General features: G+C 46.3%; 45 protein-coding genes (1 of these 45 running past the window's edge). 36 read left to right on the top strand and 9 right to left on the bottom strand.

Annotated elements, in window-relative coordinates:
- From AC3WRW_RS18970 to AC3WRW_RS18910, 13 genes are all read left to right on the top strand, one after another.
- Positions 1-222, top strand: the 3' portion of a protein-coding gene (locus tag AC3WRW_RS18970; RefSeq protein ID WP_492547868.1) for an alpha/beta fold hydrolase. It extends 639 nt beyond the left edge of the window; the window shows 222 of its 861 coding nt (coding positions 640-861); its start codon lies beyond the left edge, outside the window; it ends in the stop codon at positions 220-222.
- A 93-nt stretch (positions 223-315) separates the two neighbouring features.
- Positions 316-876, top strand: a complete 561-nt coding sequence (locus AC3WRW_RS18965; protein WP_492547867.1) for a dihydrofolate reductase family protein — start codon at positions 316-318, stop codon at positions 874-876.
- Positions 877-888: 12 nt separating this feature from the next.
- Positions 889-1,428 (top strand): GNAT family N-acetyltransferase, encoded by a 540-nt coding sequence (locus AC3WRW_RS18960; RefSeq protein ID WP_492547866.1) that lies wholly within the window; start codon positions 889-891, stop codon positions 1,426-1,428.
- A 181-nt stretch (positions 1,429-1,609) separates the two neighbouring features.
- Positions 1,610-2,170, top strand: coding sequence for a YdcF family protein (locus tag AC3WRW_RS18955; protein ID WP_492547865.1), 561 nt, complete (start codon positions 1,610-1,612; stop codon positions 2,168-2,170).
- A gap of 285 nt (positions 2,171-2,455) precedes the next feature.
- Positions 2,456-4,189 carry an extracellular solute-binding protein gene (locus AC3WRW_RS18950; RefSeq protein ID WP_492547864.1) on the top strand — a complete coding sequence of 578 codons (1,734 nt, stop codon included), beginning with the start codon at positions 2,456-2,458 and terminating at the stop codon, positions 4,187-4,189.
- A 66-nt stretch (positions 4,190-4,255) separates the two neighbouring features.
- Positions 4,256-5,158 carry an ABC transporter permease gene (locus AC3WRW_RS18945; protein ID WP_492547863.1) on the top strand — a complete coding sequence of 301 codons (903 nt, stop codon included), beginning with the start codon at positions 4,256-4,258 and terminating at the stop codon, positions 5,156-5,158.
- Between the two features lie 13 nt (positions 5,159-5,171).
- Positions 5,172-6,098 carry a carbohydrate ABC transporter permease gene (locus AC3WRW_RS18940; protein WP_492547862.1) on the top strand — a complete coding sequence of 309 codons (927 nt, stop codon included), beginning with the start codon at positions 5,172-5,174 and terminating at the stop codon, positions 6,096-6,098.
- A gap of 90 nt (positions 6,099-6,188) precedes the next feature.
- Positions 6,189-7,943 carry a sensor histidine kinase gene (locus AC3WRW_RS18935; protein ID WP_492547861.1) on the top strand — a complete coding sequence of 585 codons (1,755 nt, stop codon included), beginning with the start codon at positions 6,189-6,191 and terminating at the stop codon, positions 7,941-7,943.
- Entirely contained in the window at positions 7,936-9,555 is a 1,620-nt protein-coding gene (locus AC3WRW_RS18930) for a response regulator transcription factor (RefSeq protein WP_492547860.1), read from the top strand. The genes AC3WRW_RS18935 and AC3WRW_RS18930 overlap by 8 nt, the downstream gene beginning before the upstream one ends.
- A 23-nt stretch (positions 9,556-9,578) precedes the next feature.
- Positions 9,579-11,093 carry a glycoside hydrolase family 43 protein gene (locus AC3WRW_RS18925; RefSeq protein WP_492547859.1) on the top strand — a complete coding sequence of 505 codons (1,515 nt, stop codon included), beginning with the start codon at positions 9,579-9,581 and terminating at the stop codon, positions 11,091-11,093.
- 74 nt (positions 11,094-11,167) lie between these two features.
- Positions 11,168-12,820 (top strand): response regulator, encoded by a 1,653-nt coding sequence (locus AC3WRW_RS18920; protein ID WP_492547858.1) that lies wholly within the window; start codon positions 11,168-11,170, stop codon positions 12,818-12,820.
- 433 nt (positions 12,821-13,253) lie between these two features.
- Positions 13,254-16,946: a carbohydrate-binding protein gene (locus tag AC3WRW_RS18915; RefSeq protein WP_492547895.1), complete on the top strand. Its 3,693-nt coding sequence runs from the start codon at positions 13,254-13,256 to the stop codon at positions 16,944-16,946.
- 114 nt (positions 16,947-17,060) lie between these two features.
- Positions 17,061-23,162: a family 43 glycosylhydrolase gene (locus AC3WRW_RS18910; RefSeq protein WP_492547857.1), complete on the top strand. Its 6,102-nt coding sequence runs from the start codon at positions 17,061-17,063 to the stop codon at positions 23,160-23,162.
- 319 nt (positions 23,163-23,481) lie between these two features.
- Here the strand turns inward: AC3WRW_RS18910 and AC3WRW_RS18905 are convergent, their stop codons facing one another.
- From AC3WRW_RS18905 to AC3WRW_RS18885, 5 genes are all read right to left on the bottom strand, one after another.
- A complete protein-coding gene (locus AC3WRW_RS18905; protein WP_492547894.1) occupies positions 23,482-23,898 on the bottom strand; it encodes a disulfide oxidoreductase in 417 nt (138 codons plus the stop codon).
- A complete protein-coding gene (locus AC3WRW_RS18900; RefSeq protein ID WP_492547856.1) occupies positions 23,898-24,647 on the bottom strand; it encodes a DsbA family protein in 750 nt (249 codons plus the stop codon). The genes AC3WRW_RS18905 and AC3WRW_RS18900 overlap by 1 nt, the downstream gene beginning before the upstream one ends.
- Before the next feature lie 170 nt (positions 24,648-24,817).
- On the bottom strand, positions 24,818-26,407 hold the full coding sequence (locus AC3WRW_RS18895; protein ID WP_492547855.1) for a copper resistance CopC/CopD family protein: 1,590 nt from the start codon (positions 26,405-26,407) through the stop codon (positions 24,818-24,820).
- Between the two features lie 43 nt (positions 26,408-26,450).
- A complete protein-coding gene (locus tag AC3WRW_RS18890) occupies positions 26,451-27,074 on the bottom strand; it encodes an SCO family protein (RefSeq protein WP_492547854.1) in 624 nt (207 codons plus the stop codon).
- Between the two features lie 13 nt (positions 27,075-27,087).
- Positions 27,088-27,507, bottom strand: a complete 420-nt coding sequence (locus AC3WRW_RS18885) for a FixH family protein (protein ID WP_492547853.1) — start codon at positions 27,505-27,507, stop codon at positions 27,088-27,090.
- 201 nt (positions 27,508-27,708) lie between these two features.
- On the opposite strand from AC3WRW_RS18885, the gene AC3WRW_RS18880 reads away from it, so the two are divergent.
- Positions 27,709-28,545, top strand: a complete 837-nt coding sequence (locus AC3WRW_RS18880; protein ID WP_492547852.1) for a sensor histidine kinase — start codon at positions 27,709-27,711, stop codon at positions 28,543-28,545.
- A gap of 105 nt (positions 28,546-28,650) precedes the next feature.
- Here the strand turns inward: AC3WRW_RS18880 and AC3WRW_RS18875 are convergent, their stop codons facing one another.
- Positions 28,651-29,016, bottom strand: coding sequence for a c-type cytochrome (locus tag AC3WRW_RS18875; RefSeq protein WP_492547851.1), 366 nt, complete (start codon positions 29,014-29,016; stop codon positions 28,651-28,653).
- Positions 29,017-29,257: 241 nt separating this feature from the next.
- Between AC3WRW_RS18875 and AC3WRW_RS18870 the strand changes: the two genes are divergently transcribed.
- A complete protein-coding gene (locus AC3WRW_RS18870) occupies positions 29,258-29,911 on the top strand; it encodes a response regulator (protein WP_492547850.1) in 654 nt (217 codons plus the stop codon).
- Positions 29,912-29,945: 34 nt separating this feature from the next.
- Here the strand turns inward: AC3WRW_RS18870 and AC3WRW_RS18865 are convergent, their stop codons facing one another.
- Positions 29,946-30,662: a response regulator transcription factor gene (locus AC3WRW_RS18865; protein ID WP_492547849.1), complete on the bottom strand. Its 717-nt coding sequence runs from the start codon at positions 30,660-30,662 to the stop codon at positions 29,946-29,948.
- 359 nt (positions 30,663-31,021) lie between these two features.
- Between AC3WRW_RS18865 and AC3WRW_RS18860 the strand changes: the two genes are divergently transcribed.
- The 10 genes from AC3WRW_RS18860 (at position 31,022) to AC3WRW_RS18815 (ending at position 44,568) form a co-directional block, all read left to right on the top strand.
- Positions 31,022-32,392, top strand: a complete 1,371-nt coding sequence (locus AC3WRW_RS18860) for a PepSY-associated TM helix domain-containing protein (protein WP_492547848.1) — start codon at positions 31,022-31,024, stop codon at positions 32,390-32,392.
- Positions 32,393-32,488: 96 nt separating this feature from the next.
- Positions 32,489-34,735, top strand: coding sequence for a heavy metal translocating P-type ATPase (locus AC3WRW_RS18855; RefSeq protein ID WP_492547847.1), 2,247 nt, complete (start codon positions 32,489-32,491; stop codon positions 34,733-34,735).
- A 143-nt stretch (positions 34,736-34,878) separates the two neighbouring features.
- Positions 34,879-35,091 (top strand): cation transporter, encoded by a 213-nt coding sequence (locus AC3WRW_RS18850; protein WP_492547846.1) that lies wholly within the window; start codon positions 34,879-34,881, stop codon positions 35,089-35,091.
- Positions 35,088-35,663 carry a hypothetical protein gene (locus tag AC3WRW_RS18845; RefSeq protein ID WP_492547845.1) on the top strand — a complete coding sequence of 192 codons (576 nt, stop codon included), beginning with the start codon at positions 35,088-35,090 and terminating at the stop codon, positions 35,661-35,663. Before AC3WRW_RS18850 ends, AC3WRW_RS18845 begins: the two co-directional genes overlap by 4 nt.
- A gap of 648 nt (positions 35,664-36,311) precedes the next feature.
- Positions 36,312-40,136: a polysaccharide lyase family protein gene (locus tag AC3WRW_RS18840; protein ID WP_492547844.1), complete on the top strand. Its 3,825-nt coding sequence runs from the start codon at positions 36,312-36,314 to the stop codon at positions 40,134-40,136.
- Positions 40,137-40,586: 450 nt separating this feature from the next.
- Positions 40,587-42,500 (top strand): threonine--tRNA ligase, encoded by a 1,914-nt coding sequence (gene thrS / locus AC3WRW_RS18835; RefSeq protein WP_492547843.1) that lies wholly within the window; start codon positions 40,587-40,589, stop codon positions 42,498-42,500.
- 106 nt (positions 42,501-42,606) lie between these two features.
- Positions 42,607-42,783 carry a hypothetical protein gene (locus AC3WRW_RS18830; RefSeq protein WP_492547842.1) on the top strand — a complete coding sequence of 59 codons (177 nt, stop codon included), beginning with the start codon at positions 42,607-42,609 and terminating at the stop codon, positions 42,781-42,783.
- Between the two features lie 56 nt (positions 42,784-42,839).
- A complete protein-coding gene (locus AC3WRW_RS18825) occupies positions 42,840-43,466 on the top strand; it encodes a hypothetical protein (protein WP_492547841.1) in 627 nt (208 codons plus the stop codon).
- A gap of 45 nt (positions 43,467-43,511) precedes the next feature.
- Positions 43,512-44,081, top strand: a complete 570-nt coding sequence (locus AC3WRW_RS18820) for an SF0329 family protein (RefSeq protein WP_492547840.1) — start codon at positions 43,512-43,514, stop codon at positions 44,079-44,081.
- Positions 44,082-44,271: 190 nt separating this feature from the next.
- Positions 44,272-44,568 (top strand): hypothetical protein, encoded by a 297-nt coding sequence (locus AC3WRW_RS18815; protein WP_492547839.1) that lies wholly within the window; start codon positions 44,272-44,274, stop codon positions 44,566-44,568.
- 239 nt (positions 44,569-44,807) lie between these two features.
- On the opposite strand, the gene AC3WRW_RS18810 is transcribed toward AC3WRW_RS18815, so the two are convergent.
- Both AC3WRW_RS18810 and AC3WRW_RS18805 read right to left on the bottom strand, forming a co-directional pair.
- Positions 44,808-45,500, bottom strand: coding sequence for a deacylase (locus AC3WRW_RS18810; protein ID WP_492547838.1), 693 nt, complete (start codon positions 45,498-45,500; stop codon positions 44,808-44,810).
- An 84-nt stretch (positions 45,501-45,584) separates the two neighbouring features.
- Positions 45,585-46,325, bottom strand: a complete 741-nt coding sequence (locus tag AC3WRW_RS18805) for a YheC/YheD family protein (protein WP_492547837.1) — start codon at positions 46,323-46,325, stop codon at positions 45,585-45,587.
- Positions 46,326-46,652: 327 nt separating this feature from the next.
- On the opposite strand from AC3WRW_RS18805, the gene AC3WRW_RS18800 reads away from it, so the two are divergent.
- The 11 genes from AC3WRW_RS18800 (at position 46,653) to AC3WRW_RS18750 (ending at position 57,544) form a co-directional block, all read left to right on the top strand.
- A complete protein-coding gene (locus tag AC3WRW_RS18800; protein ID WP_492547893.1) occupies positions 46,653-46,961 on the top strand; it encodes a PadR family transcriptional regulator in 309 nt (102 codons plus the stop codon).
- The gene (locus AC3WRW_RS18795; RefSeq protein WP_492547836.1) at positions 46,958-47,305 is read left to right on the top strand and encodes a DUF1048 domain-containing protein; all 348 of its coding nucleotides are present in this window, start codon (positions 46,958-46,960) and stop codon (positions 47,303-47,305) included. The genes AC3WRW_RS18800 and AC3WRW_RS18795 overlap by 4 nt, the downstream gene beginning before the upstream one ends.
- A gap of 12 nt (positions 47,306-47,317) precedes the next feature.
- Entirely contained in the window at positions 47,318-47,668 is a 351-nt protein-coding gene (locus AC3WRW_RS18790; RefSeq protein ID WP_492547835.1) for a DUF1048 domain-containing protein, read from the top strand.
- Positions 47,669-47,683: 15 nt separating this feature from the next.
- Positions 47,684-48,442, top strand: coding sequence for an ABC transporter ATP-binding protein (locus AC3WRW_RS18785; RefSeq protein WP_492547834.1), 759 nt, complete (start codon positions 47,684-47,686; stop codon positions 48,440-48,442).
- Positions 48,443-49,213 carry an ABC transporter permease gene (locus AC3WRW_RS18780; protein ID WP_492547833.1) on the top strand — a complete coding sequence of 257 codons (771 nt, stop codon included), beginning with the start codon at positions 48,443-48,445 and terminating at the stop codon, positions 49,211-49,213. It abuts the gene before it with no gap.
- 186 nt (positions 49,214-49,399) lie between these two features.
- Positions 49,400-49,903: a GNAT family N-acetyltransferase gene (locus tag AC3WRW_RS18775; RefSeq protein ID WP_492547832.1), complete on the top strand. Its 504-nt coding sequence runs from the start codon at positions 49,400-49,402 to the stop codon at positions 49,901-49,903.
- 12 nt (positions 49,904-49,915) lie between these two features.
- Positions 49,916-50,371 (top strand): DinB family protein, encoded by a 456-nt coding sequence (locus AC3WRW_RS18770; protein ID WP_492547831.1) that lies wholly within the window; start codon positions 49,916-49,918, stop codon positions 50,369-50,371.
- A gap of 176 nt (positions 50,372-50,547) precedes the next feature.
- Positions 50,548-53,235, top strand: a complete 2,688-nt coding sequence (locus AC3WRW_RS18765; RefSeq protein WP_492547830.1) for a hypothetical protein — start codon at positions 50,548-50,550, stop codon at positions 53,233-53,235.
- Between the two features lie 246 nt (positions 53,236-53,481).
- Positions 53,482-54,009, top strand: a complete 528-nt coding sequence (locus AC3WRW_RS18760; protein ID WP_492547829.1) for a sigma-70 family RNA polymerase sigma factor — start codon at positions 53,482-53,484, stop codon at positions 54,007-54,009.
- A complete protein-coding gene (locus AC3WRW_RS18755) occupies positions 53,993-55,408 on the top strand; it encodes a DUF4179 domain-containing protein (protein ID WP_492547828.1) in 1,416 nt (471 codons plus the stop codon). The genes AC3WRW_RS18760 and AC3WRW_RS18755 overlap by 17 nt, the downstream gene beginning before the upstream one ends.
- Positions 55,409-55,840: 432 nt before the next feature.
- On the top strand, positions 55,841-57,544 hold the full coding sequence (locus AC3WRW_RS18750; RefSeq protein WP_492547827.1) for a P-loop domain-containing protein: 1,704 nt from the start codon (positions 55,841-55,843) through the stop codon (positions 57,542-57,544).
- Positions 57,545-57,671 lie beyond the last annotated feature (127 nt).

The raw sequence follows: 57,671 nt of genomic DNA, 5'->3' as shown, positions 1-57,671 counted from the left end.
TATTCAGCGGAACTGGCGGCCATTCAAGCTCCTACGTTGATCATGCACAGTCAAAACGATAGCTCGGTTTCCCTAATCCATCCAGAAAACGCGAAAGCACTGATCCCTAATTCGGAAACATGTATGCTTGATTCGTGGGGCCACCTCATATGGATCGGGAAGCACGCTGCTGAGTATGATAATGCTCTTGTTTCTTTTTTATCACTACGGAATAACGGATAGTTAACAAGGTATTCTCTCTTTTATTAATATGACAAAAGTTGTCGTAGTTAATGTCTATAATCGGAGGTAGATAAACGAAAGGAGAGATGAATGATGAAACGAAGAGTGATTTTAGATTTAGCGGTTACTTTAGATGGGTTTATTGAAGGGAAAAATGGTGAAGTTGATTGGTGCATGATGGACTCGGAGCTGGGGTTTACTGATTTTCTAAACCAAATTGATACCATTTTCTATGGAAGAAAAAGCTATGATTTATGGGGACAGTTTACGCCGGAAACCGAATCTACGGATTTTGAAAAAGAATTATGGGAACTGGTTCATAGTAAAGAGAAATATGTGTTTTCCAGGACTCAAAAGGGTACTGATATTAAAGCAATATTCATAAATGATCATATTCTCGAAGAAGTAGATAAAATAAAGAATAAGCCTGGTAAAGACATTTGGCTATACGGTGGAGCAAGTCTGATTACAACTTTTATCAATTTAGGGCTTGTTGATGAATTTAGATTATCTGTTCACCCCGTTGTTTTGGGAGAAGGGAAGCCGCTGTTTGAGGATATAAAACAAAGGTTGAATTTAAAATTGGTCAATACCAGAACGTTCTCCTCTGGCGTTGTACAACTGATTTATCATGTTGATGAGAACCTTTCATAGAACAATAAGGAAGTGGAAACGTTGGAGATCACATACGAGATTATTCCTCGTGAGAAAGCAGAATATTGTAAAGACTTATGCAACGAACTCATGGCTTTTCAAAAGTCACAGGCATACATCAAACCAGAGCTGTTTGACAGCATGAATTTTGAAACACGTATGATTCCATCCCTAAATAAAGCGGTACACAATCATATTGTGGTTGCTAAAGATGATGATAAGATCGTAGGCTATGCCTACTCGAACATTTCTCCCAAGGAAGCATATTCAAGTGATTTCGCTACCTTTTTTGAACTTTCGTCTGTAAAAAGAGACAATGTAGGATGTTTATCGCAGTTTTATATAAAAGAGGGCTATCGACAGTATGGGATTGGCTCGAAACTGTTCCAGATGTCCATGGAATGGTTGAATCAGTTTGATGACGTTGATGATTTTTTTATCTTTGTCTCGAATGGTAATGAGAATGCCTTGGAATATTATAAAAGGAAGGGCTTTCCCGTAAGCCATGACATTTTGGACGGATTTATTACGGTTCTGAGGAGCCATAGGTAGGTTGCCATAAAGCTTCATGAAAAGTCGCATGTGATGCGGCTTTTTATTTTATGTTTTTTTGACATTCCTGGCGGCCGTTCTAAAAAACGGATAGCGGTGTAATCTTGGTTACATGAGCAACTCACGTTTATTAAAATATTTCATATAGTGAAATAGAGTGGTATAGAAGGGAGGTTTCTATATGTCTTTTCCATTTGACTGTATTAGTGATTTTATGTTTTTCGAAACCGAGCTGGGTCATTCGGATGTAATTTTAGTTCCAGGTTCAAGACATCCGCAATTAATGGAAAGAGCCGCAATGTTATATCAACAAGGTATCGCTCCATGGATCCTGCCTTCTGGTGGTGTCACCCAACATTTTGAAACGACGGAATGGGAGTTTTTGCGAAATGTAGGAGTGTCGTTAGGCGTTCCACCACAAGCAATACTTCAGGAAGATAAAGCAACGAATACTTTTGAAAATGCGCGATTCTCTTTAAAAGTGTTACAAGATAAAGGGTTAAATCCTAAAAAAGTAGTGTTGGTCTGTAAAAACTATCACGCTCGTAGAGCCCTTTTAACCTATCAAATTATTTTTCCGAGAGAGACCATTTTTTATGTGAGTCCAGTAATTGACAAGACAGGTACTTCCAAGGATAACTGGTTTCTAGATGAAAATAGAATAAGATACGTAATGAATGAGCTTGAGAAGGTAGGGAAATATTTCAGGCCCAATATTCTCCAAATTGGATCAAATGGCTGATTACGATATCCCCATATCCATCCATCCCCCTGGTTAAAAGCATGGGTTTACACACAAATAGACCGTCAGGATTTCCCTGATGGTTTTTCTTATTGTTTTGAGGCGAAGGGGGAGTTGTGTCAGAGGCGACAAACTCATCTTATGATTGCGCTTACACAATGACAACGGTTGGTAAGGAAAGTAAAGAGTTGCACATTGTTCGGTTCTTGTGTGAATTCTATAATGAAAATATAGCACAGCATCGCTGTGATGATATTTTTAAAGACTAGGAATTGGGGGATGTATATGAAACAAAAGAAGCGCAAAGTGAAAGCGTTATCCTTTTCCATCTTAGCAATGACTACGCTATTGTCGGCGTGCAATGGCCAAGACGAATCGAGGGGTACTGGGCAGAAAGAGGCTGTAAAAGAAGCGGTGAGCACTGCCGGAACCAATGATGTGAAAGGTGCAAATGCAGACCCGCTTGGCAAGTATGATCCGCCGATCGACGTGACGTTTGTTCGAAATCTCAGTGATGTCGTGGAAAATAATGTGCTCGGTGTGCTAAAGGGCGAAACGTTCGAAAATAACCGCTGGAGCCGTCTATACAAGGAACAGTTGGGCATCAATATTAAAAACAGTTGGGTCGTTAAGGGCAGCGATACTTCAGATCAATACTTGCAGAAACTCAATGTGACTCTAGCTTCCGGCGATTTGCCTGATGTGATTCCTGTCAATGCAACGCAATTGAAGCAATTGGCCGATTCCGGCCAAATTGAAGATATGACTGCCTTATACCAGAAGTATTCTTCCCCGTTAACCAAAGAAATCTTATCGCAAGAGGGGAGTAGCCCTTTCGATGCTGCTACAATCGAAGGCAAACTGATGGCGATCCCGCAGGTCGATTCTTCGATCGAACGCGCCATGTTTATCTGGATCCGTACGGATTGGCTTCAAAAGTTAGGGCTGCAGCCTCCCAAGACGATGGCTGATGTGCAGGCGATTTCGAAAGCTTTTGCGGAAAACGATCCTGATGGTAACGGAAAAAAAGATACTTTTGGCCTTGGATTAAACAAAGGCTTGTGGGGCGGAGCCATGGGATTGGAAGGGTTCATGGCCGGGTACAAGGCTTATCCGAATATGTGGCTCTCCGACCCATCCGGTAAACTGGTCTTCGGTAGCATTCAACCGGAAGTGAAGAAAGCGCTTCAAACTTTGCAGGGCATGTTCAAGAACGGAGAACTCGATCAGGAGTTCGGTATTAAAGACGGAGGCAAGGTATCCGAGCAGATCGCCGCTGGAAAAATCGGCATGGAATACGGCGAACAGTGGAATTCCATTTGGCCGCTTCAGTTGAACAAGAACAACGATCCTAATGCACAATGGCGGGCATTTCCGATCGTTTCTGAATCAGGCGATATGCCCAAAGTGCCTCTGAAGTTCAGCACGACCAAGTTTTTTGCGGTTAAAAAGGGATTCAAGCATCCTGAAGCTGTTATTAAGCTGTTTAATATGCATCTCGAGAAAAACTTTGGTGCAACGGCCGAGTTTGACAAATACTACGCACCGCCGGAAGCCGAGAGCGTGTGGCAGCTGTCCCCGGTAACGCCATCTCCGGTGAAAAAGAACGTAGAGGCATTTAGAGCGATCGATGCAGCCCGAAAAGCCGGCAACTTCTCGACATTGAAAGGGGAAGCCAAGACTATTCAGGAGAAGATAGAAGCTTTCAATTCGGGATCTAAAGAAGGGTTTGCGCTGTGGGGATGGGAGCGCATTTATGGTCCGGAAGGCTCTGAAGGGATAGTCGATCAATACGATAAAAATAATCAATTCTTGATGGATAAGTTTGTGGGTGCGCCTACGCCTACGATGGTCGAACGTAAATCGACTTTGGAAAAGTTAATGAATGAGACTTATACCAAAATTATTATGGGCGCGTCCATCGATGAATTTGATAAATTTGCAAAAGATTGGGCGAAATTGGGCGGAGAGCAAATGACGAAAGAAGTAAATGATTGGTACATGACAACGAAGAAGTAGCAACGGGCAGAGGAGGATTGCTCTTCCTTCCTCTGCTTATTTTGCTTCATATAAGGGAGGTTGAGTATGAGAACGAGCAAACTATGGAGAGAACTTCCGCTGCATCTGATGATATTGCCGGGACTGGTACTAATTGTTCTATTCTCGTATGTCCCCATGGCAGGAATTATTATCGCGTTTCAGAAGTTCATTCCAGCAAAAGGCCTCTTCGGTCCTCAGCGATGGATCGGTTTGGATAATTTCAATTATGTTATGAACCTGCCCAGCTTTGCTCAAGTGCTCTGGAATACCCTGTTTATTTCAAGCCTTAAGCTTATTCTGGGGTTAATCGTGCCGATCGTATTTGCCATTCTTCTCAACGAGTTGAAAAATCAGGTAATTAAAAGAAGTGTGCAAACGACCATTTATTTACCTTATTTCCTCTCTTGGGTCGTCCTGGGCGGCATACTCATCGATATTTTATCGCCTTCAGGCGGTATTGTTAACGAATTGTTGGGTGCGCTTGGTTTTAAGAAAATATTTTTTCTTGGGGACAATCATTGGTTTCCGTTCACTCTCGTATCTTCGGATATATGGAAAAACTTTGGTTATGGGACTATCGTTTATTTAGCGGCAATAACCGGCATAGATCCCGGTTTGTATGAATCTGCTACGATTGACGGCGCAAACCGTTGGCATAAGATTTGGCATATCACCATTCCCGGTATGCGTATGGTCATCGTTTTGCTGTCTGTATTAAGCCTTGGACAGCTGCTGAATGCGGGGTTCGATCAAGTGTTTAATTTGTATAGTCCACAAGTGTATCAAAGCGGCGATATTCTGGATACTTTTGTATACCGAATCGGTTTGTTGGATGCCCAGTACGGTGTCGCAACAGCGGTTGGATTATTCAAATCACTAGTTTCACTCATTCTGATATCTAGCTCTTACTTTGTTGCATATCGGTTCGCGAAATATCGCATTTTTTAGGAGGAGGAAAACTATGGTACAGCCATCATCAAGATCAGCGTCGGACGCATATATTCGGGTACCCAAAAGTCGAAGGCGGCTAGAGTGGTTTTCCGTTCTGAATAGTTTCTTTCTCATATTGGTGTCGCTGATTTGTATCCTTCCGTTAGTCCATATCGTCGCCGTCTCATTTAGTTCTAGCACTGCAGCAGCAGCAGGTCATGTGAAACTGTGGCCGGTCGATTTCACGTTGGCGTCCTATGCTTTTACGGCTAGCCGGGAAGCGTTCTGGCAATCCATGCTGGTGTCCTTGGAGCGTATTGCGATCGGTACGCCATTAAATTTGGTGTTAACGATACTCGTTGCATTTCCCTTGTCCAAAGAATCGACAACGTTCCGCATGCGAATGGTTTATGCTTGGATCTTCTTTATGACGATGCTCTTTCACGGCGGCTTAATTCCTTGGTACGCCACTCTTAAACAGTACAATCTGTTAGATACGATTTGGGCGCTCGTCCTGCCAGGCGCTGTTCCCATTTTCAGTGTTGTCCTACTGCTGAATTTTTTTCGAGAGGTGCCGAAAGAACTGGAAGAGGCGGCTGTCGTGGACGGCGCGAGCTACTGGACGACTCTGTGGAAAATTTATGTGCCAATCTCAAAACCGGCTCTTGCAACGCTTGCTTTATTCTCCATGGTAGAGCATTGGAACAGTTGGTTTGACGGCCTTCTGCTTATGGGGGACCCTCGTCATTACCCGCTTCAAAGCTATATTCAAACGATTGTCATTCAACAAAATTTAACGAATATGTCACGTGACGAAGCGCTGAATATGGCTCTTATTTCCGACCGAACACTGAAAGCATCTCAGATATTCCTGGGCTCGCTTCCTATTATTATGGCGTACCCGTTCCTGCAGAAGTATTTTGTGAAAGGGATTGTGCTTGGAAGTGTTAAGGGGTAAAAGGAGCAGGCTGCATACATGACAAAAATGCTTTAGGAAGCTTTCATACTTTCAAGCTATAATGAAAGAAAAAAGTTGGAGGCTTGGCCCTTGATTAACCGTCAACCGTTTTCTCTGCGAAACACGATTTTCCTTCGGCTGCTCAGCACTTTTTTGATGATCATACTGCCCATTATTTTATTTGGCATCTACCTGTATCACTGGATCGTTCAGACGGCAAGCGAAGACATTTCCAAGACAGCAATATCTCAGATCACCTTCTATCTTACCGATCTTGAGAACGAGGTGGAAAGGATGAAGCTGCTGCAATATGGCATTCTTGAGGATGAGGACCTCAATGAGATGTCGCTGACTTGGAATACGATGGATGTGTTTAAGCGCACTGAGAAAATTAATTCGCTGCGTAAACGGCTCTACGTGATTGAAAACAGCTCTACGTATATCAAAAATGTGAGTGTACATATCTATCCGCTATCCAAAACCATTTCGTCTGCCACGGGACCTCGTGAGCTCGATACCCATCGCTATTATGGTCTTCCTTCAGAATTAAACAGTCGAAACAATGGGATTATTGAGTGGAACGGAGGACTATACTTAAGCGTGGCGAAGCAAAGTGCAACCTATGGAAATCCACCGCTGTTCATTATTGAAATCGAGCTTGATCAACAAAAGCTTCAGGAGGCGTTAAGCCAGTTTAACACATACACCGGAAGCGGAACATTGATGATAGCGGATAAAACCGGTCTCATTCTCAAGAGTGGTTCCATAGAGCACTTGCAGCTGGATATGACTGCTGTACAACAAACAAAAGAATCTCAGATTTATAACACAGGAACATTTACGATCTCGGGAAGCCACTATAATACGGCTGTAGCAAGCTCCGAGTATTTGAAAATGTCAATTTACCGCTTCATTCCGGAACAATTGTTTAAAAAGCAGCTGGACAAGTTTTATATGTGGGCCTGGTTGTTTATTTTTGCAGCCATTGTGATTATAGGGGGCTATGCATTTTATACCTACAAATTTATTCATAAACCGCTGTTGACACTTGTTAAAAGCTTTCGACGTATGGAAAATGGCTATCTTGACGTTAACATCCAACATGAATCTAAGGATGAATTCGGTTACTTATACAGCCGTTTCAACCAAATGGTAGTCAATCTTCGTTCTTTGATCGATCAAGTCTATAAACAGAAAATTATGGCGCAGCGGGCGGAACTGAAGCAGCTTCAATCGCAAATTAACCCGCATTTTCTATATAACAGCTTCTTTATTCTGAAAACGATGGCGAAAATTGGAGATGTTGAACGAATTGAGCATTTTACAACACAGCTCGGCGAATATTTTCAATTTGTAACACGCAATGCATCCGACGAGGTTCTGCTCAAACAAGAAATTCACCATGCCAGAATGTATACAGAGATTCAGGAGCTGCGCTTCTCGCGGCGCATTCGAGTGCAATTCGACTCCCTTCCGGAGGAAATCGAGCAGGTGTCATTGCCTCGTTTAATTGTCCAACCCATTATTGAAAACGCATTCGAACACAGTTTGGAACAAATGAAACATAACGGATGTATTGTTATCCGATTCGAGATCGAAGAGGCAGATATCCGCATCGTAGTGGAGGATAACGGAGAGACTTTAACGGACAATGGATTGCAACTTATTGCCGATTCCTTGAATAACGGTGATGATTATATGGAAACGACAGGTTTGGTGAATATTCACCGCCGTTTGAAGATTACGTTCGGTGAATCATACGGTCTGGGTGTTCATCGAAGCGAGCTTGGGGGATTGAAAGTAATGATTTGTTTTCCCTTGAAAGGGGGTGTCGCTCATGATTAGAATGCTGATCGTTGATGATGAGGAGATCATTACAGATGGGCTATTTGATGTATTTAGCCAACTGAATCTGGATCTTGATTTATATAAAGCTTACTCCGGCGAAGAAGCGCTGGATTGGATGAATAAAACGAGAGTTGACATTGTGTTATCCGATATCCGGATGCCTGGAATGGACGGGCTTGAGCTCATGAAAAGCATTCGAAGCACTTGGCTGCATTGCAGAATCATTTTTTTGACAGGGTACAATGACTTCGATTATATCTATGAAGCGACTCAATCGCCGGGGGTGAGTTATCTCCTAAAGAGCGAAGGTTACGACAGAATTATTAAGGTGGTAACCGATGCCATTCGTGAACTGGAAAACAGTTTAAAATTTCATCATCTCATTCAGCAGTCGAGAGAGAAGCTTACTACGCTTGAGACACTCGCTCAAGGTAACTATTTCAGGTATTTGCTGCAGGGCGCGCGATCACCGGAGGAGCTAGAGGTAGATTTTCGTAAACTGGGCATTGCGCTTGATCCTTCTTTGCCTGTCCTTGTGGCGGTAGGTGACCTGCAGTGTACAGACATGCATCATTCGTTTGCCGAAAGTCAGGAGACAGCTCTTGCCGTAAAATTTTTGGCGGAGACGTTCCTTGCGGAACGAACGAATAGTCTTGGCATTATTGACCGTTATGGCGGCCTCGTCTGGCTCATTCAGCAGACGAATGGCAATGGAGCGGGATCTGGCGAAAGCTGCGCTCATACCGTAATGTTTCTAGAAGGGCAATTTGAGCTTATGCAGCAAGCTTGTATGGAATCTTTGGGACTTACGTTTGCCGTTACGCTTTGCGCTGACCCATGCTATTGGATGCAGCTTAACGAGGTGTATGACCGAGTGAGAAGTCAACAGTATTGGCGAGCGGGCGACGGTGTTCAGATGGTCCAAACGGTTAGCTTTGAACCGGTCGAGACGGCAGCTCATTCACGAACACTAAGAGAGAAGGCGGAGTCTTTGGCGCATTATCTTGAAGGTGGAGGTAGAGAGGGATTTCTCCATCTGTTTAACGAGCTGAAGGAAACGGCTTTTGATGAACCCGGAAACGGGGGACCTTTTCTCATAGAACTTTATTATACAATTGCGCTGCTCCTTTTATCGTATATAAACCGTTGGGAGCTGCATGACAAGGTTGGAACAACGGGTCTTATGCAAAGAGATTTGCATACTTCTTGGCACGATAGTTTCAAGTTTTTGCATAATATTGCCGAGTCCTTATTTGATCTCCGAGTGAGTGTTGAACGCAATAGGGCAAGTGCAGTGATTGAGAAAGTCCGTTCGTATATCGACGAGCATATTGGCGAGGACTTGTCTCTCGTACGTTTAGCCAGTGTGATACATTTCAACCCTTCCTATTTATCACGGCTTTTTAAACAGGAAAGCGGCGTTAATTTATCAGAGTATATCGATGAAGTCAGAGTGGATAAAGCTAAAGATTTGCTTAAGCAAGACGTGCTGAAGATCGCTGAAGTGGGTGCTCGGGTGGGGTACGAAGCCCCGCATTCTTTTACTCGTTTTTTCAAGAAATCCACTGGCGTTACGCCGTTGGAATATCGGGAAATTTTAAGGAAATAAGATCCGTGGTGGGAGAGCTGTCAATGAGAAAAACGATCATAACGAATCCGGTTATCTGGGCGGATGTACCAGACCCGAGCGTCATCCGGGTAGACAACGTTTATTACATGGTCAGCACTAGCATGCATTCGATGCCAGGCTGCCCGATCATGAAATCGGAAAACCTAATGGATTGGGAGCTTGTAAATTACGTCCTCGAGACGTTCGAAGACAACGACGCCCACAATTTGCTGGACGGCAAAGGCATCTACGGCAAAGGCTCCTGGGCTGCAAGTTTGCGTCATCATAACGGACTGTACTATGTCAGCTTCTCAAGCAACGATATGAACACTTACTATGTGTATCGAACCAATAACATCGAGGACGGACCGTGGGAACGATTCACCATTCAGGGGCTTCACCATGATCCGAGTTTGCTGTTCGACGACAACCGCGTATTTGTTTTTCATGGAAACGGCGATATTCGTATTACCGAGTTGACGACCGATGCAACAGCCCTCAAGCCCGGCGGTGTCAATCAGCTGTTGTTCGAGACAGAACGCAGTGGAATTGGACTCCGGTGCGAGGGCTGTCATGCGTATAAGCTGAACGGGTTTTATTACTTATTTTTCATCGAATGGCCGAACACGGGAAACCGGCGCCGCAGACAGTTGGTTTATCGTTCGCGTGAGCTTCTTGGGCCCTATGAGCGCAGGGTGCTTCTCGATGACGACATGGGTTACCATAACAAAGGCGTCGCACAGGGGGGCATCGTCAATACACCTGCCGGAGACTGGTATGCCGTGCTGTTCCAGGACCACGATGCGGTAGGTCGAGTTCCATGCGTGCTGCCCGTTACCTGGGAGAACGATTGGCCGGCCATCGGTGTGGAGGGAAAAGCTGCGGTGTCCTTTGAAACGGCTCTTCCGGGTTCAATGCCTAAATCGCTCGTGGTCAGCGACGATTTCATGTATACCGACAATAGGCTCGTCCTCAATTGGCAATGGAATCATAATCCGGACAACGTCCGGTGGTCCGTAACAGAGCGGCCGGGTTGGCTGCGTTTGAAGACGGGTCAACTTGCCAGCAGCGTTGAATATGCCCGCAATACGTTGACGCAGCGGACAGAAGGTCCAGGATGCACCACTTCGACGATGATCGATTCGGAGGGGATGAAGCCGGGAGACCGCGCCGGACTGGTGGCACTGGCATCCGATTTCGGTACCGTCGGCATTCAGGCGAATGAGAGAGGAGAGCGCCGTGTCGCCATGTGCGTCAAAGGGGAGGATGGCTGCGAGGAAACGGTCGAGTGCCTGGCGTATGATGGCGGCCGGATCTATTTGAAAATCCATTTTGATTTCGTTGAAAGCGCGGATACGGCTTATTTTTACTATTCAAATGACGGGGAAGACTGGAAGTCCATCGGCCAGCCCCTGCAGATGAAATATACGCTTCATCATTTCATGGGTTATCGGATCGGACTGTTCAGCTATGCCACGAAGGAAAGCGGAGGTTATGCCGACTTTGATTACTTCCGTTATGTAAAACAAATCCGCTAGAATGGCAAATGAAGCGAAAATTTGTTCGGTATATTTTCACTCTTCTCAATCCAATGAAAAATAGGTGAGATGTTATGAAAAAGGTCATGCTTGTAGACGATGAAATTCTGATCCGGGAAACAATTCGGGATTGCATCCAATGGGAGCAAGAGGGCTTTATTTGCTGCGGAGAAGCCCCCGATGGGGAAATGGCGCTAACGTTAATCGAGCAATTACGTCCCGACATTGTTATTACCGACATCATGATGCCCTTTATTAACGGACTGGAATTAAGTGCAATCCTGCGCGAACGATATCCGGACGTGAAAATTATTATTTTAACGGGACATGAGGATTTCGGTTATGCAAGATCGGCTTTGCGAATGGGGGTCCACGATTATTGTCTGAAGCCGATCCGTGCCTCAGATCTCATCGAGCTTCTGCGTACTGTCAGCGAAGTGATCGACAAGGAGCGTGAAATTAAGGCAAGCATTGACAGGCTGAAGCTAAGAGAGAGGCAGAAAGCGGAACATTCGCGCGAGAAACTGCTCAATGATCTGTGCAGCGGTTTTATCACAACGGTTGAGGCCATACAGTTCGGAGCAGCATTATCGCTTAATTTGCAAGCGCGGTACTATGCTGCCGTTATTTCAGATGTTCGAACGCTTGAAGATGAGCCGTTATCGGAACTCCTTACAGCAACTCAAGTAGATAATGAGCTGCTTCAGCGATTTCTGCAAGCTCTCGATCACAAGGAATGGTTGCAATTCAAGCGAAGCAGGACCGAGATCTGCTGGTTAATCAAAGGAGATACGCTGGAACAAATCAGGAACGAGCTGGATATTTTCAAGGAAATACTCCATATAAGTTCCGAGCAGGGGCCTGCTTCCACGGTATCGATCGCTTTGGGTATCGGAAGCGTACAGGAACGGCTTATGAACATTCACCTTTCTTTCCTGGAAGCAGCCGAGGATATGCACTGGAGGCGTTTGTTAAGGCAAAACCGTATTACGCTCTGGGAATCGATCCCAGCATCTATGGAGCATTATGTTTTCTTGGACCGTGCTGGGTTTGTGAATTTTCTTAAAGTAGGATCACCTTCGCAATTGCCTTCCTTCATTGAGGAAATCGCATCGGCATTGAATGGAATGAAGTGGACCTCGGCCTCTATCGGCTATTATCTTCTTAATGATTTGACATTGGAAGTCTTCCGTTCTGCGAAGGACATGTACCGGCATCGGGATGCGCCAGAAGAAACACTTCAGCAGCTGCAGCAAATTCTTACAAAGGTCCGTTCAACAGATGATGCAATCCAGTATTTGACCATCCTTACGAATCAATTCTGGACTTGGCGTTCGCAAACTAACGATAAATATGGTGAAATGCTCAGGAGTGTCAAGGAGTATATCCATGCTAATTACAACAATGATACCTTCTCGCTTCAAGATGCTTCAGAGCATGTCAAGATGAGTGCTAGCCATCTAAGCAAAGTATTTAGTCAGGAAACAGGTCGTACCTTTATTGAGTATTTGACGCACTTTCGCATACGCAAAGCGATGGAGCTGTTTAAGACGACTTCGTTCAAATCGTTTGAAATCGCTTTTCTCGTTGGTTATAACGACGCTCACTATTTCTCCACACTGTTTAAACGTATTACTGGAATGACCACCAGAGAATTCAAGAAAAATGGGAATGTTGAAAGCATCCTCTTTGTCATGGAGCGGAATGAGGCTGAACAAATGATTTAGTCTTAATAATAAAGTTGGCATAGGGGAAGTCACTCGTCATTTGTTTTTATGTCGTAAAGTATGATTAATTTATTTATTGTATGCGTTTTCAATTGCCAAAAAATTCGACTTTAATACTAAATTATTCTATTCAACTTCCACTTTGTGAAAGATATACTGATGATGAATTAGCTGAGGAGAGGAAGCTAACTTATTAGGAGAAAGCAAATAATGACAAGAGGAGGTAGAGGGAGGCGGCGAGATTAGGTAAGTGTCGTTAATAATGTAAGCGTTTTATAGATTGTGTCAAGTATTATAGTGTTAGGAAAAAATCTACTTTGTTTGATACAAAATGTTTCAACCCCGGAAGCGTGTACAATTTTTGCGCTTTTTAGAATCAAAAATATTAAAAGATGGAGGTTGCTCGATGAAGATATGGAGTAAATTGGTTGTGATGACGATAGCTTTAACTCTAGCACTCACTTCAAGCCCAATTGCGGCAAGTGTAGAGGCTGCGTCAGCTTCCGTCACGCCAGCATTGGCTAAAACGCCTGGCAATAGCAATCCGCTATTTACGCAAAAGTTTGGTGCCGATCCATTTGCCATGGTTTATAACGGGCGAGTATATGTTTACATGACAAATGATGTACTAGAGTATAATACCGACGGGACAATTAAAGATAACGGATACGGTAAGATCAATAAGATTACGGTTGTTTCATCCGATGATATGATTAACTGGACGGATCACGGAGAAATACCTGTAGCCGGTCCACAAGGTGCGGCAAAATGGGCTAATAATTCCTGGGCTCCGGCAGCTGCACATAAAACAATCGATGGCAAGGAGAAATTCTTCCTTTATTTCGCCGATAATGGAAGTGGTATTGGTGTGCTCACAGCGGATAGTCCGATCGGTCCATTTACTGATCCAATTGGAAAGCAATTGGTAAGTAGAAGTACTCCTGGGGCTAGCGATGTTACATGGCTGTTTGACCCTGCGGTGCTGGTTGATGATGATGGCAGCGGTTATTTATATTTTGGCGGGGGCATTCCGACAGGTAAGGATGCTGATCCGGGAACGGCACGTATTGCAAAGCTTGGGGCGGATATGATCAGCTTGGATCTGGCTGCCAGTGGCGGAACGCTTGTACGCATGAATCCGCCATGGTTGTTTGAGGATGCGGGAATCCACAAATACAACGGAAAATACTATTACTCCTATTGCACTAATTTCTCTAGCGGACATCCGGCGGATATCCCTACAGGCGCTATTGCTTATATGGTTAGCGACAACCCGATGGGCCCATTTACCTTTGTCAAAACGATACTGCCTAACCCTTCCACCTTCTTCGGTGTTGGAGGCAACAACCACCATGCTATCTTTGAATTCAACGATCAATGGTATATCACATACCATGCACAGACTCTTGCAAAGGCTATGGCAGAAAGCGGGACGGTCCCACAACTGGGGGGTCAACCCCATGGGTACCGCAACGCACACATCAATAAGGTTAGTTTTGATGCAAACGGAGTAATCCAGAATATTACTGGCGATTATAAAGGTGTCCCGCAGATCAAAAATTTTGATCCTTATACAAGGGCTGAGGCTGAAACGATCGGTTGGAATGGAGGAATATCCACTGAAAGCATTGCCGAACCCGGAGGAATGGTAAGCAGCATCAATCTGGCAGTTGGCAGCATAGACGATGGGGACTGGACAGCAGTATCCAAAGTTGATTTTGGGACTGCTGGTGCTGGAACATTTACAGTTAATGTAGCAAGCGCTACGGACGGCGGCAACATTGAGCTGCATCTAGATAGTGCTGACGGCACATTGATCGGGACACTGCCTATTTCCAACACAGGCGGAGAAAATAGTTGGCGTACAAAAGCAACAAGTGTTTCCGGTGCTGCAGGTATCCATGATCTTTATATGGTATTCAGGGGAGCATCAACAGGCAATCTCTTCAAGGTAGACTATTGGCAATTCGGGAAAAAGAGCGCTGTTCATGAGCTTGCTGCCATTAACGCATCCGTCGATAAACATAAGCTTGATATTGTTTCCGGGACTAACAAGGCAAGTATGAAGGTTACCGCCATATACACTGATGGAACCAGTGAAGATGTTACGTCTCAGGCAGCTGCATTACCAGCACAAAGCGGCATTGTAAGTGTCAGCAACGGAGCTGTAACCGGAGTGGGATATGGCTCAACAAGCATTACTGTTAGCTATGGCGGAAAAACAGATACACTGAATATGCTTGTAAAAGACTTGAACAGTGAATTGACAGTAAAGAAACTTACGGCAGATAACAGCGCTGTATCGCTGTGGACCGGAGGTACGAAAAACTTCTCCATAACTGCTGAATATTTTGACGGCCGGACAGAAGACGTAACAAATACCGCGACCTACAGCAATCCCCACCCGGAAATTGCAGAGGTGGCAAACGGGAAGATTACGGCTAAATCTAACGGTATAACCAATGTTATTGTAAGCTTTAAGGGCGTGTTGGGTAACACTGTAACAACCCAATTAACGATAACCGTTACTAAGCTGACTGAATTGCTTGAAAATGGGGGATTTGAAGCTGGATTAACCCCATGGACGGTTAATGATACAGCGACTCTTTCAGTATCGGATCAAGTTTTTTACAGCGGCTCGCATAGTCTAAATGTCACCGGCAGAAAAACAACAGGCTCCGGTCCCAAACAATCCGTTGACGGAAAAGTGAAGGCTGGTGTGACCTATAAATATTCCGCTAAGGTGAAATATGACTCCGGTCCTGCTACAAGACAATTTAATCTCACGATTAGAAATGAAGATCCAGTAAATATGTCTGAATTAGATACATCCTGGTGGCAGTATAAAGATTTTGGGCGGGCAATGATTACGAAAGGAGTCTGGGGGACAATTGAAGGAACAGTTACAGTCCCAGCTGATGCCAAATTTAGCAGACCGGCCATTTTCGTTGAGACATCTTGGGTTCAATCACCTAGTGCAACTAATGATTTAATGGATTTCTATGTCGATGATGTTTCTTTCCTGGACACGACTGCACCGACAACGGTACTGGCAACAAGCGTTTCAATAGCTCCTCCAGCGTTGAATTTGAAAACCGGCGCTACTGGAACATTGACAGCAACAGTGGCTCCCGAGAATGCAACCAATAAGAGTTTGCTATGGTCATCCAGCAACAATGCCGTCGCAACGGTTGATCAATCGGGGAACGTTACGGCAATTGCCGCCGGTACGACAACCATCACGGCAACGGCCCAAGACGGGTCGGGTAAAACGGCAGCATCGCAGGTCACGGTGACATTGCCTGAGAGTGCCGTTCTTCAAGGCCCGGCAGAAGCTTTTAAAGGAGCAGCCTTTGACCTGAATTATGGGCTAAGCGGCATGACTCAAAACATTTATGCTCAGGACGTAACGTTTACCTATGATCCGAGTCAGCTGGAATACGTATCTGCCGAGTCCACGAAACCGGATGAAGTTGTGATTCTAGACAAAGCTCAGAAACAAGGGGAAGTTCGGTTCATTGCAGTTACTCTCGGACAAAATGCCCGTCTTGACGGTAACCTTTTGAAGCTTCATTGGAAGGCGAAATCAGATACACCTGCTTCCGCTTCTACGATATCTTTATCTAAACTTGTCATTGCCGATGAAGCCGGTTTTGAAAAAGAAATAAGTGGCAGCTCTCACACGGTTCAGCTTAGCAACGTCGTCATTGATAAGACTGCACTCCTTGCATTAATAGCGGATGCTCAAAACAAACATGATGAAGCTGCTGAGGGAACGGGTGCTGGCCAGTATCCAGCGGGCTCTAAAGCAGTGTTGCAGGCAGCTATTGACCAAGCGAAAGCTGTTGCAGATAACACGACTGCGACTCTGCTGCAGGTAGAGCAGGCTATGAATGAACTAAGCTCAGCCTTGCAAGCGTTTGTTGATTCAATAGTTCGTGCTCAACCAGGCGATGTGAACGGGGATGGTCGTTATTCGGTGGGTGATTTGGCTATCGTTGCAGCCGCCTATGGCAAAACCTCAGCTGATCCGGACTGGTCCAAGTACAAGAACTTGGATTTGAACAACGACGGCAAGATCGACATTGAGGACCTTGCGATAGTAGCTATGAAAATATTGGATTAGGGTAACATGTAAAGATTCTGATACAAAATGTTTCAAACGACAAAAGAGGGTAATCGTTGCGGCCCTCTTTTGGGAGTGAAAGAAATTTTATTTTGTTTGGAAAGGGGATTGAAAATGTTTAAGAAACTAATTGCACTCTTATTAATGTTTACATTAGTGGGCAACTTTTCATTTTTTCAACAAGCATTTGCGGACACGCCGCTTGCTTCCTCTGATCAGGGCGATGGAACATATACGAATCCGGTCATTTGGGCGGATGTGCCTGATCAGGATGTGATCCGGGTCGGTGATGCGTACTATATGTCCAGCACGACGATGCATATGAACCCGGGCGTGCCTATCATGAAGTCTTACGATCTGATCAATTGGGAGACCATCAGCTATTGCTATTTGATCATGGATGATATGGATGCTACGACGCTTAAGAACAACCAAAATATGTATGCCAATGGCACTTGGGCCAGCAGCCTGAGGTATAAGAACGGGACCTTCTATGTGGTGGTTCCGTCTCCGACGACAGGCAAGACCTACATTTTCCAGACGGAAGATCCGGAAAATCAGCCATGGCGCAAGTATGAGATCAATACTCGTTACCATGACTGCAGTCTGCTGCTGGACGACGACGGCAGGAACTGGCTGGTCTACGGGAACAACCCGCTCTATATCATCGAGTTGAATGAAACGGTGACGGGGATCAAGCCGGGCGCCACACCTCGGGTGATTCTTAGCAACATCCATGCGCCGGATCCCATTACCGGCATCACGCCAACCAGCGGGCTTGCGGAAGGCGCCCATATTCAGAAAATCGACGGTAAATATTACATTTTCTGTATCACATGGCCGTCGGGCAAACCTCGGACGGAGGTTGTCCACCGCAGCGACAGCTTGAATGGGCCCTTTGAAGCGAAGACGGTTGCGCAGGAAAATATTAACGGCGGGGGCCCTGCTCAGGGCAACATCGTCGACGACGGTAAGGGGAACTGGTACGGCATTCTCTTCCGTGACAGCGGCTCCGTGGGCCGGATCCCTTGGGTGATGCCGATCCACTGGTCAAACGGTTGGCCGATGTTCGGTGATGACGAGACCGGCCAGCATTTGACACGGAGCGGCCCGAAGCCGATTCAGGGCAGCTTTGATCTGAAAAGTGTTGTGTATTCCGATGAGTTTTATAACAATGCGAAGAAGCCGACATATAGCGATGCAAAATTGAGCAAGTCTCTCCCAGAGTATGGGTATAACGGTTCCAACCTGGACCTGGCATGGCAGTGGAATCACAATCCGGATAACCGCTTCTGGTCCCTGACGGATCGTTCTGGTTGGTTGCGCCTGACCACAGGGCAGATCGCCACGAATCTCCTGAACGCACGGAACACGCTGACCCAGCGGACCTTCGGCCCCACGTCCTCCGTACAGACCGCGCTGGACGTGTCCAAAATGAAGAATGGCGATAGAGCCGGCCTGTCACTCTTCACAGCCCGGTACGGCACCATTGAAGTGCGGATGGATAACGACGCCAAGACCCTTGTCATGGTTAATAGCTCCTCCACAACATCTCACACCGACGTGCAAAGCATTCCGCTTACTAATGGCAAGGTGTATCTGAAGGTCGACGCCGACTTTCGGAATCAGACGGACAAAGGCACCTTCTTCTACAGCCTCGATGGTCTGAACTGGACCCAACTGGGCAATACGCAGCAGATGTCTTATAGTACCACCAACCACTTCATGGGTTACCGATTCGCACTGTATAACTACGCAACAACAACCTTGGGCGGTTATGTGGACTTCGACTACTTCCGGATGAGCGACGAACTGAAAGGTGCCACGGCCCAGACAGCGCTCGGCGCTGCAATGACCGGAGCAACCGGCATCGCCGGCGCAGGCGGAACGAAAGTGGATATGCCACTCAGTTTGGATGCTCTGCCTGAGGGAACTTACTCCGAAATTTCCGCGTCATTCAGCATTCCGAACGAGCTCAAGGCGAAGGATGTGGTCCTCAGCAGCGCAGTAACCGGCAAAGCTTCATGGAAACAAGTCGGCAACCAACTGAGCGTGGACGTGACAGGCAGCAACGTGAGCTTCAATGGCAGCGGCAGGAATCTGTTTGTCACCGTGAAGCTGGAAGTGGCGGATCTGCAGGCTGCAGCCAAAACGGTCACCGCCACGCTCGACTATGTTAAGGTGAAGGGCGGTAAATCGGCTTACGATGTGACCGGCGTATCTGCGTCATTCGGGCTGTTGGCGACCGAAAGCGGCAGCGCATGGGCGAAGGTGCCGGGTTATTCTAACCCGCTGATCACCCACAAGTACGGTGCAGACCCTTTTGTCATGGAATACAACGGCAGAATATACGTCTATATGACGGATGACCAGGCTCAATGGGAACTGACGCCGGATACGGCAAACAGCTATGCAAATTGCCGCAGCATCTTAATTATCTCTTCAGACGATATGGTGAATTGGACCGACCACGGCAAGGTGCCTGTTGGCAGACAACTTGCAGACGGTCTGACGACCTGGGCAAGCAATGCATGGGCGCCTGCAGCTGCACACAAGACTGTAAATGGAAAAGAAAAATTCTTCTTGTACTTCGCCGACAGCGCCAACGGCATCGGTGTGCTGGAGGCAGACTCACCGATCGGACCGTTTCATGATCCCCTGGGGAAAGCTCTCATCAGCAGAAGTACGCCGAACAGCGATTCGGTAAAGGTGCCGTGGCTCTTCGACCCGGCGGTTTTTGTGGACGATGACGGTAAGGCGTACCTCTACTACGGCGGCGGCATAAGCGGATTAGATGCCAACAATCCCAAGTCAGCCCGTGCTGTACAGCTGGGCGACGACATGATCAGCATTGTCGGGACGCCAGTGGAAATCGACGCTCCGAGGCTTTTTGAGGATTCGGGTATTCACAAATTCAATGGCAAGTACTACTATTCCTATTGCTCCAACTTCAGCGGTACGAATGGAGCGGGTTATCCGCCTACCGGCACCATCGCTTACATGGTCAGTGACAGTCCACTGGGGCCGTTTAAGTATATTGGTCCTATCCTACCTGGACCGGGCGTGTTTGGAAACGGTGACGGCGGCAATAACCATCACGCGATTTTCACGTATAAAGGCAATTGGTACATCATCTACCACACCCGCCAGGTCAACATCGCCCAGCGGCTAGCCACCGGGAAAACGGGCAATCGGGATTACCGCTCGCCGAGCATCACCCAGATCAGCATCAATGCCGACGGAACGATCACACCGCTTCAGATGGAACGCCAAGGCGTCAGTCAACTGAAGACGATGAATCCGTTCGAACGAATCGAAGGCGAAACGATCGGCTGGAATTCGGGCGGCATCTCAACGAAGGTCATCTCAGGACGGGGCGAAGTCGTTAACATGGCGCTGACCAACGTGACCAACGGTTCATGGCACGCCCTCGGCAAGCTGGCCTTTGGCAATGAGGGAGCTGTTTCGTTCACGGCGAGGATTGCTTCCGGCGCCGGTGGAACCATCGAGCTCCACTTAGACAGCTTGAACGGTCCGAAGGTTGGCGAACTGATCGTACCGGCAGGCGACGGAAAGACATTCCAAGATTATAGTGCGAAAATAGATACCCTCTTCGGCACACACGACGTCTTCTTCAAATATGTCGGAACCGAAACGCAGAATCTATTCGATATCGACTATATGAATTTTGAATATGGAATATATCCAGTTGAAGGCGTAACGCTGAATCAAAGCACACTAACGGTGAAAGAAACATTTTCCAAGCAGTTGATTGCATCCATCGTTCCTAAATATGCTTACGACAAGCGGATCATATGGACGAGCGACGACCCAACTGTTGCGACCGTAAGTGATACAGGCGTAGTGACAGGCGTCTCGGTAGGAGAAGCAACCATTACTGCAACAACAGTGGATGGTGCATTTACAGCACAATCTCACGTAAATGTCATTCCGCGTATCGCTGTAACTGCCATATCTCTGGACAAAAATAAAATCAGCCTTCAAGGTAAGGCGACCCAAGTGCTTACGATTTCGTTACAGCCTTTAGATGCCGACAATAAAATGGTGAAGGTTGAATCCAGCAACCCGGCGGTTGCAACCGTATCCAGTATCACTTACAATCCGGCTGCTGGAACTGCCAGTGTAACCGTTGAGTCTGTTTCACAGGGAACGGCTGTAATTACCGCCACGGCTGCTGATAACGGAATGACTGCAAAAAGTATGGTCGAGGTAGAGAAAATGGCTCCGAAGGTCACGATCATTTCAGGCACACAATCCACCTTGCCGACGATCAATCTAAAAAGCAATGTGGTGAGCGACGGTTTGCAAGGACAACCGGTAACGGTAAGCTGGAGCCTTGTCAGCGGACCAGCCGTCGTGATTTTTGAAAATCCAAATGCGATGAATACGAAAGTAACTGTAACGGAATTAGGCGAATACCAATTCAAGCTTATCGCTAAGGACGGCGAACTGACTGGTTCGGCAAATGTAACGGTGACGGTCAATCGTGCTCCGAACGGAGGAGGCAACGTAGCTTGGTACAAGTTTGACGAAACAAGCGGAGCGACGGCTATTGACTCAGTCAGAGGAAATAATGCCACTATCATCGGGGCTACCGGAAACAGAGCGTCCGGAAAATTAGGAAATGCACTGCAGCTGCAGTCCGCAAGCAGCCAGTATGCAAATCTTCCCGAAGGAATCGTATCGGATCTTAACGATTTTACAGTCGCTTTATGGGTAAATCCGGCAACGATGGCGACATGGGCCAGAATATTTGATTTCGGTAAAGATCAGGATACGAACATGTTCCTCACTTTGAGAGCAGCCACAAATAACTTGCCAAGGTTTGCCATTAAGGTGAACGGCTCTGCTGAGCAGACACTTACTTCCACATCGATGACGCTCTCCGCAAATGCCTGGTATCATATCGCAATCACCAAATCAGGGAATACCGCACGGATGTACATTAACGGCAGCTTGGCAGCCACAAACACCAATATGACCTTTAAACCTTCCGACATGGGGCTGACCAAAAATAATTACATCGGAAAATCGCAATATTCCGCCGATCCGTACTTGAACGGGACGGTTGATGAATTCTCTTTATTTGATAGTGCTTTAAGTGCTGATCAGATCAGAACACTGACCATAACAAGCATACCCGACGTTGCGGTTACAACTGTATCCGGGGTTTACCCTATGCTGCCTGAATCGGTGAGTGTCATATACCACAACAACCCGACGGAAGTAGTACCGGTTGTATGGGATGCTATAGCTTCATCGCAATATGCGCAAGCCGGAACATTTACAATTAACGGAACAGTTGCGGGCACTTCGATTAAAGCGAAAGCCAACGTAACCGTTGAGGCTCCGAAAAACACGACCGCAACGTTAAGTGTATACGGAAGCGTCATCGCAGGCGATAACTTCGACGCGATTTATGGCTTGCTTCATGTGAAGGAGGGCATTCTTGCTCAGGATATTACGATCAGCTTTGATCCCGCCAAGGTTGAATTTTTGTCGGCAGAATCGCTGAGAGCGAATTTCATCGTCATCGACACCAAGGTAACGAATGGAAAAGTTCGCATTCTTGCGGCAAGTCTTGGTCATGATAATGGGGTGAACACGGATGGCCCATTGCTGAAAATCCATTGGAAAGCATTAGCGCAAACCGATTCCACATCCTCGACCATCACCTTGACTGACGTCTCTGTTGCCAATGGCGAAGCAAACGGGGAAACAAAACCGGAAGGAACAAACATACCGACTAATATCGAAATTATTTATGTCAACAAGACAGCTCTTCATGCAGCTATTTCCAACGCGCAAAGCATTCATGATGCAGCTGTGGAAGGAAATGGAAACGGGCAATATCCTGCGGGAGCCAAAGCGGTGCTGCAAGCGGCTATCGAAAGCGCGAAAGCAGTGGCAGGCAATGCATCGGTCACCCAGCTGCAGGTAAATCAAGCGGCGGCTGAGTTGAGCAGCGCGGTTGAGGCGTTCCTGGCAGCAGTCAACACGAGAATGCCTGGAGACTTGAACGGCGATAGCAAAATCAGCATCGGCGACTTGGCGCTGATGGCTAAGTGCTACGGCAAGTCGTCTGCAGATCCTGATTGGGATCAATACAAGCATGTTGATTTGAACGGCGATGGCAAGATCGATATTGCAGACCTTGCGATGCTGGCCAGATTAATCCTGGATGCAACACGATAAGAGATGGATCCTTCCCAGAGCAGTGAAGACAAGTTAAGCAAGGTACATCATGAGAAGTCAATAGTAGCCATATTGCTTGCGTGCCAGCGCGATCATTGATGTTACACAAAAACCCCGAAACTGGATTTGATTCTAGCACATGGATCGGTGTGAGCTAGATATTGAGCCAGTGGAGGGGTTTTTTATGTGCAAGCATAATATTTGAGTAAATGAGATTGTATCCAGTAAATCACCGATTTTTTTCATAAGAGTTATCTGATTTCGGTCAAAAAAGCGGGATGTTTTCCCGTTAGCTTACTTCTGTGACAGCCGTCTGTTTCTAATCTTCTGTGCTTACTCGCACAAACAGCAGAATCGTTATGAGAGTAAACGCGATAAGCGCCAGGAAGGGGATTGTAATAAACCCCAGCCAATTGATGTACTGACCGCTGCAAGGAATGCCGACCGTGCAGGGCAGCACTTTGGACATGCCCGGTACTTTTTGTTCCATATAATGAAAAGTGGAGAACCCCATGCCCACGATGCTTAATATCCGTGCATACGGCCGGATGCCCCGGTCATTTTTGTATGCGGCAACACCCAGCAGGGGAGCGAGCGGATACATGCAGATGCGCTGGAACCAGCAAAGCTTGCAAGGCTCAAACAGCATGATTTCGCTGAAGAACAAGCTGCCGCCAAGCGCGATAACTGCAATGAGCCAGGCTGCATATAACCTGTAAGACTTCAAGAGATCCATCATTTTGAAGCCTCGCCTTGTGCTTTCCCGATTGCTTCTTTAATGGCGCTGTAATTAAACGTATCCTGACCCGCAACGGCTCGCCCATTAATATACAACGTTGGTGTGCTGTTCACACCCAGCTTGGCCGCGATGGCTTCGTCGTTTTTCACATCCTGAGCATAGGTTTGTTCCGTAATATCCTTTTTCAGCTTGTCGAAATCCAGCTTTAGATTGGCCTCCTTCGCAATTTGAACGAGATAATCCGCCGTCGCCCAGTTCGTTTTTTCGTCGCCTTGTTTGGCATACACTGCCTCATAAAACTTCCAAAACTCCTCGGGACTTTGGCGATAAACGGCTTCACCTGCCAAAGCGGCGGTCCTGGAGTCTCCATTCGGGCTAATAATAGGAAAATTAATAAAATGCAGCTTGGCTATTCCGCTATCGATAAAATCTTTTTTCAACTGAGGGATAATCGTTTTGTCGAATTGCATGCAAGCAGGGCATTTAAAATCGGCAAATTCTACGATGTTGACAGGGGCGTCTTGGTTCCCTAATGCCGGCTGCTGTTCGTACCTAAATTCTGTTGAATCCACGAGCTGATTGGACACAGATGATTTGGAAGCTATGCTATAGACAATTAATGAAAGAAAAGCAAGCAAAATGATGGCCAGCGACCATCCCATCAGGCGTTGCACGTTCTTCCTTTTTTCAGCTTCTTTTTGCAGCTGTTGTTTGTACGATTTGCGTTCAATTTTGGCGTTGCTCATAAAAACCTCCTGGTAACAAAGTTAGTTTATAAACACTACATAATGTAGTTTTAGAGTCAACGATAATGATAGTCGAAAATTAATATAAATTCAATGGCTAACTAGTGTCATTTCTCGCCTGCGAACATACACAACAAAAGACACCCGAAAGGGTGCCTTTTACTTTTGCGTTAATAAAGGATAGATTCCTTGTCATACACGGTTTCATCGTCATTCCGATCCATGACCCGAAGGTCAAAGTTCCATTTTCCCGGAAAAGGAAGGAACGGCCCTTTGGCAGAGAACTGCGAGGGGTCGGTTGAAGATCTTTCTAGCGGCACCTCAATGGGTGCAACACTAGGATCGTCCATACTTTGAATGAAAAGGCGAATTTCTTTAGGGACAGGCGCATCAGCAGGGCCATGGGCCGCTATCGAAATCGTGTTGACCCCAGGAGAGTGCGGTGAAACCTGCATCCGGATATCGCCTTTATCGCTTTTCTCCTGCCAGACCAGCGGCGTATTCATCGGCAGTGGATTCAGATAAGTAAAAATCCCGACAATGAGAACGATCAAGAGCATCGCGGCCGCATCGATTTTAATGAATGTCCAAAGCGCGTAAGAAGCCTTCTTTTTCATGTGGTAGCGGAGTATGGCGCCAATCGCGCAGACGACGATGACAAGCGCGCTTTTTACCAAGAGCAATTTGCCCCACTGGGTATAGAGCACATACGTCCATTTCGGCAAAATACCGAGAGCAAAGAATAGCCCGGAAAATGTCAGAATGACGATGCTCAGCAGCGCCAGCGAGGAGAATCGGGGCAGAAATTGTTCCACGGTTCCCCGGTATTTACGCCAATGCAGCAGGGCATACACAATACCGCCTGTCCAGATGGAGGCAAACACCAAATGCAGGTAATTCAGCTGAGCCATCTGTGAGACGGGTTCAAAGGACATGGCGTGCCCGTTTAATACTTTGGCTGCGGGAAGAAGCAGCACCCAGCCCCAAGTAAGAGACTTGATGCGGCCGTTTACGAGGAATCCGAGTACGATGAGTCCGAACGTAAGCAGCCAGGAATGTCCAATTCGCGTCCCGGCGAGCAGCCCCCACAAGCTTTCAAGGTCTGGCGAAATCAGAAGCTCAGGCAGCTGAGCTGCGATCAACAGCACAAAAGCTGCCGAAAACAGAAGCTGCAAATACAAATCCCAGCGCTTCTGAGCTTGAATCACCGCTTCGGAGGCAGCAGGAGGGGCAATTAACCGCCAGAACATCCAGCCAATGACGGACAGGAAGCTGATGTAAAATAAAAATCGTGCCGTATACATTGCAGCTTGCAGCCATGAAAGATGAAGAGAAAGTCCGCCCCCGATCTCAAGACCACCTTGTCCGTCTGCCGATGCCGCTTCTGAAGAACCCAGCATGAACACGTAGGAGCCTTTCACCGGATGCCCGTCTGCCGATATTATTTTATAGCTGACCGTGTAGATTCCGTCATTCAGCGGCGGCAGCTGCAGAGAAATCTCCTTCTGATCCAAGCTCATTTCAGCAGCTTGCTTCGTTGCCGGTCTGCCGTTTTTGTCCAACACTTTAATTTCAAAAAGTTCCTTCTCCATGCGCTCATTAAATGACAGCCGGATTTGGTCCGGAGATTCCGATAAAGAACTGTTCGCCGGCGGGCTGGCATCGACCAGCGTAGAATGCGCATAGCCGGGCACCGCGTTTACAGTGAACAGCACACACAGGAGAAAGAGTATCCGAAATAGCCTTTTTGATCCATGCATAGCGAGGTGACTCCTCGTCCATAAAATTAGGCTAGGCCAATCGTTATAGCGATTTAACCAGCTTTTTAATCGATTTCTCGATTTCGGTGGTATCCATCGTGGCGCCCATATCAAATATTTGCCTGATGATACCGTCCCCGTCGATTAAAAACAACGATTTGATCGAATGCGCAAATTGCCCGTCCTTCTGTTTCACAACCATAATGCCGAAATTGTTGGCAATCTGCAGCGTTTCCTGCTCAGTCCCTCTGAGCAGCTGCCATCCGGGACCGGGTGCGATGCCAATCTGCTTCGCATAGGCTGCCAACGCTTCAGGCGTATCGCGCTCCGGATCAAACGTAATGCTGAGAAACTCAACTTGATTGCCAAATAGGCCCTTCTCGCTTAAACGGTTTTGCATCGTAACCATATTCATGGTCGTAGCCGGGCAAATATCGGGACAGTTGGCAAAGAAAAACTCGACAAGCCGAACTTTGCCTGCTGAATCACTGAGTTTAATAGCATTTCCTTGAATGCTCGGAAGACTGAACTCCGGTGCGGTTCGCAGCTTGGGGAGCTTGGGTCCGCTTGGCCAGAAGCCTATTGCGATGGAACAGGCTATTGCGGCAAGGAGGACAACTGCGCCTCCGATAAGCCAAAATTTGCGGTTAGCGGCATTCCTATTCATCGGCATTCTCTCCTTAGTGGGCTGACGCAACCTTAAATTCGTAAGCCGGCATGGTATGTATGCCTGAGGCGGTCGTATGTGTAATGACATGGTAAGTACCGGCTGCGGCAAATTTTTTGTCTAGCGTATAAACCCCATCTTCCTTTTTTACGGCTTTCACTTTCTCGTGGGGGGTGGAGAGACTGTCATTCCAGATTTCAAACGTGAGCTCGCTGACTTTTTTCACTTTTACGCCTTCCTGCGTAATGGATGCCTGCAGGGTAACTTGTTCGTTCTCCTTCGGCGCTTCAGGCGTAACTTTGAATTCAACGTCAATCATTTTCATGTTGCCATGCTGCATGTCTCCCATGTCCATGTCGCCCATGCTCGCGTTTTGACAAGCGGTCAACAGGAAGAAGAGGGAGAGAGCCGCTCCGGCAATCCAACGTTTCAATGTATCGACACATCCTTTCCGATTTCATCTTGCTATTATAATCGTTCTCGAAAGCAATGGCATGACTACAAAGAGCTATATCGGACAAGTAATGACGAGGAATAGCTCCTTCGAGCCATGTTGAAATTGCAAATGTTGCGTATAGTAAAGAGTGAATGAGAAATCAGTGATAAGAACAAATAGGAAAGGATGTGCACAACCATGACATACAAGCAAATGAAGTGGTTAATTCTTACAATTCCAACTGTGACACTGGCCTTATGGGAATATTCGCGGCATCATTTGTTTCTTGACTATATCTCCATGGAATTGGGAAACTGGCTTGCACCAGTCCTCGTATTCGCAGTTTCCATCACGTTTTTACAGAAATTGTTCTCGCTCATCGAGAAAACGCAAGAGGAATTGAATCTTGAGAAATCGAGACAAACCGCAATGAAGGAAAGAGAACGGATTGCCAGAGAGCTTCACGACGGCATTGCGCAGTCCTTGTTTTTGATGTCGATCAAAATGGACAAATTGGAAGGGGCGCTTCCCAAAAATTCCGAGTATAAACAGCAAGCGGTCAGTTTAAGAAATACGGTCTATCAGGTGAATGAATATGTCAGACAAGCTATTTCCAACCTGCGCTACCCGATTGACCCGGATGCGCCGCCGTGGACACAGTACTTGTCAAGCATGGTGACGGATTTCATTACCGAGACCGGCATAGACGTTGAATGGAACTGGGGAATTTCAGATGACCGGCTGACGACCAAGGAAAAGATTGAGCTCTATTCTTCCATCCACGAAGCGCTGTTAAATGTGCGCAAACACGCGAGTGCCCGTCATGTATGGTTACAGAGTCAGGAAAGTCAAGACGGCACATGGTCTTGTTCGATTGAAGACGATGGCCGGGGCATCCAGGCAGATCCGTTCGCCTACCAGGAGCGCTACGGCCTCAAAATGATGCGCGAGCGAGCCTCGGATATGGGCTGGAAACTGAGCGTTGTCCGGGAGCTGGAGAGGACGCGCGTTGAGATAAGCAAGGCTGCGGCCTAGATTGCCGCCATTGTTCACAATAGTTTCACACAGCACGGTAAGGAACGGGGAAAATGGTCATAAAACAGGCCAGCCGGTTCCCTTGGGAACTAGCTGGCCTTCTTGTTATTTGTGCGTTCCGAGCCAACGCGCCAGGTTGGCAACCTCGTCTTCCTTCAATCGATCTTTAAAGGCAGGCATCATGCCTCCGCCGCTTATCACTTTTTTATAAATTTGCTCGTCGGTCAGCTTCGTTCCGACTTTTTGCAAGTTCGGCCCGGCGCCGCCACCGAGCTCTGCGCCGTGACAAGACATGCAGTTTTGCTTGAAAGTCGTCTGCGCTGCACCTGCATCGAGTGTCCCTTCAGGCATTTTGTTCGCATTCACCGATTTCTGAACATCGGACTGGTGCGTCGAAGCTTTATCCCATAAGATCCCGAGACCTAGAGCAAACGCCAAACAAAACAGGGCGAAAAATCCCCACTTTTTCATCAGGTTTCACCTCCTCAAATTCACCATTATGTAAGAGCTTGGACATCTTTTATGATCGTAAATGTTTATGGGAGCGGATGCTATGGCTAAAAAGGGCTATCTTCGTCAAACGTCATATAAAGGTCACAGAAGATGCGGCAAAACGCCGAATAATAGCCCGTTCGAGCCATTTTGAATTTCTTATTATGGCGTATAGTAAGTAGTGTTAGAACAGAGACAAGTCAGAAGGGGGACCAACAGGATGAACTCATCTTTTCGCATCGTGATCGTAGATGATCATCCGCATGCAAGGGAAGGGATTCGCTCAATTCTGAGCAGCGACGAGGCATTTGAGATCGTTGCAGAGGGATGCAACGGCTTGGAAGCGATTCGATTAACCGAGGCATGGATGCCGGATTTAATTTTAATGGACATTAAGATGCCGCACATGAACGGACTGGAAGCAACCAAGCAAATTAAAGAGCGGTTCCCCTATGTGAAAATCGTTATGATTACGGTTTCGGACGATATAACGGATTTATTCGAGGCCATTAAGCGCGGGGCACAAGGCTATTTGCTCAAAAATCTCAGCGCGGACTCCTGGCATGAATACCTGAAAGCCGTAGCGGTGGACGAGGCGCCGATGTCTCGCGAGCTGGCGCTGCAGCTGCTTCGCGAATTTTCTGTGAAGGAAAAACCTTCCGCACCTCCCGACGCCTCGATTACGGCCAGGGAGACGGAGATATTGAAATGGGTGGCAAGCGGCAAATCCAATCGTGAAATCTCGGAAGGGCTATGCATTTCTGAGCATACGGTCAAAAACCACTTGAAAAATATTATGCAAAAGCTGCGCATGGAAAACCGCGTTCAGCTAACCCGGTATGTGTATGAGCAAGGCTGGACGCCGGGGGATTGACGCTATCGTAAGAGAAGAGGGGGACGCTGGCCGATCAGAGGAGAGGTTGATCCTCGAGCCGGTAGCCTAATCCCCATATTGTTTTAATTAAATCGCAGTCTGGCGATAAGAAATTTATTTTCTCCCGAAGCCGTTTAATATGCGTATCGACGATGCGTTCGTCTTTTTCGCCGTCACGCTGCCAGACTTCTCGCAGCAGCAGCTCGCGGGAGCACACTTTGCCGATGTGCATGGCTAAATAATGCAAGAGCTCGTACTCTTTTAGTGTCAGAGACAGCTCTTTGCCGGCGACCAGCACGCGTCTTGCGTAGTGCTCGATGACGAGTCGCGGTTTAAGGAGTTGATTGCGGAGGACGGGCTCTTGATGCCAGAAGCGTTCCGGCGATGCCCGTTTCAGCAGCGCGCGAATACGAAGCACAAACTCATTAGGACTGAAAGGCTTGATCACATAATCGTCTGCGCCGGCTTTAAAGCCTTCAATACGATCCGGTTCTTCCGCTTTATCGCTGACGATTAGAATGGGTGTCGGTTTAAAATCCCGAATCATCTGACAGGCTTCGATACCGCCAATTCCGGGAAGCCTGCCATCCATAACGATGAGATCGTACTGTTTATCCAGCGCCAACATGATGGCTTTTTCGCACGTCTCCGCTTCTTCAATGATAGCGTCCTTCTCCAGATGAGTGCGGATAAGATGGCGGATCCGTACTTCTTGATCAGCCACGAGCACGCGATAGTATCCTTTCTTCATTGCCAGTTCACCTCTCATTTGTGCTTCATTGTAACGTGTTTCATGTTCTGGCAATATGGCTCAAAGGAGTTATTTTCAGATCTTGGACGCAAAAATGACTCGAAGGAGTCAGACTATTTTGCATGCAGACGATTATGATAAGAGTATCCAAAGCTTCGCAACATAGGAGAGGAACATCGTGATGGCTGCCGGCAGTTTGGCAGCCATTTTGCATAAGCGCCAGGTACGTCAAGGGATGTGTGTTCATCATTTGTTCACGATTTCCTAGCACTATCGAGTCATCTCAATGCAGAAGGCGGCAAGTATAATGTAATCTGAAACGCATGCAGATTTGGACATTGAAAGGGGAAACTTTAGTTATGAGTATTAGCATTGAGGCGGGGGCTGCGATCGCGCAGCCAACGACGAGAACCAGGCAGCTCTATGCGGCGATCTGGCGTTGGCATTTTTATGCGGGGATGATTTTCGCGCCTTTCCTGATTATTCTCGCGATTACCGGCGGCCTTTATCTATTCAAGCCGCAAATCGAGTCTGTGATGTATAAAGACTATTATTATGTACAGCAAGGCGGGCAGCAGCTAACCGTTCAAGAACAAATTCAGAAAATGAACGCGGCCTATCCCGAAGCGAAACTCAGCAAAGTAAAGCCTTCTTATGCTCCTGACCGTTCTACGGAAATGGAAGTATCGAATAAAGGGCAAACGCTTCTTGTATATGTCAATCCCTACGACGGCAAGGTGCTGGGCACACTCGACTCCAATACAAAGCTCATGCAGCTCATTCGGAACTTTCACGGCAAGCTGATGATCGGCACGACCGGCGATCGCATCATTGAATTGTCCGCATGCTGGGCAATGATTCTCTTAATTACGGGTGTCTACTTGTGGTGGCCGAGAGGGAAGAAATCGATTTATGGCATTATTCTTCCTCGCATTAAACAAGGAAAGCGGACATTCTGGCGCGATATGCATGCCGTCACAGCTTTCTGGCTTTCTCTCTTCATCGCAGCGCTGATTGTAACCGGTCTTCCTTGGTCAGGCGTCTTGGGAAATTATATTAACAAATCCGCAACTTATCCGGACGGCATGTTTTCCTTCATGCCAACAAAGCTTCAATCCACAGTTCCGACCAAGGATGTCGTAAACGGTGTGCCTTGGGCGGCCGAGCAGCTGCCTATGCCTAACTCTACGCCGGGCGGCGCAGGAGCGCTTTCGGTGGAGAAGGTGATGCAGCTTGACCGGGTGAAGGAGCTTGCTCCTGGCTACCAAGTTGCGCTGCCGAAAAATGAGCAGGGCGTCTATACCGTCTATTCCACAACGGCAGATCCGAAGAAGCAGGCCACCCTGCATATCGACCAATATAGCGGTAAAATACTGGCGGATCAACGCTTCCAAGATTTCAGCTTGATGGCTAAAGCCGTGACACTCGGAATCGCTTTGCATCAAGGGGAACTGTTCGGCGTGACGAATCAGATCGTTTGTTTGCTTGTCTGCCTAGGCATTATCCTCGTTGCAATCAGCGGTGTTGTCATGTGGTGGCTCAGAAAGCCATCCGGCCGGATCGGCGCGCCGTCGCTTCCGAAAGATTTTAGAATGGTCAAATGGGTAGCCCTGATTACGATCGTGTTAGGCATCGTGATGCCCTTAGTCGGAATCTCCCTGCTCATTGTGCTGATTCTGGATGCTTTGATCATTCGCAGAGTGCCGGTTCTAAAACGCTTAGTCGGTTAACGAAGAGCTGTTCCTTATGAAAAAGCTAACCAGCAAGCTGACTGCAATGAACGCTTTTTCATGCAGCGGAGCAGGAATTGGAGGATCCATACTTTCATGCGTACGCCAGTCAAACAACAGGTTGTTTTGGACATTGGAGGCATGACCTGCGCAGCATGCTCCAATCGGATCGAGAAGGTGCTTTCGCGCTATCCAGGTGTGACACAGGTTCGCATCAATTTGGCGTTAGAAACCGCTTATGTCTCCTTTACGAAGGAAGAAGTTACAACAGCCGCCATTATTCATAAAGTAGAAGCGCTTGGATACACGGCCGTTATTCAAGAGATGGGCACATTGTGGCGATTGCAAGCGCAAAATATATCCAAGCAGAAAAAGGAAGTTATTCTTTCGGCGCTGCTCTGCTTGCCGCTTTTGTGGTCCATGATGACACACTTTACATTTACCGCGTTCATCCCTGTTCCGGCAATTTTATTAAATCCTTGGATTCAATTTTTACTCGCAACACCCATTCAATTCTATTATGGCATGGCTTTTTATAAAGGTGCTTACTATGCGATGCGAAATCGGTCTCCGAATATGGATGTGCTAGTTATATTAGGCACCACAGCCGCTTATATCTATAGTGTATACTTGTCAATTGCCTGGTCGCGATCTTCAGGGACCGGGGAGATGACGATGACTTACTTTGAGACGAGTGCCTTTCTGATAACCTTTATTAAGCTGGGAAAATGGCTGGAAGCGTTGACCAAAGGGCGAACAGGGCAGGCTATCGAAAAACTGGCCAGCTTGCAGGTGAAAACAGCCACGGTATTGCGCAATGGCGAGGAACGTCAAATTCCGATCGAAGCGATTCAAATTGATGATGTGATTCGCTTAAAGCCCGGAGAACGCGTACCTATTGACGGCGAAGTTCTCTCTGGCTCCACTTACGTAGATCAATCCATGATGACAGGGGAAAGTAAGCCCGTCTACAAGGCGCAGGGAGACTTGCTGTTCGGTGCGACGCTTAACCGGACGGGAAGCGTCAGCTACCGTGTAACGAAGAAGCTGGAGGAAACCGCCCTACATCAAATTATTCAACTTGTCAGTAAAGCCCAGAGTACGAAAGCTCCTATACAGCGAGTGGCCGATGTGATTTCTGAATTTTTTGTTCAAATTGTGATAGTTATTGCCATTGCTTCTTTCATCATCTGGTATGTTTGGTTGACTTCGCAGAACTTAGGCGTCTCCATGCAGGTTGCCGTTTCCGTTCTGGTCATTGCCTGTCCTTGCGCACTGGGGCTGGCAACGCCGACCTCGATCATGGCGGGATCAGGAAGAGCTGCGGAGCTCGGCATTTTGTTCAAGCGAAGCGAAAAGCTGGAGAAGCTTCACAAGACTGATACGGTTGTTTTTGACAAGACCGGCACGCTGACGACGGGGAAGCTGGCACTGACGGACCTGGTTGTATTATCGGGAGAAGAGACGGCCTTTCTGCAGATGGTTGCATCTGCTGAATCACTGTCCGAGCATCCTGCTGCCGCCGCCATTTCGAAAGCTGCCCAAGAAAGAAACATAGCGATTATGGAGGCTGCTGATTTCGCAGCTTTCCCAGGCTTCGGCATTCAAGCCACGATTAGCGGTCATACGGTGATGATTGGCAATCGGCACTGGCTGCAGCGGAACAAGATCGACTTGTCAGCAGGCAGCGAGCAGATCTCCAGTCTCGAGGAGAAAGGGAAATCCGTTATTTTCGTAGCGATAAATGGCACATTAACCGGACTCTTGGCCGTTATGGATGAAATTAGGGATTCAGCCGTGCGGGCGGTGAGAGAACTGCATGCAATGGGAAAGGAAGTGATTATGCTAACCGGCGATCAGGAGGAAGCCGCGCTTGTTATGGCCAAGAAAGCCGGGATTGATCATGTCATAGCCGGAGTGCTTCCCGATGGCAAAGTAGAGGTTATTCGTGAATTGAAAAGGTCGCGTAAAAGAGTGCTCATGGTTGGCGACGGCATTAACGATGCTCCGGCTCTTGCAACGGCCAACTTCAGCATTTCGCTTAGCAGCGGAACCGATATTGCGATGGAAGCCGCTGATATTACAATCATCCACGATGATTTAATGCGGATACCGCAAGCCATTCGGATTAGTCGAATGACCATCAGGAACATTAAACAGAACATGGCAGGATCACTGATTTATAATGCCATTGGCATTCCCGTTGCTATGGCCGGCATGATGATGCCCTACTTGGCAGGCGCAGCGATGGCGCTTAGTTCAGTGACGGTCATCCTGAATGCACTTCGATTGCAGAAGATGCGATTGCCGATGGATGAAACGCAAGGGAGCGACACCATATGAATATGGCGGATATGCAGGGCGGAAAATTTTTCCCAATCTTATTATTTCTATTATTAATTGGAACGATAGTGCTATTCTCGATATGGTCAACCATCATAAGCCGCCAGGACGAATATGAAGAGGATTAGAATGGAGGAGAATCAATGCAAAAAATAACATTAACCGTTGAGGGCATGTCGTGCAATCATTGCGTAAGCTCGATAGAAACTGCGCTTCAGCAGCTCGGTGTCTCAGGGAAAGTGGACTTGGCTAATAAATCAGTTCAAATTGAGTATGACGAGACAAATTCCGCGATTACACGGAGCATCCTGAAAGAAGCGATTGAAAATAAAGGATTTGAGGTCATTGCCGTATGAAGCGGACTCTGGCTAAGGTGATGGGATTATGTACGTTATTTGGCATGCTGCTTCCAAGCCTAACCGTTTCTGCTCATGAACATGGCGGGGATTCCGCTTCAGGCATGCAGGCCGGCGCGTCGCAGTTAACGATAAACACAGGGATCGCATCGGCGGTTTTCGTACTCTTTGTCGTCTTTGTGCTTATTTTCAACCTGCGATCCAAAAGCAAATCCTTATCGAAAATGACCGGCATGATGGCAGCGATGACCATTGCGATGGTATCCAGCTTAATTATCGGGACGATAGCAGGAATACTTCTGGAGACCCTGTTCTTGCCAACGGTGATTGGCGTTACATTCGGAATGCTTGTCGGTTATATGTCCGGCAAATCGCTGCACTTGTTAGCTTCCCTGGACGGCATGTTAGCCGGACTCATGGGAGGCATGATGGGAGCCATGCTTGGGGTTATGGTGATCCGTGATTATCCGACGCTTTCCATTCTCTTTATGGACGCGGTGCTAGTTGTTTCCATGGCTCTGCTCTACAAACTATTAGATCATGAAGTAGCGCTGCATGTGGAAAAGTTCTAGGCGGCATTTCTCCGAGCCCGGCAGCTAATCTCGTCAGCATTGGACGGGGCAGCTTATAATTATGCGAATTATGGCATTCATTTTTGACCCGTAGAACGGGTCTTTTTGTTTTATTAGGCCTGTTTATGAAGTCTAGGGGAAGTGAAGCTTCCCCTTATTTGCTTTGGCTAACGGACTGAGAGGCCCTTCATCGCAGGAAGTGAACCTCTTGGAGCTTGTAACGGACAGCAGCGCTGTTATGTGCTCACTGGGGACTGATTTCTCCCCGAAATTGGCGAATAGGGGAGTCTGTGTCCGTAAGTAGCGAGACAGGACGCTTTGTACGAAGATAACGGCCGCTGTGTCCGAAGTGTGACGTCTTACATGGGGCATGGCACTCCTTCAAACGGGCTCCCTACGCTCCAACGTACGAGTTCAGATAAAGGACCTAGCCGCAGGGACGAAGAAGTCGTTATTCACTGATTTTTGAACAAAAAGGTATGATTTTTAAACTAGCTTTATACTGATACATAACGTATCGTTTAATAGAGAATGTATGATTCATCAGCTACATTATTGAACCTGAGGAGGAGGAAGCTTTGGATAATGGCGGCCATTGTCGGCGAGACATCTGGCACTATACTAAAATTTTAGAAGGAGGATAAAAAAATGGCTAAGTTGAGGCTGTCTCTCGCGCTATTATTGGCGCTTGTTATTTCGATTGCCCTCGTCCAGTTGTCGGCATTGGCGGCAGATGGAAAGGCTGAGGAAACGGTAGCGACTGTTTCGAATAATGATGTTGTATTGAATAAAAGTCCTGGCATTGCCAACACGTGGAGGCTGAGCAACGGCACATTGTCGATGGATATTTCAACTACTAACGGACAAATAAGTAATGTTAAAATTAACGGCAGTGCGTCTCTATCCGCACCCAGTTATCCATTCACGATTACTAATAACATAGACAGCTTTACCGTAACAAAAGTGACGGATGTTCTGAATACTACGGACGAGGTACACATCGTTTTGACATACGCATATACGGCTGCCACCCAAAGGTTCAAGGCGGAGCGTCATTTTGTCATGCGCAGGGGTGTCAATGGTCTATATGACTATGTCATCTTGTCAACACCGGAACAAAGGGGCGGGGCTGCGGAAGTGCGCACGCTGTATGGTTTTAGTCACGACCTTCTGCCCAATGGCTATAATAGCGAAATGAATCAACCAATACCGATCTGGAAGCCGGTGGTTCAGGATACAACATGGAAGGATCCTAATTCAGAAACGATTTTCTCCAAATATGACTTTGTAGGTTATCATGCCGAGAATCCTCTTGTCGGCCATTATGGCAACAATTACGGTGCCTGGATGATTAATGCCAGCTCCGAGTACTTCTCCGGCGGGCCGTTAAAGCAGGAATTGCTGGTACACGGAGATGATGCGTTAATCCTCAACTATTTTACAGGCGGCCACATGGGCGGCGCGAATATGGACCCTCCTAACGGCTGGCAGAAGATTCACGGCCCGTGGCTGATTTATTTTAATGATGCGGCCTCCGTCGACGCCGGCGATCTGATTGCCGATGCTAAGCGGCAAGCGGCTGAGGAAAAAGCGAAGTGGCCTTATAATTTCGTAACAGATACGGCGAATACTCCGGGATTGTATCCTAAGGCGGACGAGCGAGCAACCGTTACAGGCAAGCTCGGAACTTCCGACGGCAGGGACTTGGGAGGCGCCATGGTGATCCTTTCCGAGCCGGGCGTAGAGGTAATTCGTCAGGTCAATGGCTATTACTTCTATACTTACGCCGACGAGAACGGTAATTTCAGTATTCCTAATGTGAGGCCAGGGGATTATACATTGTATGTGTTCCCACAGCACGGCTCCATAATAGGCCAGCTTGAGTATGAGGGCGTAAATATTACAGCTTCGGATGGGAATGCAAAAAAAGAACTGGGAACCTTGACCTGGTCTCCTACCATAGACAACAATTATCTGTTCCAAATCGGCAAGGCCAGCCATTCCACGGCAGGCTTCCGAGGCAGTGACGAGAAAAGAAACTACGCTCTAATGCGCGACGCCCCGGCGAACTTAACCTATAACGTGAACACCAGCGTTACAAAAGATTGGTATTACGCTCAAGTAAAAACCGATACCGTTGGCTCCTCCCCCAACATCTGGACATCGACTGCGAACGCTTTTGGAGCGTGGCCCGGCACCGGTCCATGGGCCGAAACCGGTGCATGGAAAATTGAATTTCATTCAACGAAAGCATATACGGGTGACGCACACCTGCGCATCGCCTTTGCTGCGGTGTCCAATCAGCCCATACTGGAGATCAAGGTTAACGGAACCGTTGTTAAAGTGCTGAACTATGTCGGCAAAAACGACCAGACCATCTATCGCAGCGCAAACCGCAGCGGACGCTACCTTAGCGAAGATATCGTATTTGACGCGGGCTTGCTGACAAATGGCACAAACACGATCACGATTACGAATAAGTCGAGAGACCTTATTATTGACACGAATCCGCCGCCATTCTACCGCGGTTCGGTTATGTATGATACCATTCTGTTGACTACAGACGAACAGGGAAATATTGATTCGCTTAAGCAGCTTGTGAATAGCGGGAAAGGAGCAGGCGATATTACAGCTTCCGCTGTTACTGCGCTCCATAACTACCTGGATACTAACGCCGTTAACTTCAGCAGTGCGCTTGCCGGCTTTATATCGCTAATGGATACACAAAACGTAGGAAGCGACTATAAAGAATTGCTCACCATCAGCGCCAGGAATGTGGCGAAAGGCTCCGGCGTTAACAAATCAACGCTTAAGGAGTTAGTTGCAACGGCCAATGCATTTAGTGAAAGCGATTACAAACATGAGGGCTGGAATAGCTTTACACAGGCTCGGAGCGCAGCAAATGCTGTCGTGACTAATGCCGGCGCCACTCAGAATGCGGTTTATGCGGCGAGGAATACTCTGCAGCAAGCTATGGATCATCTTTCCCGTGCCGTACCACCGGTTGCGGGCTATAAAGGACTTTATTACACCGACTTTGAGGACGGTTCCCTCTGGGGATTTGACAGAACGGAGCCGGGTCATATTTTCGCACAGATCGATAATGTCGATATAGCCGGGAACACCAGCAAAAAGTTTCAGCTTTATGCGAACAACGTGGTGAACCTTGCCATGAGGAAGGCATTGCCTAAGCCTGTCGATAACGACAAAATGATGGTCGTCTTTGACTGGTACCCCGCTCCGCCAAGGAACAATAGTACGGCCAAAAGCGCCGAACTGCGTATACTGGACGGCAACGGCGACATCTTGGTCGCGCTTACAAACAGACATAACACCAACCTCGGAGCGTATGCGCAACTCACTCGGCCGAAAAACAATTACACCAGTGTTAAAAATACTACATTCAGCGATAAACTCGCCTGGTATACGGTAACCGCAGTTGTGGATAAGAAGGCTGAGAAGATAACCGTCACCTACAAGAATAAGGCAACAAGTGCTGAGCAATCCTTGGAATTTGCTTACGATCCGGCAAAGAATGACGGCACGATCGCTTTCCTTGACGTCGTTATTCTGACTGAGGATACGACAGGTCAGGTTATGACGACCTACTTGGATTCAATCGCTGTTTACGAAGGTGAAACGGCAGCAGCGTCTTTAACCGGTCCGGCATCTGTTGCAGCAGATACGCCATTTGATTTAAGCTTCAATATCAGTGCAGTGACCGATAGCGTATATCAAGAGGTATTTGCGCAGGATCTGACTATACAGTTCGATCCCGATGTACTAACGTTCGTAAAGGCGAATCCAGTGACGGAAGGTTTAAAAATTATTGATTCGAAAGAACTGTCTCCGGGGAAAATCAGATTCCTGACAGCAGCGCTTGCTAAAGACCAAGCGACTCCGGCCAATGGCAATTTCGTTAGTTTTACATTCGTTTCCAAACCTAACGCATCTCCGAGTAAAACTGCAGTAGCGATTGGCAATGTGATTATTGCGAACGGTATGGGTCAGGAATTACAAATACCGGGTTCCTCTTTCACATTCGACGTACAAAAACAACCTGTCGATACGGCTGCTCTTCAGACCTTAATCAGCTCAGCGCAATCCAAAGTTAATGCCGCAGTAGAAGGCAAGGCCGACGGTCAATACATAGTCGGATCGAAGGCTATTCTACAAACAGTGATCAATCAAGCCCAAGCTGTTGTCGATCAAGCCTCGGCAACTCAACAGCAGATCGATCAAGCTGTAACCAACTTAACATTGGCTATTGCCGCCTTCGAATCATCCAGAATTTCCGCAGATGTTAACGGTGACGGCAAAGTAACGATCGGAGATTTGGCGATAGTGGCAGCCGGGTATGGCAAGAAGTCGACCGACAGTGACTGGAATCAATTTAAAGCCGGAGACGTGAATAAAGACGGTATCATCGACATCGATGATTTATCAGCAGTTGCGATGAAGATATTGGAGTAATTAAGCAATAGAAGGGGGAAGTCTACACGATTCCTCCTTTTTCTTTTATAATAATTCTTTCCCTTGATTTTCTAGAGCGCGACTATGTAATATAATACCAGTAAACATAAATAAGGCAATGACCAAAGACATGATTTCCTTCACGAACTGTCCAGAGAGAGAAGTTTAGGCTGAAAGCTTCTCCTGTAACCGGTTGTGAAATTACCCCTTTGCAGCCGTGTCGTTGAACCCGTCGATCTGTTTGTCGCGGCAGTATGCGTCACCGTTTTATCCCCGATACCGGATACTAATAAGGACCTTGCAACTGCTACTTTGGCGACCAGCCAAAGAATGACAGGCTGAAGGTCGAATTAGGGTGGAACCACGAGCTGAACGCACTCGTCCCTTAGTGGGAGAGATGCGTTTTTTTGCGTTCAAAAATAAAGAATAACTAGAAATGGAGGCTAAATCATGGAGATCAATGTAACATTGCCAGATGGAACTATTAGGAGGTATCCACAAGGTACGACAATCGAACAAGTGGCAGAATCCATTGCTGCAGGTTTGAAGAAAAACGCGGTAGCTGGAAAAATCAATGGCAAACTCGTTGATCTTAATCAACCGATCGAGCCTAATAGCCTTGTCGAAATCGTTACTCTTGACAGTAAAGAGGGCTTGGATATATACAGGCACAGTACAGCGCATGTAATGGCTCAGTCTATTAAACGCCTATATGGAGCTAAGGCAGTAAAGCTCGGAATTGGACCGGTCATCGAAGATGGATTTTATTATGATATGGATATAGAAAAACCGCTGTCTATAGATGATCTTGCTGCCATCGAAAAAGAGATGGAGAAAGTTATCCAGGAGAACCTGCCCATTGTTCGCCGGGTCGTCAGCCGCAGTGAAGCAATTAAGATATTCGAGGAGCTCGAAGAACCATTAAAATTGGAGCTCATTCATGGCCTGCCGGAAGATGCCGTCATTACCATTTATGATCAAGGTGAATTTTTTGACCTGTGCCGGGGACCGCACCTTACCTCGACAGGCCGGATCAAAGCGTTCAAATTGATGAACGTGGCGGGTGCCTACTGGCGTGGTGACTCCAATAATAAGATGCTGCAGCGGATTTATGGGACTTCTTTTCCGAAAAAAGCCCAGCTTGAAGAACATCTGCATGTTCTTGAAGAAGCTAAAAAGCGTGACCACCGCAAGCTTGGGAAAGAACTTGACTTGTTTATGTTCTCTGAAGAAGCGCCAGGAATGCCTTTCTTTCTTCCGAAAGGGATGACGATTCGTACGGAGCTGGAGAACTTTGCGCGTGAATTGCAGAGGCAGCGTGATTACAATGAAGTGCGTACACCACTTATGATGAATAATCGGGTTTGGGAGCAATCGGGACATTGGGAGCATTACAAAGATAACATGTACTTCACTAACGTGGACGAAACAAAGTATGCGCTTAAACCGATGAACTGCCCGGGACACATGCTTATTTTCAAAAACAGCTTACATTCCTACCGGGAGCTGCCGATCCGTCTTTCCGAATTTGGTCAAGTGCATCGCCACGAATTTTCCGGAGCGCTTAACGGAATGATGCGGGTCCGTACATTCTGTCAGGATGACGCACACCTTTTCGTTTTGCCTGAACAAATTGAGGATGAAATTAGCCGTGTCATTGCTTTGATCGATTACGTTTATCAAGTACTTGGCTTTGAATACAAGGTCGAACTGTCTACGCGGCCCGAAGATTCAATGGGTTCAGAAGAGCTATGGAACCAGGCTGAACAATCTTTGCAGAACGTCCTGGAGAAACTTGATATCGAGTATCATGTCAATGAAGGCGATGGGGCATTCTATGGACCCAAGATTGATTTTCATATTTTAGATGCGCTTAAAAGGAGCTGGCAATGCGGGACTATCCAATTGGATTTCCAGATGCCCGAGAAATTCGACCTTTCTTATATCGGCGAGGACAGCCAGAAGCACCGGCCGGTCGTTATACATCGTGCCATTTATGGATCCATTGAGCGATTTATCGGCATATTAACCGAGCATTTCGCCGGAGCTTTCCCGCTATGGCTTGCACCCGTTCAGGTGAAGCTATTGCCGGTTTCGGAGAACTATATCGATTATGCCTTGCAAGTGAAGAAATCGCTGGAAGAGACTGGAATTCGTGTTGAAGTAGATGCGAGGAATGAAAAGCTCGGGTATAAAATTCGAGGAGCCCAGCTTGAAAAAATACCGTATATGCTCGTTCTCGGGGAGAATGAGAAGAATTCCGGAAGCGTGTCTGTGAGAAAACGGGGTGGTGGGGACCTTGGATCCAAAAGCATCCTAGAGATTATTGGACAAATGAATGAAGAAATACGTGCCAAACAATAAGGGATAGAAGAACAAGTGACGCTGCTTGACGGTTAAGCTATAATTTAAGGGTCCACGGTATCCGTGGGCCATTTTTGACTTTGGACGTTGCTCCGGGAGGTATACCATGATGAAAACTACAGCCGCCGATCGAGTGAAGCTCGCACCGGGATTTTGGTCCAGTTTACGCCTACTAGAGATATCTCCTCAAGCCACTCCTAACTATGGAGTGGTTTCTTTGTTAGCTTACTTGGTTATGGAAAAAAATCGCGTAGAACAATTTAATGTAGCACATTTACCCTAAATCATATAAGGTTATTTAATAAAACGAGTTGCCTCAACCTCAAAGGAGATAAACCGATGATCATAATCGACAAATTAGCAACGTCACTGGGCCGCAAAGACGAAGTTCCTAATCAGGAACTGGCGAAAGAAATAGCCGACCGCGAGGATCGGGAAGCTGTGAAAGAGCTTGTTGATCACTTGCTGCATAACAAAGATAAGAACATTCAAAGCGATTGCATTAAAGTTCTCTATGAAATTGGAGATCTCAAACCGTCTTTAGTTGCCGCATTCAGCAAAGAGTTTGTAACTTTGCTTGATCATGGGAACAATCGACTTGTTTGGGGGGCTATGACAGCGTTAGATGCGATAACTCTTGAAAATCCGGAAGTCATCTATACAGCACTTGCAAAAATTGTTGACGTTGCGGACAAAGGCTCGGTGATCACCAAAGATCACGGAATCAATATCCTGATTAAACTATGTTCGGTCAAAGCCTATGCGGATCATGCATTCGCATTGCTCATTGAACAGCTTAAGAGATGTCCGACTAATCAACTTCCCATGTATGCGGAGAATGCAACATCCATCGTCAACGATACAAACAAAGCCTCTTTCATAAAGACTCTTTACGCACGACTCGACGATATTGAAAAGGATACAAAACGAAAGCGAGTGGAGAAACTGATAAAGAAATGGAGTTGATTTAATCAACTTTAAAGCATAGAACATAGGAGGATTTAGGAGTACATGTCCTGGAGTAAATTGAAACAAAATCTGGAGAGCTTTCTGTGTCCCGCGTTACATGGAAGGGTCGAATACCGCGCAACCTCCTACCGTTATTTACTTGATAAGGCTGGAATTTGTTATATTGCGGTCGATAAAAAGAACGTACTTAATATGAGTGATAATACAAATTTAATCCGATGGTATCAGACTGAGCAGGAAATTAAGAATGATTCAAATATCCAAATACCTATCAGCAATGAAGAAATTGAAGCAGTCAGAAAAGATACTAAGGGGACAGTTCCGGAGGAACGTCTAATCGTAATCGCAAGAAATAAAAAAATAGCAGAATATGCCAAGGACCTGTTGTCGGCGCAATCATCATTAAGTAAATCAAACTTTATCGAGGCAGCTCATAAGTTTTTATCCACTTCTATAGAGGAAAGCTTAGAGAGCCACGAGATCTTATTGAATATTCTAGCTTTGGTGGACAGACGAGTCGGGAAAAAGCGAATTGTAAACATGTCCGAGAAGATAAAGTTGAAGCATCCAAGTGTACAGTATTTTTATGAACTACGGCGCAGCACGCTATGAAAATAAGTATTTCATTTTAAAATGTGATTTACCAAGTGGTATTTTGGCATTCTGGTTATTGACGTATTCATTGTTGGAATATGCGTTTACTTTATGAGCCAATTGCTTGGAGACTCAGGCGAGATGTGATGTTTGGCAGATATCAAGCAAAAACTCCAGCCGATGGAGGATTATCAACGGGGAAACGTACATGTGGTGGACATTCATTGGTTTATTAATAAGTATTTTGGCCTTCTTCGTATTTCTTATCCTCGGCATCATATCGTTGATTAGAAGAGATGGGAAAGCGAAGAAAAAGTTTATATCTGCGGTTATCAGTTTAGCAGTATTTCTAAGAATTCTAATCAAGATCTCTTCGCAAGACGAGGATACAATTTCTACCGGCGATGCATCGTTTCAATCATCAGCATTACTATCTGGGAAAAAAGAAGGCATATGGGAATATGATGCTGCCATTCTGCCTGAATTTTTGTCCGGAAAACAATAGTGCAAATACTAGGGAGCAGACCGCCGAGGCAGCTGCTCTTTTTGTTATTTAGCGATGGGGCACGGTAAGGAAGTTACATTTTTTATTATGTTAGGGTTTGTTTTCATGGCTTTGCTGAATATTAATTCAACCTTGCAAAAGATACTTGCAAAAATGAATAATGACAAAGCACCCGAAGATAGATAATGCACTTACGAAGAACGTTCGTTCCACAGGCCCGATCCATACGTTGTTTTCGCTCACACACTTCCACGCTCGATCATGTTTGCTTCAGCTAACAGGCATTCCAATATTTTCATCTGATAATTTATTCGGATCGCCATAGGCAGACTCCAGCACGTTTCGGCGGTAACTGCTTTTGCTTTCAACAAGCGATATGCAGCCTGGCGGCCAGAGCCTGGTAATTTGCGCAAGCGCACTTTAAACTTTCTTGATTTTTGAACAATAGATCGATTCAAATGCGCTGTTATTCGCTTGACCGTAGGAATCGCAGTACTATTAGGATTTGCAATCAATGTCTGTCCTAACGCTTTTGGACTTAATTGGGATAAACCGTTGGCTTCATGTAAATCAACATACCACGATGGCTGAATTTGCTTAGCTAATTGAAATAGTGCAGCTGACAGCGGATGACGGGCAGATTCTTTCCTTTTTCGCGGAAATGTCCGGTTCAGATCGGGAATCCCCCTAATTCGCCTCTTGTATGCCTGACGATTGACGATCGGTACAATCACCAATGTTCCGTGTTTGATTTGGAGTCTGCTTTCCTTCAGCAGACGTATAAGTTTATTAGCCGCGCGTATACTGGCAATTTCCTTACCGTGAACTCCGGCAGTTATCATCATCGTTTGTCCTGGTGAGCTTCCGTTAACGACATAAAAAGGGGTTTCGAACCTGGTGGCTTTTGCCAACAGGTGTTTTTTTATTTGCATAAATGAATCACATCCCCGGTATTTCTAAAGTAGGCGCCAATCCACATCTACTGTTGGACTGAGAAGGGTGTACTAATTTACTGCTCATCTTTTCATTTTTGAGTATCTGAGAATCCTTTGGTACATCGTTTTGTTTTTCAATGTGTTAAAGATGCTCATGTCGGGCTGAGTGTTAATCTCCAAGACCCAAGGTTTCATTTTATGATCAATGGCTATATCAACTCCGAAGGCTCGTTTGCTTTTATAACTTTTGCCAAGAACAGCGCTTGCTTCCTTCCCTAAACTCTCAAGAGATTGAATATACTGTTTCCGCGGTTCGTCATTCAGATGCGGCTTGAGCAAGGTATCGATAGGCAAGGGAGTTCCACCCGAATGATAATTCGTTACTATTTTATTCCGCTTTGCTTGTCTTCCAATAATCCCGGTAACGTCCAATGTTCCTTTTTCATTCTTTTGCAACATAACCCTGATATCAAACGGACGATTTTTATATTTCAACAATATAATTCTTTCTTGAACGATATATTTATCTCTAATTAGTTTCCTTTGAAGCGTATGAAATAAGACATGTAATGAGTTAAAATTACGTACTTGCGATCCGGTGTGTAAAACAAAGTTATTTTTCCCCTCAGTAAGTTTATAGATCCCGTGTCCGCCTGTTCCCTCATCAGGTTTTAAGTAAACTGCTCCATACAATCTCAGCATGGTTTTTATGTTAGACAAAGTTGCTTTTCGGGTGTCCGGTAAAAAAGTGCTTATCTTTTTATATTTTTTCATGAAAATGTACTTTCCTAATTTCCCCATTTTGTATTTTACCTTTTTCACATGATCAACCTCCAATTGCTTTCATATTCACCAACACAACAATTTTCAATCGAGCGGATGCATTGAGTCACATGTACTATGGTATACAGTTGGTGTTTACCTGGAACGGCTTCTACCTAATGCTCACCTGCATTAATAACTATGGAGATAATAATAACGCTGCAGTATTAAACGAATGGACAGGGCAGTTGAAAATGTATATCCATGTCAGGGCGAGCGCTATTGACAAATCAACTACTGCGTGTTAATTTATAGTGGTAGTAAGTAATACTGCATACCAGTCGTACAGAATAGCAAAGGGTGATTGTGCTGGAAAACTTAACAGAAATGCTCAAAGGCGTGCTTGAGGGCTGTGTCCTTGAAATTATTAGCCGCAAAGAAACCTACGGATACGAAATCACGCGGCAGTTGAACGCCCTCGGCTTCACAGATGTTGTGGAAGGAACGGTATACACGATCCTGATCCGGCTTGAAAAAAACAAGTTGGTGGAGATCACCAAGAAGCCCTCCGACATGGGACCGCCGCGAAAGTTTTTCGCGATCAACGATGCGGGGCGTGAGGAGCTGCGGAAGATATGGGAAAAATGGGAGTTCGTATCATCAAAAATTAATGAGTTAAAGGAGAAAGAACTATGAATTTTTGGGAAAAAATCACCGGAAGCGACATGACCAAAGAATTTAAGACGTTTGAATCGCGTGTCAAAAAGCTGCCGGCTGATTATCAAGCGGCATGGGAAAAAATTAATGTCCATCTTTGGCCGCACTCCGATTTCACCGGTCGTAATCTCATGCCAATTCTTGACGGTGTGCTTGGTCTGCTGGAAGAATCGGCGGCGGACGGTCAGAGTGTTCAAGAGGTTTTGGGTGACGATATCAAAGGCTTCTGTTCAGCGCTGGCTGGCGAAGAAGGGGCAAAATCTCTACGCGACAAGTGGCGCGAGCAGCTCAAAAATAATATCGCTAAAAAATTAGGCAAATAGGAGGCGGATAAAATGAAAATACGGGATATTATCGAAGGCAAAAAAGAGTGGCGAGCACACGTGGCGCGTGTCAAAGCGCTCCCGCAAGATTATCAGATTGTTTATAAGGAGATGCAAAAATATTTCTTTAAGGTCGGCCCTCTCGAGCTGACTGAGGGGACGGGGTTGCTCTCGGGGATTATCGATCTTTTTGAAGAAGGAGCGGCCGTGGGGAAAGGCGTACTCGAAGTGACGGGCAGTGACGTAGCGGCTTTCTGCGACGATTTAATTAAAGATTCCAAAACTTACGCTGATCTTTATCAAGAATCTGTTGGCCAAGAAGTTAACAAGGCTATGAAAAAGGTTACGGATAAGAAAAAGTAAAAGGGGGACGCCGCGATGGAAAAAGCCATTGAAGTGAAAGGTCTGCGAAAGTCTTTCAAGGACACAGAAGTCCTAAAAGGCGTCGATTTTGAAGTGAAGCGGGGAGAAATTTACGCCCTGCTTGGCTCCAACGGAGCGGGCAAGACGACGATTGTCAGAATTCTCACCACGCTGCTCAAACAGGATGGAGGCACCGCCGTCGTAAACGGATTTGATGTCGCGTCAAAACCCGGGAATGTGCGGCGTGCGATCAGTCTGACCGGGCAATTTGCGGCGGTGGATGAGGTTTTGACCGGGCGGGAAAATTTGATCATGATTGCCAAACTGCGGCATCTGGAGCAACCGCGTCAAGCTGCCGACGATTTGCTGAAACGTTTCGGACTAACTGACGCGGCGGACCGTAAGCCATCTACTTATTCGGGTGGCATGCGCCGCAGGCTTGACATTGCCTTGAGCCTTGTGGGCAAACCGCCGATCCTTTTCCTCGACGAGCCAACCACAGGACTTGACCCTGAGGCGCGTATCGAGGTTTGGAAGATTGTTAAGGAGCTTGCCGACGGCGGCACGACGGTATTCCTGACCACGCAGTATTTGGAGGAAGCCGAGCAGCTTGCTGACCGAATTGCCATTTTGCATGAGGGCAGGATTATCGCCGGCGGTACGCTAGCGGAACTGAAAAAGCTGTTCCCGAAAGCGAAGGTAGAGTATGTTGAGAAACAGCCGACTTTGGAGGAAGTATTCCTCGCAATCATCGGTAAAAAGGAGGCCATGTAAATGGAGGAGGCAAAAAATCATTTTTTCAGCGACATGAGCGTTATGCTGGGACGTTCCATGCGCCATATTTTCCGCAGTATGGACACCATCTTCACGGTTTGCCTCACTCCGATTGCCATGATGCTGCTGTTCGTTTATGTGTTTGGCGGCGCAATCCAAACGGGTACGGATAACTATGTCAACTACCTGCTGCCTGGCATACTGCTTATGGCGATTGCCAGCGGGGTGGCTTACGTGGCTTACCGTCTGTTTATGGATAAACAGCGGGGCATCATTGAGCGGTTCAACTCCATGCCGATTGCTCGTTCCACTGTCCTATGGGGGCACGTGCTGACCTCGGTTGTATCCAACGTCATTTCTGTCGTCGTCATCATTCTCGTTGCGCTCATTATGGGCTTTCGCTCGTCGGCAGGGGTGCTGTCTTGGCTCGCCGCAGCCGGTATACTCTTGCTATTTACGCTGGCTTTGACTTGGATCGCGGTCATTGCCGGACTGTCCGCAAAAACGATGGAAGGTGCAAGCGCCTTCTCCTATCCGTTAATCTTCCTGCCGTTTATCAGTTCGGCCTTCGTGCCGACCGATTCGATGCCGAAAGTCGTTCGGGCATTTGCTGAAAATCAGCCGGTAACCTCTATCGTAGAAACCATCCGTGCCTTATTATCAAGTCAGCCGGTAGGCAATGAGATCTGGGTCGCTTTAGCATGGTGCTTAGGGATAATGATCGTCGCCTATTTTTTTGCGGTGCGCGCATACAATCGGTTTGCAGCTTAGTATTGTTTGTGGCCAACCGGGAAAGTTACAAAGAAACTTTTTTTTGATCATTGTCACAGATAGGTTCCTTCAGTTGTCTTCTTTAATACACAGATGCTGAAGAAGCAGCTTCAAAACTTGCGGTCAATGAGCGACCTCCTAGATGGGCTTTTTGAGCAATGACCTCGTGAACAGGAGGAAAATATCATGAATATTCGGGTTTTGGATGAGCACGATGCTAGTTTGTACCAAGAATTGCGATTAAGGGCCCTGAAAATCAACCCCGAGGCTTTCGGCTCTACTTACGAGCGAGAAGTAGAATTTTCACTGGAAACTGTAATTGAGCGAATCAAACCAACAAAAGACAAGTTTGTCCTTGGGGCTTTTGAGGATCGTGGTTCGCTTGTTGGAATCGTAGCTTTTGTACGGGAGAGCGGTTTAAAAACTGCGCATAAAAGTAATGTTTTTGGAATGTTTGTGGCACCAGAAAAGAGTGGGCAAGGTTTGGGAAAATCACTCATGCTTGAACTGATTAGAAAAGCAAGAGATTGCGACGGGATTGAGCAAATAAACCTGGCAGTTGTATCTGAAAATGACATTGCAAAAAAACTGTACAATTCTTTAGGGTTTAAGGTTTATGGTGTGGAACAAAGAGCTTTAAAGTACAACGGTAAATATTTTGATGAGGATTATATGGTTCTAAGACTGTGAGGGGAAACCAATATGAAGACGATCAAATGCATGATGGACCACCTGTACTGGGCGGACGGACGTATCTTGGACGCGCTTGAGAAGAGTGAGACGAAGAACAAGGACCTCCTGAAGCTGGTTCGACACGTGGCGGTCGCGGAACGAGTCTGGCTTTCCCGATTGCAGGGCAAGGGCAGCGCGCAATATTCGTTGTGGGAGGAAGCGGAAGAACTGGCGGCGATCCGGACGATGTTCGAAGAAAACGCCGAGCAATACCGTGTCTATATCGAAGGGCTCGAGGAATCCAAGTTGGACGAGATGATCAACTACGCAAACCAGAGTGGGGTTCCGTTCCAAACGTCCGTACGAGACATTCTGTTGCAGGTTCTCTTACATGGGCAATACCATAGAGGACAGATTAACCGTGCACTTCGGATCGAATCGGCAGATCCTGCACAAATCGATTATATTACGTTCGCTAGGCTCTAACACTAGCATCTAATAAAGAAGCACTCTCAGATGAGGGTGTTTTTTTGATCTCTTTTTTCGTTGCTTATGGTAAATTTCCATGTAATAATAGGGTTGCCCTTTTTAAAGGAAAAATTACCCAAATGAAGAAGACCGAGGGACATCGTTACATTCTCCAAGGAGGCTGCATATATCTCATGGTGATACATCGACATCCGATTACTTCTCAATCAATCCAATCGAAACCATTAAACGAATCGAAACCTACGGAATCCAGTACCCGCTTTTTGACACAAGAGTTATCTACCTCCGCCCCTGGAAGCATCCATCGTCTGCATCGCATGTTTGGAAATCAAGCAGTGCAGCGTATGTTCGGCAATCAGTCTTCACAGCCCGTGGTGCAGCGGTCGAATGAGCTTATGATTCAACGTTATGAAGAATCAGACGTCGAGGATATGATGAAAAATATGTATAAAGTTAATAAGGAGGATAAGAATTATCGCGAGACGGAACAGAATGTGAATACGATTCTAAGTATCGCCGAGGAAACCGGGTTCTTAGATGAAGTCAAGGAAATGGCGAACAGCGGCCTCGTTCTCAATCCTGACGGTTTCTATAAAACAATTACGGCATTTAACGCGAAGGCGAAAGCCGGCAAGAAGAAAACGGATACGAAAGAGGATAACACGAGGTCCAGCAAAGGTTTTATTCGGGAGATTCTGTTTGCTTTAGAGCAAATCAAAGACGGAAACCAGGTGCAATTCGGTACAATGGGTCCGGATCCGCTCGCTGATAAGCTGAAGGAATCGGGCCGGGATAAGGAGGCCGAGGCTATTGCTTCCGACTCAATAGATCTCGGTTATGAATGGGGCGGAGACACGGTTGTCTGGGGCAAGGACACGGTGGAAACGAGGCAGCACAAAGTTATTGAAGGAGAGAAGTCGGAAACGTTTGAAAAGGAACTGATCAAAGCCGTCAAGCAATTGGACGGGCAAAATGGCGAGGTAGCAATCAAGGATTCGGTGCGGATCGCCGATCTGGTTATCATGCAGGGTAATGAACTAAATAAGAGAGAGGCCGAGTTTATCCGCGAACTGATCGAGACTTCGCTGAAAAAGAATACTTTCCGCAAAAAGTCTTTATACGCTTTCGTAGATTCTGTGCAAGTCACTACGTCTAAACTTGGGCAGGTCGATTACAGGATCAATAAGGAAACGGGGGATGTCACCTATGTCGGGGACAAGCCTTCAGATGTTGTGAAAGTGTTGAAGGACCGGGACCCAGCGGAAAAGATGGCCGAAGCGTACCTAGGTAAAAAGAAGCAGGCACGGAACCTGTCGTCAGAGTTAAGGGAGGCAAAAGAAAAGCTGAAATCGGCAACCGATGAAGTAGAGGACAAGCTCCTGGACGATCCTAAGGATATCCAGGAACGCATTCAATTGCTGGAGAAGGTCATTTCGATCAGGGGGGAAATGAAGAATGAGTATATGTTGAGTCTGGAAGGAGTGAAAGAAGCTGATAGTGGCATTAAAGCCTTGAAAAGGGAGAGGGGGCAATGGATCTCTAAAAAGAACAAGGAAAAGGAAAAGGGGGATGCTGACGTGAAAGAGGAAGACTGGAAGAAAGCTTTCGACACTCAGGCTCAGCAGCTGGAAAAGCATGAGGATAAGCTCAAAGAGGCGGAATTCGAGTGGGGAAAGGAGAAGTCAACAGAGAAGGACAGTTTGGAGAATGAGGAGAATCGCAAGAGGGAACTGATCACACAGATGGAGACGGTCAAGAAGTTGGTCAAGGATCAATTGAATGCCAGGAAAGACCGCAGCGAGTATATCGATAGTAAGGTCAAGGACGCTCTTAAAGAGAGGTACAAAGACGAGTATGAGGACAGCAAGGTGTCCGTACTGGATGAACGCTGGCGCACCGAAAATGAGTCAGAATACAAACTTGAGATGAAGAAGTTTCGCGAAGAATGGGAGGCGCTCCACCAAAAGGATGGGATGGCAGAGGAAGCAAGCCAGGCTGATGAACGGGAAAAGAACGGGACGGGACGAAATAAGGCAAGAAATGAACGAGCTGCGCAGAACAAAATTGAAAAGCAGTTGAAGATTTATGCCGTCAGAAAGGATTTTCAGGACATCATCTCAGCTGTTGATGCGATTATCAGCAATAGAGAATTGTGCGATACGTTAGCAGAAAATATTAGCAATATCGTGTTCGAAACCGGCAACAGTAAAGCGGTGACGAGATTGATGTCTGACGTTGCCGTGGAGCTGGAAACAGCGCAGAACGGGAAGTTGATTGATCACGTTACGCTGAAAAAGTTTACGGAAGATTTATGCGCGGGAGGGAAATATCTCAATTTTCAGGGCAATTTGGCTGAAATTCGGCATGCCAATCTGGCCACTAAGAGCATGCTGCCCGATTCGAAACCGGTGAAAATCGGCACAGAAGAATGGGACAACGATAAGCCGCAGAAGGAAGGCAAGAAGCAGGAGGTAGACGTTTCCTTTATCGACGAGAATGGCATTCTGCAGCTTCGCGAGGTGGCATGGGATATCGATACGCTGGAAGACAAGTTATATGACAAAGGGAAAGAGTCGCAGCGACAAGGCTACGCGGCTCTAATGAAGAAGAGAAGCAGCCCGCAAAACATCAATGGAGAAGATATTAAAGGCGTTCAAATGTCCTATGTGGTTGAAAAGGCTTCAGAGAGCGAGAAGGAGCTAGTTTTTACCAAAATTCCAAAAGGACAGCAAAACATCCCCGATAACCGCGGTGGTATTGCCAAATATCTTATTCAAAATGGCATGTCCCTGTATATCGGCAATGACTTATACGATCCTGAGAGGCTTGGTCAGGAGCTGAAAAGATTCAATATTCAATAGATCTGAATCGGTTAAACTCCAGCCATAAGCAATAGAAGTGAAGTTAAGGCCATCCGTAAAGGATGGCCTAAAATATGTTGGGATTGATTGTCTTCTGAATCAATGTGCGGTCAAGCGCCTGGGCTTCTTCGAACAGCGTCCGGTGAACCTTCGCGCGACCTGCGACCAATAATGGTAATATTTATTAAACAGAAAAACCGTTTAGGGGGTTCGACAGTCTAATAGAGGAAGGGAAGTGGTAAGGGAGTGGCTACAGAAGAACAGGTGATCGCAGCACAACGAGGTGACCACGAGGCGTTTCACCAATTGATTAGCTCCAAAAAGGAGAAGCTTTACTCCATTGCTTTTGCATACCTTAAAGATGAAACCGATGCGCTTGAGGTTATTCAAGAAACGACATACCGGGCCTATACCAAGCTCACAAAGTTAAAAGAGCCAAGATATTTTCATACTTGGTTAATACGAATCCTTATCCGTATTTGCATCGATGAACAGAAAAGAAAGCGTAAAGTCATGCCGTTATTTCAATTGCCCGTGCATCTTGCGGCGGATCTGGCAATGGATGACAAAATCTTTCTTGAGGTGGCCGTTGATTTACTTCCGCCTAAATTACGCCACATTATTATCCTCAAATATTACGAGGATATGACACTGTCTGAAATCGCCAACCTGTTGGAGAAGCCGGAAGGCACAGTGAAAACATGGTTGCACAAAGCATTAAATGAACTTCGGATCGCATTGCGGAAGGAGGGCGAATATGCACAACACGTCTGAGAAAGAAATCGACGCTGGAATTTCCAATCGTATTGAGGCGGCCATCGCGGCTGGTATTCGGCAGGGACAAACAGAGATCAAACGCCGAAGAGAGGAATTCAGAAGACGAATTGTGGGCTTCATTACGCTCGTTCTTGTATTGTTTTCCTGCATTTTCACAATAAAGGTCTCTCCTGTATTTGCCTCTATAATCAGAGATATCCCTGGACTTGAAAAGTTCGTTGATCTGATTAACAACTCCTACGATAAAGGAATAAAGCTAGCGGTGGACAATGAATTCATACAGACTGTAGGCATTTCCGAGGAGCATGAGGGGATGAAGTTCACGGTCCAAGGGATCATCGCGGATGACTCGCGGATGGTTGTGTTCTACGAGATTCAACTGCCTAAGGGGAATGAATCCGTTCAATTTGATGGGATAAGTCTGCTGGACACAACAGGCAAACCAATAGAGGCATCAGTCGGTTTTAATTATCCTGATGAAGTGAAGCAAGATAGCAAGAAAACGGGCATTCACCGCGGAACCTTAGATTTCGAACTTTCGCAGGGATATTCAATGTCCAACGAGGTGGTGCTGAAAGTGAATCTCCAAAAGTCAGAATCACCAAACTCGTCAAACGCTCCGAAGGAGACGATTGCAGGCGCGGAGAACACGCCAATCTCCGGGGTAGTAAGTATAGGCGGAACGGAATTCGACGTGAAAATACCGATTGATCGAGCACGGTTTGCCGGACTTCAACACGAGTACGTGCTTGGGCAGTCCATTCAGATCGAAGGTCAGAGCATCATCTTCGCCAAAGCCGTCGTTTCCCCATTGCGGGTATCTCTATATTTAGATTACGACGAGAACAATACAAAACAGATTTTCGGACCAGGTGATATCCGACTGGTCGATGACAAAGGCACCGTTTGGGGAAATACTTCGGCAAATATGGTGAAGGATCATCCTGTTTATCATTTTGAAAGTCCGTATTTTAATTCACCTAAGTCCTTGACCCTCGAAGGAAGTTGGTTTCGGGCACTTGACAAAAACCAGACTTCTATCTTAATTGACACGGAGAAAGGGCAACTGCTTCAGGCGCCGGACAGGAAGCTTGATCTATATTCGGTAACAAAAAACGATACTTACACGAAACTTGATTTTGTCCTAAAAGGACTCGACAGCACAGACAAGATGATGTATTCACTAGGTGAGGGGGAGTTCACTGATGCGGCAGGCAACCGCTATAAAGAACACGATCTTCATGAGATTATTAGAGGGTATGTGGAGGGATCAAAACCAGGAGAGCAACACTCGATGTACTATATTGCGAATCAATCTTATAAACAGCCGCTGACCTTAACCCTCAACGATTATCCTTCATACATTCGACAACCATATAAAATTCGTATTAAGTAATACTCGAAAATGCTGACAGACGATCCGCTGCTGTTATCTGGTATAAACGCAGAAACGGTTGAGGAAGTACTGCTATTAACTGTAAAAGAGCGCTTGTTAAGGTGTATTGCCAGGCATAATTAATGCTCCCATAAGTAGCATTAATTATAATCAATCTTTCCCTAGATTGCGGATGAGCTTAATGTTAGGATTGTATTGTTGCAAAAATAAATCGTAACGAGGTGAGGACAATGAAAACAAAAAAATATATGTCTTATCCTCATGCTGCTTTTTAATTATTTTTTCACGGATACATTAGGCTCTGAGGGTAAGATTCACTCTCAGGGCTTTTATATGTAGGCGGCAGGAACGTTAATCGTTCTTGCCGATCTTTGACAGCCACTTACTGAGTGGCTGTTATTTTTTTGGACAAAATTGAAAGGATGATGCTTTATGAAAAGACTCGCTCAATATTTTCGCTCCTTACAATCCGGACAGTCATCTTACAGTCTGATTTATGAAGGTTCTTATTATGATCAAGGGGGGACGATAAGTGATCCAACCTATTGGCATAACGATGTTGCCTATCTCATTGAACGGACACATAAACTCACACTCGATAAACCATGTATCACCATAAAAATACCTTTTGACCGTCTCGGCTTAGATGAAAATGTGGATGGAGTTGTTCTCGCAGATTTTGCTTTAAGAGAATGGGTTAATCATAGTGAGGCATTAAATGAATTGGTTTATAACCGGTCACGTTCCCATAAAGAAAATGGTGCTTTTTATTGTTTTCGTCCAACCAATGTGGTGTTGAAGCGAAATGCATCCTTTGTCGAAGCCGTCTCGGATAAATGGTATCTATGCATAATGATTACCGTTCAGCTGCCGTTCCAGAATCATGATAAAGCGATGCGCATGCTCTGCAAAATGCTTCCAAAAGAAGTGGAGGCGTTGATTGCTAATTGGGATCTCACCAAGCTAAATGCTGCCTATGCATTGGTAAAAAAACAAAATAGGATTCGCGAATGGCTGAAATCCAGTGAGTATTGTGCGTTTATTGCGAATGGCAGCATTTTGCCAAGAAATAAAGAGGGTAGCGGGCCACTCGAGGGTGCCTTGCCTTTTACATCACCGGAAGATGTTGAAATTGAAATTTGCGGTTTGCGAGGAATGGGAATCAAACAGGGGGTGACGGTCATCACTGGCGGTGGTTATTCGGGTAAAAGCACAATGCTGGATGCACTAAATTCGGGGATTTACAATCACAGCATAGGCGACGGACGAGAATTTGTGATTACAGATCAAAGTGCAATGGAAATATCGGCAGAGGAAGGCCGTTCCATTAGAAATATCAATATTACGCCTTTCATAAAATGGATACCTAATAGTTCGGCGGAACAGTTTTCGACGGATTACGCCTCAGGTTCCACATCTCAAGCCGCCAATATTATGGAGGCCATCAACGTTGGGTGCAAGCTGCTTCTCATTGATGAAGACAGAAGTGCGACGAATTTCATGATTCAAGACATCAAAATGCGTTCATTAATTAAGCGTGAACCCATTACACCTTTTACGGAACGTGTCAGAGAGCTTTATGAGGCTGCTGGCGTATCTTCCGTTCTTGTGATTGGAGGCAGCGGAGAATTTTTAGCCGTTGCCGATCAAATCATCCTGATGGACAATTTTGTGCCCAAAAACGTAACCGAGGAAGCAAAAAAATTATGTGAACACGAAAAACCACGTGAACGTATCCCGTTTACAAAATGGGAGATAGAAAGAAAAATAACCGCCGATCGCTTTTCGAGCTATCCACAGGGCAGTGGTACAGAAAAGCTGGTGGTTTCAACCATGGGGTACTTGATGATGGGTGATGAACAAATTGATATCCGAGGGCTTTACAATATCACCTCACATGCCCAGCTTGCGGCTATTGCCTTTTTACTTCGAAAAATCGCAGTAAGTAATCAGGATCACCTCATTTTCCTTCATGACAAAATTAAAAAAGCGCTCGAAGATATGGAAAGAGAAGGCGTGGATAGTGTATTTTCTTCCTTTTTTCCCGGTTTCGAAAGGTGGCTTGAATTACCAAGAGTGAATGAAGTATTAGCTGTCATAAATCGAATGAAGCATTTGGATTTTATTCAGGTGTAGCCTTTTGAAGATTAATAATTATGATATCTCTTTGATATAAAATTATTGGACAGTAAAATTACAATATGTGTTAAAATTTATATTATTTATGGGTGAACGGATTTATGACGATTAAACAGGTAGGATC

The organism is Paenibacillus sp. FW126-R14 (genome assembly GCF_058789495.1).
Note: the sequence above shows the minus strand (reverse complement) of the source record. Positions and strands in the feature narration are given on the sequence as shown.

What these genes read in the sequence shown, in the direction of transcription:
- AC3WRW_RS18965 (WP_492547867.1), top strand. Translation starts at nt 316, where the DNA reads ATGAAACGAAGAGTGATTTTAGATTTAGCGGTTACTTTAGATGGGTTT.
- AC3WRW_RS18955 (WP_492547865.1), top strand. Translation starts at nt 1,610, where the DNA reads ATGTCTTTTCCATTTGACTGTATTAGTGATTTTATGTTTTTCGAAACC.
- AC3WRW_RS18950 (WP_492547864.1), top strand. Translation starts at nt 2,456, where the DNA reads ATGAAACAAAAGAAGCGCAAAGTGAAAGCGTTATCCTTTTCCATCTTA.
- AC3WRW_RS18945 (WP_492547863.1), top strand. Translation starts at nt 4,256, where the DNA reads ATGAGAACGAGCAAACTATGGAGAGAACTTCCGCTGCATCTGATGATA.
- AC3WRW_RS18940 (WP_492547862.1), top strand. Translation starts at nt 5,172, where the DNA reads ATGGTACAGCCATCATCAAGATCAGCGTCGGACGCATATATTCGGGTA.
- AC3WRW_RS18930 (WP_492547860.1), top strand. Translation starts at nt 7,936, where the DNA reads ATGATTAGAATGCTGATCGTTGATGATGAGGAGATCATTACAGATGGG.
- AC3WRW_RS18925 (WP_492547859.1), top strand. Translation starts at nt 9,579, where the DNA reads ATGAGAAAAACGATCATAACGAATCCGGTTATCTGGGCGGATGTACCA.
- AC3WRW_RS18920 (WP_492547858.1), top strand. Translation starts at nt 11,168, where the DNA reads ATGAAAAAGGTCATGCTTGTAGACGATGAAATTCTGATCCGGGAAACA.
- AC3WRW_RS18915 (WP_492547895.1), top strand. Translation starts at nt 13,254, where the DNA reads ATGACGATAGCTTTAACTCTAGCACTCACTTCAAGCCCAATTGCGGCA.
- AC3WRW_RS18910 (WP_492547857.1), top strand. Translation starts at nt 17,061, where the DNA reads ATGTTTAAGAAACTAATTGCACTCTTATTAATGTTTACATTAGTGGGC.
- AC3WRW_RS18905 (WP_492547894.1), bottom strand. Translation starts at nt 23,898, where the DNA reads ATGGATCTCTTGAAGTCTTACAGGTTATATGCAGCCTGGCTCATTGCA.
- AC3WRW_RS18900 (WP_492547856.1), bottom strand. Translation starts at nt 24,647, where the DNA reads ATGAGCAACGCCAAAATTGAACGCAAATCGTACAAACAACAGCTGCAA.
- AC3WRW_RS18895 (WP_492547855.1), bottom strand. Translation starts at nt 26,407, where the DNA reads ATGCATGGATCAAAAAGGCTATTTCGGATACTCTTTCTCCTGTGTGTG.
- AC3WRW_RS18890 (WP_492547854.1), bottom strand. Translation starts at nt 27,074, where the DNA reads ATGAATAGGAATGCCGCTAACCGCAAATTTTGGCTTATCGGAGGCGCA.
- AC3WRW_RS18880 (WP_492547852.1), top strand. Translation starts at nt 27,709, where the DNA reads ATGACATACAAGCAAATGAAGTGGTTAATTCTTACAATTCCAACTGTG.
- AC3WRW_RS18875 (WP_492547851.1), bottom strand. Translation starts at nt 29,016, where the DNA reads ATGAAAAAGTGGGGATTTTTCGCCCTGTTTTGTTTGGCGTTTGCTCTA.
- AC3WRW_RS18870 (WP_492547850.1), top strand. Translation starts at nt 29,258, where the DNA reads ATGAACTCATCTTTTCGCATCGTGATCGTAGATGATCATCCGCATGCA.
- AC3WRW_RS18865 (WP_492547849.1), bottom strand. Translation starts at nt 30,662, where the DNA reads ATGAAGAAAGGATACTATCGCGTGCTCGTGGCTGATCAAGAAGTACGG.
- AC3WRW_RS18860 (WP_492547848.1), top strand. Translation starts at nt 31,022, where the DNA reads ATGAGTATTAGCATTGAGGCGGGGGCTGCGATCGCGCAGCCAACGACG.
- AC3WRW_RS18855 (WP_492547847.1), top strand. Translation starts at nt 32,489, where the DNA reads ATGCGTACGCCAGTCAAACAACAGGTTGTTTTGGACATTGGAGGCATG.
- AC3WRW_RS18850 (WP_492547846.1), top strand. Translation starts at nt 34,879, where the DNA reads ATGCAAAAAATAACATTAACCGTTGAGGGCATGTCGTGCAATCATTGC.
- AC3WRW_RS18845 (WP_492547845.1), top strand. Translation starts at nt 35,088, where the DNA reads ATGAAGCGGACTCTGGCTAAGGTGATGGGATTATGTACGTTATTTGGC.
- AC3WRW_RS18840 (WP_492547844.1), top strand. Translation starts at nt 36,312, where the DNA reads ATGGCTAAGTTGAGGCTGTCTCTCGCGCTATTATTGGCGCTTGTTATT.
- thrS (WP_492547843.1), top strand. Translation starts at nt 40,587, where the DNA reads ATGGAGATCAATGTAACATTGCCAGATGGAACTATTAGGAGGTATCCA.
- AC3WRW_RS18830 (WP_492547842.1), top strand. Translation starts at nt 42,607, where the DNA reads ATGATGAAAACTACAGCCGCCGATCGAGTGAAGCTCGCACCGGGATTT.
- AC3WRW_RS18825 (WP_492547841.1), top strand. Translation starts at nt 42,840, where the DNA reads ATGATCATAATCGACAAATTAGCAACGTCACTGGGCCGCAAAGACGAA.
- AC3WRW_RS18820 (WP_492547840.1), top strand. Translation starts at nt 43,512, where the DNA reads ATGTCCTGGAGTAAATTGAAACAAAATCTGGAGAGCTTTCTGTGTCCC.
- AC3WRW_RS18815 (WP_492547839.1), top strand. Translation starts at nt 44,272, where the DNA reads ATGTGGTGGACATTCATTGGTTTATTAATAAGTATTTTGGCCTTCTTC.
- AC3WRW_RS18810 (WP_492547838.1), bottom strand. Translation starts at nt 45,500, where the DNA reads ATGCAAATAAAAAAACACCTGTTGGCAAAAGCCACCAGGTTCGAAACC.
- AC3WRW_RS18800 (WP_492547893.1), top strand. Translation starts at nt 46,653, where the DNA reads ATGCTCAAAGGCGTGCTTGAGGGCTGTGTCCTTGAAATTATTAGCCGC.
- AC3WRW_RS18795 (WP_492547836.1), top strand. Translation starts at nt 46,958, where the DNA reads ATGAATTTTTGGGAAAAAATCACCGGAAGCGACATGACCAAAGAATTT.
- AC3WRW_RS18790 (WP_492547835.1), top strand. Translation starts at nt 47,318, where the DNA reads ATGAAAATACGGGATATTATCGAAGGCAAAAAAGAGTGGCGAGCACAC.
- AC3WRW_RS18785 (WP_492547834.1), top strand. Translation starts at nt 47,684, where the DNA reads ATGGAAAAAGCCATTGAAGTGAAAGGTCTGCGAAAGTCTTTCAAGGAC.
- AC3WRW_RS18780 (WP_492547833.1), top strand. Translation starts at nt 48,443, where the DNA reads ATGGAGGAGGCAAAAAATCATTTTTTCAGCGACATGAGCGTTATGCTG.
- AC3WRW_RS18775 (WP_492547832.1), top strand. Translation starts at nt 49,400, where the DNA reads ATGAATATTCGGGTTTTGGATGAGCACGATGCTAGTTTGTACCAAGAA.
- AC3WRW_RS18770 (WP_492547831.1), top strand. Translation starts at nt 49,916, where the DNA reads ATGAAGACGATCAAATGCATGATGGACCACCTGTACTGGGCGGACGGA.
- AC3WRW_RS18765 (WP_492547830.1), top strand. Translation starts at nt 50,548, where the DNA reads ATGGTGATACATCGACATCCGATTACTTCTCAATCAATCCAATCGAAA.
- AC3WRW_RS18755 (WP_492547828.1), top strand. Translation starts at nt 53,993, where the DNA reads ATGCACAACACGTCTGAGAAAGAAATCGACGCTGGAATTTCCAATCGT.
- AC3WRW_RS18750 (WP_492547827.1), top strand. Translation starts at nt 55,841, where the DNA reads ATGAAAAGACTCGCTCAATATTTTCGCTCCTTACAATCCGGACAGTCA.